This window comes from Methylorubrum sp. B1-46 (assembly GCF_021117295.1).
In the GTDB taxonomy this organism is placed as follows: Bacteria; Pseudomonadota; Alphaproteobacteria; order Rhizobiales; family Beijerinckiaceae; genus Methylobacterium.
The window spans coordinates 3,308,471-3,364,410 of sequence record NZ_CP088247.1 but is presented as its reverse complement, the minus strand read 5'-3'; the positions used below and the strand labels follow the sequence as shown (position 1 = coordinate 3,364,410).

General features: G+C 68.6%; 53 protein-coding genes and 1 tRNA gene. 34 read left to right on the top strand and 20 right to left on the bottom strand.

Annotated features, from left to right (window positions below; genetic code table 11):
* Positions 1-93: 93 nt before the first annotated feature.
* Positions 94-2,364: a glycogen debranching protein GlgX gene (gene glgX / locus LPC10_RS15605; protein ID WP_231347066.1), complete on the bottom strand. Its 2,271-nt coding sequence runs from the start codon at positions 2,362-2,364 to the stop codon at positions 94-96.
* 237 nt (positions 2,365-2,601) lie between these two features.
* On the opposite strand from glgX, the gene LPC10_RS15600 reads away from it, so the two are divergent.
* The 3 genes from LPC10_RS15600 (at position 2,602) to LPC10_RS15590 (ending at position 5,180) form a co-directional block, all read left to right on the top strand.
* Complete coding sequence (locus LPC10_RS15600; RefSeq protein ID WP_231343112.1) at positions 2,602-3,378, top strand: SHOCT domain-containing protein; 777 nt, start codon at positions 2,602-2,604, stop codon at positions 3,376-3,378.
* Positions 3,379-3,536: 158 nt separating this feature from the next.
* Positions 3,537-4,601, top strand: a complete 1,065-nt coding sequence (locus LPC10_RS15595; RefSeq protein WP_231343111.1) for a spore photoproduct lyase family protein — start codon at positions 3,537-3,539, stop codon at positions 4,599-4,601.
* A 117-nt stretch (positions 4,602-4,718) separates the two neighbouring features.
* Entirely contained in the window at positions 4,719-5,180 is a 462-nt protein-coding gene (locus LPC10_RS15590) for a nucleoside deaminase (protein ID WP_231343109.1), read from the top strand.
* A gap of 9 nt (positions 5,181-5,189) precedes the next feature.
* On the opposite strand, the gene LPC10_RS15585 is transcribed toward LPC10_RS15590, so the two are convergent.
* The 3 genes from LPC10_RS15585 to LPC10_RS15575 all read right to left on the bottom strand — a co-directional run bounded on the left by LPC10_RS15585 (position 5,190) and on the right by LPC10_RS15575 (position 5,873).
* On the bottom strand, positions 5,190-5,501 hold the full coding sequence (locus LPC10_RS15585; RefSeq protein WP_231343107.1) for an ETC complex I subunit: 312 nt from the start codon (positions 5,499-5,501) through the stop codon (positions 5,190-5,192).
* Between the two features lie 28 nt (positions 5,502-5,529).
* Positions 5,530-5,606: transfer RNA gene (locus LPC10_RS15580), tRNA-Pro, on the bottom strand.
* A gap of 51 nt (positions 5,607-5,657) precedes the next feature.
* Entirely contained in the window at positions 5,658-5,873 is a 216-nt protein-coding gene (locus LPC10_RS15575) for a hypothetical protein (protein WP_231343105.1), read from the bottom strand.
* Between the two features lie 170 nt (positions 5,874-6,043).
* Between LPC10_RS15575 and LPC10_RS15570 the strand changes: the two genes are divergently transcribed.
* Positions 6,044-6,751: a glutathione binding-like protein gene (locus tag LPC10_RS15570; RefSeq protein WP_231343104.1), complete on the top strand. Its 708-nt coding sequence runs from the start codon at positions 6,044-6,046 to the stop codon at positions 6,749-6,751.
* A 7-nt stretch (positions 6,752-6,758) separates the two neighbouring features.
* Here the strand turns inward: LPC10_RS15570 and LPC10_RS15565 are convergent, their stop codons facing one another.
* Positions 6,759-7,625 (bottom strand): NAD(P)-dependent oxidoreductase, encoded by an 867-nt coding sequence (locus LPC10_RS15565; RefSeq protein ID WP_231343102.1) that lies wholly within the window; start codon positions 7,623-7,625, stop codon positions 6,759-6,761.
* Positions 7,626-7,666: 41 nt separating this feature from the next.
* Entirely contained in the window at positions 7,667-8,689 is a 1,023-nt protein-coding gene (locus LPC10_RS15560) for an alpha/beta fold hydrolase (protein ID WP_305080609.1), read from the bottom strand.
* Between the two features lie 266 nt (positions 8,690-8,955).
* Here LPC10_RS15560 and LPC10_RS15555 point away from each other — a divergent pair, with 266 nt between their 5' ends.
* Complete coding sequence (locus LPC10_RS15555) at positions 8,956-10,278, top strand: MFS transporter (RefSeq protein WP_370644731.1); 1,323 nt, start codon at positions 8,956-8,958, stop codon at positions 10,276-10,278.
* A gap of 82 nt (positions 10,279-10,360) precedes the next feature.
* Positions 10,361-11,152 carry an SDR family NAD(P)-dependent oxidoreductase gene (locus LPC10_RS15550; RefSeq protein WP_231343098.1) on the top strand — a complete coding sequence of 264 codons (792 nt, stop codon included), beginning with the start codon at positions 10,361-10,363 and terminating at the stop codon, positions 11,150-11,152.
* A gap of 88 nt (positions 11,153-11,240) precedes the next feature.
* Here the strand turns inward: LPC10_RS15550 and LPC10_RS15545 are convergent, their stop codons facing one another.
* Entirely contained in the window at positions 11,241-11,573 is a 333-nt protein-coding gene (locus tag LPC10_RS15545) for an SWIB/MDM2 domain-containing protein (RefSeq protein ID WP_017486375.1), read from the bottom strand.
* A 365-nt stretch (positions 11,574-11,938) separates the two neighbouring features.
* On the opposite strand from LPC10_RS15545, the gene LPC10_RS15540 reads away from it, so the two are divergent.
* A complete protein-coding gene (locus LPC10_RS15540; protein WP_231343097.1) occupies positions 11,939-12,379 on the top strand; it encodes a PRC-barrel domain-containing protein in 441 nt (146 codons plus the stop codon).
* A 60-nt stretch (positions 12,380-12,439) separates the two neighbouring features.
* On the opposite strand, the gene LPC10_RS15535 is transcribed toward LPC10_RS15540, so the two are convergent.
* Entirely contained in the window at positions 12,440-12,814 is a 375-nt protein-coding gene (locus LPC10_RS15535) for a hypothetical protein (protein ID WP_231343096.1), read from the bottom strand.
* 391 nt (positions 12,815-13,205) lie between these two features.
* Here LPC10_RS15535 and LPC10_RS15530 point away from each other — a divergent pair, with 391 nt between their 5' ends.
* The 4 genes from LPC10_RS15530 (at position 13,206) to LPC10_RS15515 (ending at position 18,367) form a co-directional block, all read left to right on the top strand.
* Entirely contained in the window at positions 13,206-13,856 is a 651-nt protein-coding gene (locus tag LPC10_RS15530; protein WP_231343095.1) for a PRC-barrel domain-containing protein, read from the top strand.
* The gene (locus tag LPC10_RS15525; RefSeq protein WP_231343093.1) at positions 13,853-15,214 is read left to right on the top strand and encodes an MFS transporter; all 1,362 of its coding nucleotides are present in this window, start codon (positions 13,853-13,855) and stop codon (positions 15,212-15,214) included. The genes LPC10_RS15530 and LPC10_RS15525 overlap by 4 nt, the downstream gene beginning before the upstream one ends.
* 205 nt (positions 15,215-15,419) lie before the next feature.
* Positions 15,420-17,186, top strand: coding sequence for an ABC transporter ATP-binding protein (locus tag LPC10_RS15520; protein ID WP_231343091.1), 1,767 nt, complete (start codon positions 15,420-15,422; stop codon positions 17,184-17,186).
* Between the two features lie 140 nt (positions 17,187-17,326).
* On the top strand, positions 17,327-18,367 hold the full coding sequence (locus tag LPC10_RS15515; protein WP_231343089.1) for a low specificity L-threonine aldolase: 1,041 nt from the start codon (positions 17,327-17,329) through the stop codon (positions 18,365-18,367).
* 24 nt (positions 18,368-18,391) lie between these two features.
* Here the strand turns inward: LPC10_RS15515 and LPC10_RS15510 are convergent, their stop codons facing one another.
* Complete coding sequence (locus LPC10_RS15510; protein WP_231343087.1) at positions 18,392-18,583, bottom strand: hypothetical protein; 192 nt, start codon at positions 18,581-18,583, stop codon at positions 18,392-18,394.
* Positions 18,584-18,921: 338 nt separating this feature from the next.
* Between LPC10_RS15510 and parE the strand changes: the two genes are divergently transcribed.
* Positions 18,922-20,979 carry a DNA topoisomerase IV subunit B gene (parE, locus tag LPC10_RS15505; RefSeq protein WP_231343083.1) on the top strand — a complete coding sequence of 686 codons (2,058 nt, stop codon included), beginning with the start codon at positions 18,922-18,924 and terminating at the stop codon, positions 20,977-20,979.
* A gap of 215 nt (positions 20,980-21,194) precedes the next feature.
* Here parE and LPC10_RS15500 read toward each other — a convergent pair whose 3' ends face one another.
* Positions 21,195-22,160 carry an SPFH domain-containing protein gene (locus LPC10_RS15500; RefSeq protein ID WP_231343082.1) on the bottom strand — a complete coding sequence of 322 codons (966 nt, stop codon included), beginning with the start codon at positions 22,158-22,160 and terminating at the stop codon, positions 21,195-21,197.
* A gap of 155 nt (positions 22,161-22,315) precedes the next feature.
* On the opposite strand from LPC10_RS15500, the gene LPC10_RS15495 reads away from it, so the two are divergent.
* The gene (locus LPC10_RS15495) at positions 22,316-23,650 is read left to right on the top strand and encodes an LLM class flavin-dependent oxidoreductase (protein WP_231343081.1); all 1,335 of its coding nucleotides are present in this window, start codon (positions 22,316-22,318) and stop codon (positions 23,648-23,650) included.
* Between the two features lie 46 nt (positions 23,651-23,696).
* Here the strand turns inward: LPC10_RS15495 and LPC10_RS15490 are convergent, their stop codons facing one another.
* Both LPC10_RS15490 and LPC10_RS15485 read right to left on the bottom strand, forming a co-directional pair.
* The gene (locus LPC10_RS15490) at positions 23,697-24,020 is read right to left on the bottom strand and encodes a hypothetical protein (protein WP_231343079.1); all 324 of its coding nucleotides are present in this window, start codon (positions 24,018-24,020) and stop codon (positions 23,697-23,699) included.
* Between the two features lie 154 nt (positions 24,021-24,174).
* On the bottom strand, positions 24,175-24,417 hold the full coding sequence (locus LPC10_RS15485; protein ID WP_231343077.1) for a hypothetical protein: 243 nt from the start codon (positions 24,415-24,417) through the stop codon (positions 24,175-24,177).
* Positions 24,418-24,840: 423 nt separating this feature from the next.
* Between LPC10_RS15485 and LPC10_RS15480 the strand changes: the two genes are divergently transcribed.
* The 4 genes from LPC10_RS15480 to LPC10_RS15465 all read left to right on the top strand — a co-directional run bounded on the left by LPC10_RS15480 (position 24,841) and on the right by LPC10_RS15465 (position 28,563).
* The gene (locus tag LPC10_RS15480) at positions 24,841-25,053 is read left to right on the top strand and encodes a hypothetical protein (RefSeq protein WP_108940961.1); all 213 of its coding nucleotides are present in this window, start codon (positions 24,841-24,843) and stop codon (positions 25,051-25,053) included.
* Positions 25,054-25,104: 51 nt separating this feature from the next.
* On the top strand, positions 25,105-25,401 hold the full coding sequence (locus LPC10_RS15475; protein WP_231343074.1) for a hypothetical protein: 297 nt from the start codon (positions 25,105-25,107) through the stop codon (positions 25,399-25,401).
* Between the two features lie 143 nt (positions 25,402-25,544).
* Positions 25,545-27,440, top strand: a complete 1,896-nt coding sequence (locus tag LPC10_RS15470) for a tetratricopeptide repeat protein (RefSeq protein WP_231347064.1) — start codon at positions 25,545-25,547, stop codon at positions 27,438-27,440.
* Between the two features lie 247 nt (positions 27,441-27,687).
* Positions 27,688-28,563, top strand: a complete 876-nt coding sequence (locus tag LPC10_RS15465; protein ID WP_231343073.1) for a 4-(cytidine 5'-diphospho)-2-C-methyl-D-erythritol kinase — start codon at positions 27,688-27,690, stop codon at positions 28,561-28,563.
* 7 nt (positions 28,564-28,570) lie between these two features.
* On the opposite strand, the gene LPC10_RS15460 is transcribed toward LPC10_RS15465, so the two are convergent.
* Positions 28,571-29,593 (bottom strand): polyprenyl synthetase family protein, encoded by a 1,023-nt coding sequence (locus tag LPC10_RS15460; protein ID WP_231343072.1) that lies wholly within the window; start codon positions 29,591-29,593, stop codon positions 28,571-28,573.
* Between the two features lie 191 nt (positions 29,594-29,784).
* On the opposite strand from LPC10_RS15460, the gene LPC10_RS15455 reads away from it, so the two are divergent.
* The 3 genes from LPC10_RS15455 (at position 29,785) to LPC10_RS15445 (ending at position 31,770) form a co-directional block, all read left to right on the top strand.
* Positions 29,785-30,012, top strand: a complete 228-nt coding sequence (locus LPC10_RS15455; protein WP_166061451.1) for a DUF2007 domain-containing protein — start codon at positions 29,785-29,787, stop codon at positions 30,010-30,012.
* An 11-nt stretch (positions 30,013-30,023) separates the two neighbouring features.
* A complete protein-coding gene (locus LPC10_RS15450; RefSeq protein ID WP_231343070.1) occupies positions 30,024-30,776 on the top strand; it encodes a tRNA1(Val) (adenine(37)-N6)-methyltransferase in 753 nt (250 codons plus the stop codon).
* A gap of 133 nt (positions 30,777-30,909) precedes the next feature.
* Positions 30,910-31,770, top strand: coding sequence for a S49 family peptidase (locus LPC10_RS15445; protein ID WP_231343068.1), 861 nt, complete (start codon positions 30,910-30,912; stop codon positions 31,768-31,770).
* 48 nt (positions 31,771-31,818) lie between these two features.
* Here the strand turns inward: LPC10_RS15445 and LPC10_RS15440 are convergent, their stop codons facing one another.
* On the bottom strand, positions 31,819-32,832 hold the full coding sequence (locus LPC10_RS15440; protein WP_231343067.1) for an acyltransferase: 1,014 nt from the start codon (positions 32,830-32,832) through the stop codon (positions 31,819-31,821).
* Between the two features lie 280 nt (positions 32,833-33,112).
* On the opposite strand from LPC10_RS15440, the gene LPC10_RS15435 reads away from it, so the two are divergent.
* On the top strand, positions 33,113-33,577 hold the full coding sequence (locus LPC10_RS15435; RefSeq protein ID WP_108940953.1) for a DUF1348 family protein: 465 nt from the start codon (positions 33,113-33,115) through the stop codon (positions 33,575-33,577).
* Between the two features lie 3 nt (positions 33,578-33,580).
* Positions 33,581-34,144 (top strand): TetR/AcrR family transcriptional regulator, encoded by a 564-nt coding sequence (locus tag LPC10_RS15430; protein ID WP_231343059.1) that lies wholly within the window; start codon positions 33,581-33,583, stop codon positions 34,142-34,144.
* A gap of 12 nt (positions 34,145-34,156) precedes the next feature.
* On the opposite strand, the gene LPC10_RS15425 is transcribed toward LPC10_RS15430, so the two are convergent.
* Positions 34,157-34,399, bottom strand: a complete 243-nt coding sequence (locus tag LPC10_RS15425; RefSeq protein ID WP_231343058.1) for a hypothetical protein — start codon at positions 34,397-34,399, stop codon at positions 34,157-34,159.
* A 248-nt stretch (positions 34,400-34,647) separates the two neighbouring features.
* On the opposite strand from LPC10_RS15425, the gene LPC10_RS15420 reads away from it, so the two are divergent.
* The 6 genes from LPC10_RS15420 to LPC10_RS15395 all read left to right on the top strand — a co-directional run bounded on the left by LPC10_RS15420 (position 34,648) and on the right by LPC10_RS15395 (position 42,049).
* A complete protein-coding gene (locus LPC10_RS15420) occupies positions 34,648-34,806 on the top strand; it encodes a hypothetical protein (protein WP_166059882.1) in 159 nt (52 codons plus the stop codon).
* Between the two features lie 81 nt (positions 34,807-34,887).
* Complete coding sequence (locus tag LPC10_RS15415) at positions 34,888-35,862, top strand: glycine--tRNA ligase subunit alpha (RefSeq protein WP_231343057.1); 975 nt, start codon at positions 34,888-34,890, stop codon at positions 35,860-35,862.
* A 1-nt stretch (position 35,863) separates the two neighbouring features.
* Positions 35,864-36,307, top strand: a complete 444-nt coding sequence (locus LPC10_RS15410) for a DUF3828 domain-containing protein (protein WP_231343055.1) — start codon at positions 35,864-35,866, stop codon at positions 36,305-36,307.
* A 138-nt stretch (positions 36,308-36,445) separates the two neighbouring features.
* Positions 36,446-38,332: a PhoX family phosphatase gene (locus LPC10_RS15405; protein ID WP_231343052.1), complete on the top strand. Its 1,887-nt coding sequence runs from the start codon at positions 36,446-36,448 to the stop codon at positions 38,330-38,332.
* Positions 38,333-38,517: 185 nt separating this feature from the next.
* A complete protein-coding gene (gene glyS / locus LPC10_RS15400) occupies positions 38,518-40,608 on the top strand; it encodes a glycine--tRNA ligase subunit beta (RefSeq protein ID WP_231343050.1) in 2,091 nt (696 codons plus the stop codon).
* 313 nt (positions 40,609-40,921) lie between these two features.
* The gene (locus tag LPC10_RS15395) at positions 40,922-42,049 is read left to right on the top strand and encodes a LuxR C-terminal-related transcriptional regulator (protein ID WP_370644730.1); all 1,128 of its coding nucleotides are present in this window, start codon (positions 40,922-40,924) and stop codon (positions 42,047-42,049) included.
* A 13-nt stretch (positions 42,050-42,062) separates the two neighbouring features.
* On the opposite strand, the gene ybaL is transcribed toward LPC10_RS15395, so the two are convergent.
* A complete protein-coding gene (gene ybaL, locus LPC10_RS15390) occupies positions 42,063-43,877 on the bottom strand; it encodes a YbaL family putative K(+) efflux transporter (protein WP_231343048.1) in 1,815 nt (604 codons plus the stop codon).
* Between the two features lie 110 nt (positions 43,878-43,987).
* Positions 43,988-45,805, bottom strand: coding sequence for an alpha/beta hydrolase (locus tag LPC10_RS15385; RefSeq protein ID WP_231343046.1), 1,818 nt, complete (start codon positions 45,803-45,805; stop codon positions 43,988-43,990).
* A 126-nt stretch (positions 45,806-45,931) separates the two neighbouring features.
* On the opposite strand from LPC10_RS15385, the gene LPC10_RS15380 reads away from it, so the two are divergent.
* The 5 genes from LPC10_RS15380 to LPC10_RS15360 all read left to right on the top strand — a co-directional run bounded on the left by LPC10_RS15380 (position 45,932) and on the right by LPC10_RS15360 (position 51,066).
* Complete coding sequence (locus tag LPC10_RS15380; protein WP_231343043.1) at positions 45,932-46,306, top strand: hypothetical protein; 375 nt, start codon at positions 45,932-45,934, stop codon at positions 46,304-46,306.
* 152 nt (positions 46,307-46,458) lie between these two features.
* A complete protein-coding gene (locus LPC10_RS15375; protein WP_231343041.1) occupies positions 46,459-47,679 on the top strand; it encodes an LL-diaminopimelate aminotransferase in 1,221 nt (406 codons plus the stop codon).
* A gap of 175 nt (positions 47,680-47,854) precedes the next feature.
* Positions 47,855-48,070, top strand: a complete 216-nt coding sequence (locus LPC10_RS15370) for a hypothetical protein (RefSeq protein ID WP_108940943.1) — start codon at positions 47,855-47,857, stop codon at positions 48,068-48,070.
* 194 nt (positions 48,071-48,264) lie between these two features.
* Positions 48,265-48,612: a hypothetical protein gene (locus LPC10_RS15365; RefSeq protein WP_231343040.1), complete on the top strand. Its 348-nt coding sequence runs from the start codon at positions 48,265-48,267 to the stop codon at positions 48,610-48,612.
* Positions 48,613-48,933: 321 nt separating this feature from the next.
* The gene (locus LPC10_RS15360; RefSeq protein WP_231343038.1) at positions 48,934-51,066 is read left to right on the top strand and encodes a sodium-translocating pyrophosphatase; all 2,133 of its coding nucleotides are present in this window, start codon (positions 48,934-48,936) and stop codon (positions 51,064-51,066) included.
* A gap of 80 nt (positions 51,067-51,146) precedes the next feature.
* Here the strand turns inward: LPC10_RS15360 and LPC10_RS15355 are convergent, their stop codons facing one another.
* Entirely contained in the window at positions 51,147-51,392 is a 246-nt protein-coding gene (locus tag LPC10_RS15355) for a hypothetical protein (RefSeq protein ID WP_231343037.1), read from the bottom strand.
* A gap of 433 nt (positions 51,393-51,825) precedes the next feature.
* Positions 51,826-53,553 (bottom strand): adenylate/guanylate cyclase domain-containing protein, encoded by a 1,728-nt coding sequence (locus LPC10_RS15350; RefSeq protein ID WP_231343033.1) that lies wholly within the window; start codon positions 53,551-53,553, stop codon positions 51,826-51,828.
* Positions 53,554-53,978: 425 nt separating this feature from the next.
* Here LPC10_RS15350 and LPC10_RS25590 point away from each other — a divergent pair, with 425 nt between their 5' ends.
* Positions 53,979-55,094: a calcium-binding protein gene (locus LPC10_RS25590; protein ID WP_305080608.1), complete on the top strand. Its 1,116-nt coding sequence runs from the start codon at positions 53,979-53,981 to the stop codon at positions 55,092-55,094.
* A 168-nt stretch (positions 55,095-55,262) separates the two neighbouring features.
* On the opposite strand, the gene LPC10_RS15335 is transcribed toward LPC10_RS25590, so the two are convergent.
* Complete coding sequence (locus LPC10_RS15335; RefSeq protein WP_231343031.1) at positions 55,263-55,772, bottom strand: CYTH domain-containing protein; 510 nt, start codon at positions 55,770-55,772, stop codon at positions 55,263-55,265.
* Positions 55,773-55,940: the final 168 nt, after the last annotated feature.

Below are 55,940 nucleotides of genomic sequence, written 5' to 3'. Positions count from 1 at the left end.
ACGATGCAAAGTTGAGCGCGCAGGAACGATCGAGTCCGCGCGCCCGTCACGGCGGGCAGGGCCGCCCCGGCAGGGCGGTCCTGCCCGAGGGCGTCAGCCCTCCTCGTCGATGCCGAAGCTGACGTTCTCGACATTCGCCCGCTCGAAGGCTTGCATCACGTACTGGTAGGAGCGTTCCATGTCGCTGTGCTCCTCGCCCTCGCTCTCGATCGGCTTGAGCACGAACATCAGCATCGAGCGGCCCGTGACCGAGTAGCTCTCGCCCACGGCGAAGCTCTCCACTTCCTGGCTGTCGGGCAGGTTGGTGTCGAGCAGCCGCGTCCAGGCGGTGCCACCGGCGGCCTCGGGGAAGGTGAAGTCCACCACGTCGTGATAGGCGTTGTAGAACAGAAGCAGGGTGGCATCGCCGCCGCGCTTGTGGATGCCGCTCGCCTGCGCACGCCCGTCGAGCAGGACGGCCAGGGTCCGCGAATTGCCGTCGTTCCAGTTCTCCGGGCTCATCTCGGTACCGGCGGCCGTGAGCCAGGTCACATCCTTGACACCGAATTCCTCGTCGTAGGCGCCTGTTACGAAGCGGCCGCGCGAGAGCATCGGGAGCGAATTGCGCAGCAGGATCAGGCGCTGCGTGAACTCGGCGAGATCCCGCTCCTCCTCGCCGATGGCGCCCCAATCGACCCAGGAGACTTCGTTGTCCTGGCAATAGGCGTTGTTGTTGCCCTGTTGGGTCCGGGCGAACTCGTCGCCGGCGAGCAGCATTGGCGTGCCCTTCGACAGGAACAGGGTGGCGAGCATGTTGCGCATTTGGCGCAGGCGCACCGTGCGGATTTCCGGATCGTCGGTCGGGCCCTCGACGCCGTAATTGTAGGACAGGTTATGGCCGTGCCCGTCGCGGTTGCCCTCGCCGTTCGCCTCGTTGTGCTTCTCGTTGTAGGAAACGGTGTCGTTGAGCGTGAAGCCGTCATGGGCGGTGATGAAGTTCACCGAGGCCCAAGGGCGGCGTCCGCGCTTGTTGAACTTGTCGGCGGACGCGGTGATGCGCGAGGCTAGCCCCGGCAGCAGCCCGGCATCGCCCTTCCAGTAGCCGCGCACGTCGTCGCGGAACCGGTCGTTCCACTCGGCCCAGCCCGGAGGGAAGCCACCGACCTGATAGCCGCCGGGGCCGCAATCCCACGGCTCGGCGATGAGCTTCACATCGTTGAGCACCGGATCCTGGCGGCAGGTATCGAGGAAGCCGCCGCCCTCGTCGAAGCCGTAGGGCTCGCGGCCGAGGATGGTCGCCAGATCGAAGCGGAAGCCGTCGACCCGCATTTCCGTCGCCCAGTAGCGAAGCGAATCGGTGACGAGCTGCAGCACCCGCGGGTGCGAGAGGTTGAAGGTGTTCCCGGTGCCGGTGTCGTTGATGTAGTAGCGCGGCTGGTTCGGCAGCAGCCGGTAGTAGGAGGCGTTGTCGACGCCTTTGAAGGACAGGGTCGGACCCTTCTCGTTGCCCTCCGCCGTGTGGTTATAGACGACGTCGAGGATCACCTCGAGGCCGGCGCCGTGCATGCGCGCCACCATCTCCTTGAACTCTGAGAAGGCGAAGTCCGGCACCGCGGCGTAGCGCCGGGCCGGCGTGAAGAACGAAATAGTGTTGTAGCCCCAGTAGTTGATCAGGCCCTTCTGCTGCAGGTAATCGTCCTGCACGAAGGAATGCACCGGCAAGAGTTCGACCGAGGTGATGCCGAGGCTCTTGATGTAGTCGAGCACCGCCGGGTGGCCCATGCCGGCATAGGTGCCGCGCAGCTTCTCCGGCACCGCCGGATGCAGCTTGGTGAAGCCCTTCACATGGGTCTCGTAGACGATGGTGCGTTCCCACGGCACGCGCGGCTTGGCATCGCGGCCCCAGGTGAAGGCCGGATCGATCACGCGGGAACGGCGGGTGTAGGGGGCGGAATCGCGCTCATCGAAGGTGAGGTCGTCGCCGGTCTCCATCTGGTAGCCGAACAGGGCCGGGTTCCACTCGATGGTGCCCACCAGCCCCTTGGCGTAGGGGTCGATCAGCAACTTGTTCGGGTTGAAGCGGTGGCCGGCCTCCGGCTCGTAGGGGCCGTGGACGCGGTAGCCGTAGATCGTGCCGGGGCGCGCATCCGGCAGGTAGCCGTGCCAGACCTCGTCGGTGTATTCCGGCAGTTCGATGCGTTCGACTTCCTTCTCGCCCGCATCGTCGAACAGGCACAGCTCGACCTTTGTCGCGTGGGCGGAGAACAAGGCGAAGTTGACGCCGCGCCCGTCCCAGGTCGCACCGCGGGGATGCGGCGAGCCTTCGCGAATTCGCGTGCGCGAGGTGCGCGGCTTCGGCATCCCATTCCTCTCGGTATCGGCCATCGTCGTCCCATTCTCGTTGGTGGCGGCCCCCTCGGGTCCGGCCGGACTCTGAACGTTCACGGAACCGCGAAGCTCCGTCTCGGCTGATGCGGCGCAGCAAATTTTTCCCGATCCGCCGCACGCTGTCGCGGATGTGGGAGAGCGATGTGTTAGCCTTGGACGAAACTCGCGGTGGAGGCTCGCGTTGCACCGCTCCCCATCGATCGGAACGGATACGCCCGTGGAGAACACGCGCTGATGATCGAAGACTCCGAACACCGGCCCAACGGCCTTCAGACCCTGGCCGAGCGGCACGGCGTCAGCCTGGAGGCGGTGCGACACCTGCTGCGGGCCCTTCAATCCGGCCAGGGCAACATGGCCCAGTTCGACCATCCCGACCTTGGCGGCTTCGGGCAATGGTCGCGCGGCGGAATGGTGATGGTCGGATCGATGAACAACCACGCCCTGAAGGCGCGGGTCGATGCCCTCTGCACCGAACTCGCCGCGGCCCTGCCGCTCTCCGGTTTCCGCGAGGAGGCAGCCTCGGGCAACTGGTGGCCGGAGGAACTCGGCCTCCCGTCGAGCGCGGGGGCGCAGAACGGCACGCGCTACGCGTTCTTCCCCGAGAGGCGGCGGCTTGCCGTCGAGACCGACGGCCGGCTCGCCCTCTACGACACGGGTGAGCGCATCGTCACCGGTGCGAGCCAGCAGCAGGGCGGGACCTCGTCGCTGCGCTTCAGCGGTCCGCAGGGAAGTTTTTCGCTGGACGATCTGACGCCTGTCGAGCGGGACGCGTCGGACAAGCCCTCGGTCTCCACGGCTGCGACGGCCTCCACGTTCTCGATGGGATCGTCTTCGGCGTTCGCCGCTCGTCCGGCCGCGGCCGCTGCCCATCGGCAGGGTCCGGCCTCTGCGGGCGCAGACTCCGCCGATGTGCTCTCGATCCTCGAACGGCTGGCGGAGCTGCACAAGAAGGGCGTGCTGACCGACGCGGAGTTTTCGGGAAAGAAGGCGGAGTTGCTGGCACGGCTCTGACGCTCGCTCCGTCATGGCGCGGCGATCCGGACAGGGCGTGCCGCTGGATCGCCGCGCCGACGCGCAATGACGGGATCCGGCCCGGCGGCCGGCCGTTAGGGCGACGGCCTGTCGCCGCAGGGGCCGGTGGATCGCCGCGAGCGCCCTAGATCCGGCCCATGGCCCCGCGCGACCTCATCGACATCGACCGCATCTTCTACGAGCCCGCGGTCGCCGATTACCCGCGCGGACGCGAGATCCTGGCCCGCTATCCCAACGCCGAGCGGATCGAGGTCCCCTCGCACTGGAACATCCCGGACCTGCACGGCAATGCCGGTTCGGTCGAGGATTGGGTGCGGATCAAGCGTTCGACTCTCGTGCTCGGCGTGAAGAAGGGGCTCGCGATGCGGCCCAACGGTCGCTCCGCTCATTTCATCGCGCCCTCCACATCGAACGGCTGCGCGATGGCCTGCGCCTATTGTTACGTGCCGCGCCGCAAGGGTTTTTCCAACCCGATCTCGCTGTTCGTGAATGCCGAGGCGGTCTGCGCCGCGATCGCGCGCCATGCGGGCAAGCAGGGTCCGCTGCCCGAGCCCGACCAGATCGACGGGCAGGCCTGGGTCTACGATCTCGGCGAGAACGGCGATCTCTCGATCGATGCGATGATCTGCGACAACGTTCGCGATCTCGTCGCGCTGTTTCGCGGGTTGCCCAACGCCAAGGGGTCCTTCGCGACCAAGGCGGTGAACCGGGATCTCCTCGCTTATGATCCGCAGGGGCGCACCCGCATCCGCTTCTCGCTGATGCCCGCCCGGATCGCCCGCATCGTCGATGTCCGGACCACGCCGATCCCCGAGCGGATCGCCGCGATCGACGACTTCGTGAGGGCCGGCTACGAGGTCCACGTCAATTTCTCGCCCGTCATCCTCTACGAGGGCTGGGAGGCGGATTGGGCGGCGCTGTTCGATGCGATCGACAGGACGATCTCGGGCGCAGCCAAGGACCAACTCGCCTGCGAGATCATCATGCTGACCCACAATGCCGGGCTGCACGCGGTCAATCTCGGTTGGCACCCGAAGGCCGAGGATCTGCTCTGGCGGCCGGACATTCAGGAGACGAAGCGCTCCGAGGGCGGCGGCGACAACCTGCGCTATCGCACCGGCTGGAAGGGACAATGGCTTGCCCGGTTCAAGACGCTGCTCGCCGAGCGGATGCCCTATTGCCGCGTGCGCTACGCGTTCTGATAGGGTCTCCGCTCGATCAGAGCGGGGCGCGGATCAGCCAGCCCGCGCGGCGCTTGAGCGAAGTCCAGATCCGCCATCCCGAGGGGATCAACCGGATTTGGCATGAGGAGAAAGCGAATGCCGGTTCACGAAAACTATCTGCGCGAGGCGACCGAACTGGCGCTGGCCAACGTCGCCGAGGGCGGCAGCCCCTACGGGGCGGTGATCGTGCGAGACGGCGAGGTCGTGGCGCGGGCGGCCAACCGCATCCACCGCACCAACGATCCGAGCGATCACGCCGAGATGGTGGCGTTGCGGGAGGCGAGCCAGCGGCTCGGTCGGCCCAAGCTCGACGACTGCATCGTCTATGCCAGCGGGCGGCCCTGCCCGATGTGCCATGCAGCCATGCGGCTCGCCGGGATCAAGCAGGGGTACTTCGCCTTCACCGCCGAGGAGGCGGAGGCCGAGGGGCTGATTAGTGCCGGGATCTATGCCGAGCTGTGCCGGCCACTCGAAGAGCAGCCGATGCAGGTGCGCCACCACCCGGTGCCCGGCGAGCCGAGCCCCTACCGCGCCTGGGCAGAGCGCAAGGGGAGCTGAGGACCTGGCTCAGTGCGTCCAGGGCGCCGTGCGGTTGAACTTGAAATTGTCGGAGTAGGACAGGCCCTTGCGCGCGATCGGCGGCGGCGTCTCCTCGACCCGGTAGGCGATGCCCGCCGACTGGGCGTAGGCCACCGCCTCCTCCGACGTGTCGAATTCGAGCCGGACCTGCTGCAGCATGTCCGAGGAGCCGGTCCAGCCCATCAGCGGATCGGTCTCGCGCGGCTCGGTCTGGTCGAACTCCAGCACCCACTGCTTGGTGCGGGCGAGCCCGGACTGCGTGGGATCCTTGGCGGGACGGTAGATGCGGGCGCTCGGCATCGGACGGCTGTCGTCTCCGGGGAAGGTATGGTCGGGGCGATAGGATTCGAACCTACGACCCTCTGCTCCCAAAGCAGATGCGCTACCAGACTGCGCTACACCCCGACGCTGTCAGGGAGATACCGCCTCGGCTCTCGGCCGGCAAGGCGCCGCTCGTCACACGAGGATGTCGAGGACGCGTTTCTCGGCCTCGATCGAGGATTTCAGCACCGCGGTGTTCACGGAGACGCCGAACGAGGCCGAGGCCAGCTCGGTCACGGCCGTGACGGGTTCGGCGGCGGATCGGGGCGAGGCGACCCGGGCGGCCGCCCCGTCGAAGCGCTGCAGGGCGGCGCTCACGCCCGCCGAACTCGTCGAGACTGCCGAGACCATGAACCGTCGCCTTTCGTCCCGCGCAGCACAGCACGGAAAGGTAAAGGACGTGCTCAGGGAATCGGTGCAAAGCCCGCGCGCCGGCCGCGGCTTGATCGGATCGCCGAGCGATCCCACTTCGCCGCAGGTCGGAGGCCTCGCCCTCGCGGGCTCGGAGACAAGGCGCAGCGATGATCGATCTGTACTACTGGCCGACCCCGAACGGTCACAAGGTGACGATGTTCCTGGAGGAGGCCGGCCTCCCCTACACGATCCATCCGGTGGATCTCGGCAAGGGTGCGCAGTTCGAGCCGTCCTTCCTGAAGATCGCGCCGAACAACCGCATGCCGGCCATCATCGATCACGCCCCGGCCGATGGCGGCGAGCCGGTCTCGCTGTTCGAGTCGGGGGCGATCCTGCTCTACCTCGCGGAGAAGACCGGGCGCTTCCTTCCCGCCGACCTGCGCGGGCGGGCCGAGACCCTGCAATGGCTGTTCTGGCAGATGGGCGGGCTCGGGCCGATGCTCGGCCAGAACCACCATTTCTCGCAATACGCGCCGGAGAAGATCCCCTACGCCATCGACCGCTACGTGAAGGAGACGAACCGGCTCTACGGCGTGCTCGACCGCCGGCTCGCCGACAGCGCCTTCGTTGCGGGCGCCGACTACACCATCGCCGACATGGCGGCCTATCCCTGGATCGTGCCGTGGGAGAAGCAGGGCCAGCGCCTCGACGACCATCCCAACCTGAAGCGCTGGTTCGAGGCGATTGCCGAGCGGCCCGCAACCAAGGCCGCCTATGCGCGCGCGGCCGAGGTCAATCCGAATTACGGCCAGCCGATGAGCGAGGACGCCAAGCGGGTGATGTTCGGCCAGACCGCCGTGAGCACCAAGAAATAGGGCGCGGCTACCGCCCGCTGCGCCGGGCGGCCACCGTGGCGAGGCCGGCGAAGTCCTTGTCGCCGTCGCCGTGGGCGATGGCGTCGAGGAGGTTGTCGCGCAGCACGCTGGCGAACGGCATCGGCACGTTGACCGCCTCACCCGCGGCCAGCGCGAGGCGGACATCCTTGAGGCCGAGTCGGATGGTGAAGCCCGGCGGCTCGTAGCGGCCCGCCATGATCATCGCGCCGTAATTCTTGTAGACCGGTGAGGCGAACAGGGTGCTGGTGAGCATCTCCAGCACGTCGGCTCCGGCGATGCCGTGCCCTTCCGCGAAGGCGGCCGCCTCCCCCATCGCCTCGATGGCCGACACCAGCATGAAATTGCCCGCGAGCTTGACGGCGTTCGCCCGCTCCGGCTCCGCGCCGAAGCGCCAGGTCTTGCTGCCCATGGCATCGAACAGCGGCTGCACCCGTGCGATCGCCGCGTCATCGCCGGCGGCGATGATGTTGAGCGCACCGTTCGAGGCCGCATCCGGCCGGCCGAAGACCGGGGCGGAGACATAAGGCACGCCCGCGCGACCGTGGACCGCCGCCAGCTCCTTGGCGAGCGCCACCGAGATCGTGGACATGCCGACATGGACGCCCGGACGCCCGCCGGAATCGAGCAACCCGCCCTCGACGATCACCGAGCGCAGGGCCGCGTCGTCGGCGAGCATGGTGATGGCCGCGTCCCCGGAGAAAGCCTCGGCGGCGCTGGCGACGGGCTCGGCGCCCTCGACCGCCTTCGCTGCCTCCGGCGAGCGGTTCCACACGCGCACCCGGTGCCCCGCAGCGACGAGCCGCGCCGCCATCGCCCGGCCCATGCGGCCGAGCCCGATGAAACCGACGTCCATGGGTCAACTCCGGATTGCTGCCCCGTCCCCTTAAGGGGGACTCAGTGCGTGTTGAGGAATTCCAGCGTCAGCGTGTTGAACATCTCGGTCGCCTCCATGTGGACGAGGTGGCCGACATTGTTGATCACCTCCGCCTTGCCGTTCGGCATCCGGTTGGCGAGGGCACGGGCGTGGCCCGTGTTGTCGCCCATGCCGGAGCGCATCTCCGCCGGGGCGAAGCCCTTGCCGGGGGCGTTGTGGTCGTTGGCACCCATGATGAACAGGGTCGGCGCCTTCACGAGCGGGATCTCGTGGACGACCGGCTGGCCCCAGATCATCTGGTAGGAGTTCACGAAGGACCGGAGCCAGCGCGGATACTCGCCCGAGCCCTTCACGCGCTCGCGGATCGACACGAAGGGCTCGATCGCCGAGGCGGGGATCGAGAGCGCGTAGCTCGTCATCAACTGCTTGCGGTAGGCGTCGGCGCTGAGATCGCCCTCGCGCGCCATGAGCGTCTCGTCGGAGACCGGCGGGACGGCGTAGCGGTAATCCTCCAGCCCGATCGGGGCTTCCAGCACCAGGCTGTTGACCCGCTGCGGGTAGCTGCGCGCCAGCCGCACCGCGAGCATGCCGCCCATGGAATGGGCGACCACATCGAAGCGCGGAATCTTCAGACTGTCGGCGAGCGCGATCGTGTCGGCGGCCATCCGGTCGAAGGTGAAGGCGCCGACCGGCTTCGAGGATTTGCCGAAGCCGAGCTGATCGGGGACCACCACGCGGTAGCCGGCATTCGAGAGGGCGCGGATCACCGGGTCCCAGTAGCTCGAAGGAAAGTTGCGCCCGTGCAGCAGCAGCACCGTGCGGCCATTCGCGTTCTCGGCGGCCGGCACATCCATGTAGGCGAGGCGCTGCGCCTCGCCATCGCGCATCAGCGGCAGGAAGCGCACCGGGAAGGGATAGGTGAAGCCTTCGAGGCCGATGCCGAGCGGCGTCTGCTCCTGGGCCCAGGCAACCGCCGGTGACAGGGCCGGCAGGGGAGCGAGGCAGAGCGCGAGGCAGGAGGCAAGGAGCGGATAGGCACGCATGGACGCTTCGTCTCCGGTGGCCGGCTGTCGAGAAAAGACGATACAGAGACACAGAACCTGAGCGCCGCGTCCAGGGCTCGGTCCGCCCGAGGACGGCGCGCTCGGCGTGAACTCTGTCCCGGCGGCACGCACGTTCCGAAGCGCGGCGCATCGTCCGGTGAGGGACAGATAGGGCGGATCGGCCGCCTGCAAGCTCCGGATGGTGAACGGTGACGGCACGGAAGTCAGGAGAGGCCGGCGGCGACGGGCTGCCGCTGCGGGACCGGATGCTGGCGCTCTCCGCCATGGCGCTCGCCATCGCGATGGCGGTGCTCGATGGCGCGATCGTCAACGTCGCCCTGCCGGTGATCGCCCGCGACCTCGACGTGCTGGCCTCCGACGCGATCTTCATCGTCAGCGCCTACCAGATCGCCGTCACCGCCGCCCTCCTGCCCCTGGCGACGCTCGGCGAGATCTGGGGCTATCGCCGGGTCTATCTGAGCGGTCTGGCCGTCTTCACCGCCGCCTCGCTCGCCTGCGCCTTCGCGCCCGGCCTCGCGAGCCTCACCGCCGCGCGGGTGGCGCAGGGGCTCGGCGCGGCCGGGATCATGAGCGTCAACATCGCGCTCGTGCGCTTCATCTACCCGCATCGGCTGATCGGGCGCGGGGTCGGCAACGTGGCGCTCATCGTCGCGGTGGCCGCCGCCGCCGGGCCGACGGTCGCCGCCGCGATTCTCTCGGTGGCGACCTGGCCCTGGCTGTTCCTCGTCAACCTGCCGGTCGGGCTCGTCGCGCTCGCCGTCGGGGTCCGCACCCTGCCGCACACGCCCCGCTCCGCCCGCCGCTTCGATCTCAGGAGCGCGGGCCTCAACGCCCTCACCATCGGCCTGCTGATCGTCGGCCTCGACGGCCTCGCCGATCCGGGCACGCGCGGGCTCGCCGTGGCGGCGATGGGGGCGTCGCTCGCGGTCGGCGTCGTCTTCGTGCGCAGCCAAATCCGGCTGGCGGCGCCGCTGCTTCCCCTCGACCTGCTGCGGATCCCGGCCTTCGCCCTGTCGATGGTGGCCTCGGTCTGCTCGTTTGCGGCGCAGATGATCGCCTACGTCGCCCTACCCTTCTACTTCCACGACGGGCTGGGCTTCTCGGAGACCCGCACCGGCTTCCTGATGACTCCCTGGCCGCTCGCCATCGCGGCGATGTCACCCTTCGCCGGCCGGCTCGCCGACCGCTTCCCGCCGGGCCTGCTCGGCAGTCTCGGCCTCGTCCTGCTGGCGGCCGGCATGGCCTCTCTCGCGCTCCTGCCGGAGACGCCCTCGACGCTCGACGTGGTCTGGCGTCTGACCCTCTCCGGCATCGGCTTCGGGCTGTTTCAGTCGCCCAACAACAAGGTCATCATCACCAGCGCCCCGCGGGAGCGCAGCGGCGGCGCCAGCGGCATGCAGGCGAGCGCCCGGCTTGTGGGCCAATCGGTCGGAGCGGCGTTGGTCGCCGTGCTGTTCAGCGTGATCCCTGGCGGGCCGGTGGGCGCCTTCGCCGTCACCCTCTGGTGCGCTGTCGCCCTGGCGCTCACCGGCGCCGTCGCGAGCGGCCTACGACGGACGGGACCGTGACCCGCGACCGCTGATCAGCACCAACCTCCCGCTCATGCGTTGTCGCGTCGACAACGATGATCGCGGCGAGCGGAGGCGGCTGATGGACATCGACCTGAAGGGGCGCAGCGCCCTCGTCACCGGTTCGACCGGCGGCATCGGCTACGCCGTCGCGCGCGAACTCGGCCGGCTCGGCGCCTATGTCGCCGTCAACGGCCGCACCGCCGAGCGGGTGGACGCGGCGATCGTGCGCCTGCGCGGTGAGGTGCCCGGCGGTGAGTTCATCGCCGGCATCGGCGATGTCGGCACCGAGGAGGGCGCGGCCGAACTCGTCGCCGCCCTGCCGCGGGTCGATATCCTCGTCAACAATGCCGGCATCTTCGAGCCGAAGCCGTTCTTCGAGATTGCCGACGCCGAGTGGCGCCGCTTCTTCGAGGTCAACGTGATGAGCGGCATCCGCCTCGCGCGCGCCTACGGACCCGGCATGGTCGAGCGCGGCTGGAGCCGGATCGTCTTCATTGCCAGCGAGTCGGGCGTCAACATCCCGCCGGAGATGGTCCATTACGGCATGACGAAGACGGCCCAGCTCGCGGTCTCCCGCGGTCTGGCCGAGACCGTCGGCGGCAGCGGCGTCACCGTCAATAGCGTCCTGCCCGGCCCGACCATGACCGAGGGCGTAGTCGATTTCCTGGAATCGATGGGCGCGGGCGAAGGCGACCTGGAGGCCAAGGGCCGCGCCTTCATCGCCGAGAACCGACCGACGTCGCTCCTGAAGCGCCTCGCGCGGCCGGAGGAAGTGGCCAATATGGTGGCCTATCTCTGCACACCCGCCGCGAGCGCCACCACGGGGGCGGCACTTCGAGTCGATGGCGGCGTGCTGCGCGGCATCGCCTGAGATCCGCCGCACCCGAACCCGCCGGACGTACGGACCGGCCTGACCGGTTCCGTACTCCGAGGGACGGTCCGCGAACGGCTCTGTTCGATCAGGACTTCAGGTGCGCGGCGAGATGCTTGTTCATCTCGAACATCGAGCACTTGTCCTTGCCGAAGATCTTCTTGAGCTTGTCGTCGGCGACGATCTCGCGCTTGTTCTCCGGGTTCTGGAGGTTGTGCTTCTTGATGTGCTCCCACACCTTGCTGACGACCTCGCCGCGCGGCAGGGGCTTGTCGCCGACGATGGCGGCGAGTTCGGGAGACGGCTTCAGGGGCTGCTGAAGTGCGTTGGGCTTGGTGCCGGAGGCAGCCTTGGTAGCAGTCTCCTTTTTCGGGGCACTCTTGGGCGCAGCCGCCTTCTTCTCCGTCGTCTTGGTAGCCATGGTTTCCCTCCGTCCTGCGGACCGGCAGATTCGTGCCACGAGCCCAAGGGGGTCCCCGAGAGGCATGGGGGCACTGAGGAGCAACAACTAAGCGGTGCCGCGCCCGTTCCAAGTGGAGAACGGCACCGCTGTGCCGTCCATCCACAGATCAGCGGACCTTTTCGCAACGCAATCCGCTGCCCGAGGGATTTTTTGCACCGTCGTTCACACCGACCGGCCCGATCCGGCGGGCGAAAGCCGGGCCCGCGCCGCCTCCGCCCGAATGGAGGGGGAACCGCGCCCGCCGCGCCGCATTCAAGCAACACCCCGGCTCACGGCCCCGTCAGAGGCCGGTCGGGGACGGTCTGGACAATTCGGAGACTTGGATGCCGACGGATCTGCCCGAAGAGCGGGCCTATCGAAAGCCGGGGACGCTCGAACTGGACCCGACCTCCGGTGAGGGCGTGGCGACCGACGAGACGCCCCGTCTGATCGCCTCGGACAAGGTCGAGGGCACGCCGGTCTACGACGGGACCGGCCGCCACCTCGGCAGTGTTCACAATTTCATGGTCGACAAGGTCTCGGGACAGGTCGCCTACGCCGTGCTGTCCTTCGGCGGATTTCTCGGCTTCGGCGAGGCCTACCATCCGCTGCCGTGGAACGCGCTGACCTACTCGGTCGAACTCGGTGGATACGTGGTCGATATCGACCCCGCCGATCTCGAAGGCGCACCGACGCAGGGCCCCGGCGAGGACCCGTTCTCCGATCCGCGCTTCGGCGGGCGCCTCGACGACCACTGGGGCGGCCGGAAGGCGCCGACGGCCTGAGCCGTCGGAGCCGAGCCGGATTTGCGGCGCCGCCCTGATGCGATCAGGTCGGGCAGGGTCTCAGAACTTGCCGCCGAGGCCCACGCTTCCGCTCGAGCCCATCTGTGGGGCGAGGCCGCCGGAACTGGTCCGCGTCGTCGGCTCGCCGTCGATCTCCTCGCGGCGGATCCGGCGCGGGCCTTCCTCGGCGGTGCGGGTCTGACCGCGAATGGTCTTCGGCAGCTCCAGGGGGCGAGTCGGCGCTGCGGCGAGGGGGCGGCCCTCGTCGTCGACCTGGGCGCTGCGCAGGGGGCGGCCGGGCAGCGTGCCGCGAGCGGAGGGCGGGGGGCCGAGATCGGTTTCCGGCATGACGCCGCCACCGCCGCCCAGGGCCTGGCAGCCGCCGAGGCTCGCCGCAAGAAGCGCCGCGGCGCACAGTCTCGACGGGTGTAACATGGTTGTCTCGTCCTCGTATCGGCCGCCCCGGACCGCAGACTCGGTGGGCTCTGACTCGGACGAAGCCCAACCGAGACCGTGGCCAGGGGCCGGCAACCTTGAGATTTCCTGCATCCGTCTAAGGCAGGGTTCGGGCGAAAACCAGACGGGGGTTGCGGATGCCTGACCGGTTACGGTGGACTGGCATCGCGCTTGTGCAAATCCGGCCGTTCGCAGAGGGGTCTCGAGCGCGATACGGTCGAAGCGGCCGGCCCGCTCGGCCGGGTCATCCACAACTTCGCCGTGGTTGGCGGGCATGGACGATGCGTCCGCCCGCCCCATACCGTCCGGTGAGCGGCCGGCTCGTTGCAGCCGCCATGCGGATTCTTCCAGACTGTCGAGGGGTATAGGAGTGCGCAGACTGATCCGGCCGATCGCGACACCGGCGATCGTCCTCCTCGCCACGGCGGCCATGGCCGCGGACGGCTCGACGGGCGCCCCGGGCGAGGCGTCGCCGCCCGCCGCATCCGCCCCGCCTCCCGCGGCGGCGCCCGTCGTGCCACCGGCCCCGCCCGCCAACGGTGGCGCCGCGCCGTCGCAGGGCGGCGGCACCCCGGCGGTGGTGCTCGACACCCAGGATTACGAGAGCCTGCTCGGCAAGAGTGTGCGTGCCATGAACGGCGATGACCTCGGCCGGATCATCGACATCATTATCGACCGCGACGGCCGCCCCCGCGCCGCGGTGATCGATTTCGGCGGCTTCCTCGGCGTCGGTTCGCGCAAGATCGCGGTGGATTGGCGGGTCCTGAAGTTCACCACCGAGGGCAAGGTCGGCCGCCTCACGCTCCAGCTCAACCGCAATCAGGTCCGGGTCTCGCCCGAATACAAGGCCGGCGAGCCCATCGTCGTACTCGGCGCCACCAGTCCGGGCGCGGCGATCCCCGGTGCCGCTATCCCGCCGGAAGGCGACGCCGCTGCTGCCGAGAAGGCCGCTGCCGAGAAGCCCGTGGTGCCGTCGGACAAGGCCTCTGACCGGCCGCAGGAGAAGACGCCGGATCGATGACGGCATTCCCGGTGACGGAACGGCGCGCGTATCCGGCGCGCGAGCGCGACACGCATCGCAGCGACCTGCGTGAGCGGGGCGGTTCCCGCCCGGGCCGCCGCGCGGGCCGCGCGAGCGAGCCGGCGTCTGCCCCCGCCGAGCCGTCGCGCCGCGCCACCTACGGCCTCGACGCGTTCACGTTCTTCATCGCCAACCTGCAGACCGGGTTCGGGCCGTTCCTCGCCGTCTACTTCACCCAGCAGAAGTGGACGCAGTCGGATATCGGGCTCGCGCTCACCGTCGGCAGCCTCGTGAGCCTACTCGGGCAGATGCCCGGCGGCGCCTTTGTCGATGCCTCCCGCTCGAAGCGGTTCGCTGCCGGCTTCTCGGCCTTCTGGGTCGGGGCGAGCGCGGTGATGCTTGCCGCGCTACCCACCTATCTCGTCGTGATGCTCGCCATGGCGATCCACTCGGCGGCGAGCTGCGTGCTGACGCCGGCGATCGCCGCCATCTCCATCGGCCTCGTCGGCCATGCAAGGGCGGGAGAGCGCCTGGGGCGCAATGCGAGCTTCTCGGCCATCGGCAATGCGCTCGGCGCCGCCGGAATGGGCGCGATCGGCTATTACCTCTCGAACAACGCGGTGTTCTATCTCGCCGGCCTGCTTGTGATTCCGGCGCTGGTCTCGCTCTCGTTCATCCCGTCCGCCCGCGCCACGGAGGCGGACAAGCCGCGGACGGCCTTGCGCGAACCGGAAGTGCGCGAGGCCGGCGGGATCGCGGTGCTCCTGAAGAACCGGGCGCTCCTGTGCTTTGCCGCCTGCATGGTGCTGTTCTTCCTCGCCAACGCGGCGATGCTCCCCCTCGTCGGCAGCGTCATGACACTGCGCGCCAGCGAGACCGCCACGGCCTTGGTCGCCGCCTGCATCATGGTCCCGCAGGCGGTGCTCGCCCTCACCGCTCCCTTCGTCGGCCGCCTCGCCCAGAGCTGGGGGCGCAAGCCGCTCCTCGTGATCGGCTTCGCGGCCTTGCCCGTGCGCGGCCTGCTCTTCGCCTTCGTCAGCGATCCCTACTGGATGGTCGCCATCCAGGTCTTCGATGGCATTTCGGCCTCCGTTCTCGGCGTCATGGTTCCGCTGATCGTCTCCGACGTCACCCGCGGCACCGGTCGCTTCAACACCGCACTCGGCGCGGTCGGCACCGGCATGGGCATCGGCGCGGCGCTCTCCACAGCGCTCGCTGGCTTCATGGCCGACGAACTCGGCAGCCAGACGGCCTTCATGGGTCTCGCCGTCGTCGGCGCCGTCGGATTGGTGCTCGTGCTGTTGATCATGCCCGAGACGCGGCGCCGGGACGGGGACGAGGCGGGCGAGCCGTCTTGACCTGCGGCGGCCGACGCGGTTGGAATCGTTTGCGCGCCGCACAACTGCTCAAGTTCGGTTCAGCTTCGTTCCGCTATCAGGCGGAAAGCTGCGCGCGCTTGAAACATAAGGCGACGCTTCGCGTTGCGGTTAAAGGGCGGTGCGTGCGCCCTCCAGCCACACTCGGCGCCCAGCGGGTCTGATCGAATCGGGACTGACGATCGCGATGGAAGATCTCTGCCAATACGCCAACAGACCGGGGGCCTTTGTCGGGCGCTATCTCAAGCGCCGGATCATACCGCACCTCGTGATTCTGTTCTCCGTGCTCGGCGCCGTGACCTTCTCGGTCTCGACCGATTACGCGCTCAAGGGCGTGGTCGATGCCCTCGGCAAGGGGCCGAGTGCCGGTCAGGTCTGGTCGGCGCTCGCGCTGCTGATCGCCTTCATCGCCGCCGACAACATGCTCTGGCGCGTGGCGGCGCTGGTCGGCGCCTTCACTTTCGTCGGCGTCACCGGCGACATCCGCCGCGACCTCTTCCGCCACATGACGGGCCACGCGCCCTCGTTCTTCGCAGACCGGCAGCCGGGCACGCTGGCCTCGCGCATCACCGCGACCTCGAACGCGATCTTCACCGTCGAGAACATGTTCACGTTCAACGTGATGCCGCCCTGCGTGGCGGCCGTGCTCTCGATCATCTACATCGGCACCGTGAACATGACGATGGCGCTCGTGCTCGCCGGCATCTTCGCCGCGGTCGTGCTCCTGATGTTCAAGATGGCCTCGGCCGGCAAGCCGCTGCACCACGATTTCGCGGCGAAAGCCGCCAGCGTCGACGGCGAGATGGTCGATCTCGTCGGCAACATGCCGCTGGTGCGCGCCTTCTCCGCCTTCAACCGCGAATTCGTGCGCTTCGACGGCACCATCGGCACCGAGATGCGGGCGCGCCGCTCCTCGCTGCTCTACCTCGAGAAGCTGCGCATCACCCACGCCATCCTCACCGTGCTCTCGATCCTCGGCCTGCTCTACTGGTCGATCAAGATGTGGGAGGCGGGGCAGGCTACGACCGGTCAGGTGGTTCTGGTCTGCACGCTGGGCATCCGCATCCTCGCCGCGACTCGCGACCTCGCCGTGGCGCTCGTGGACGCGACCCAGCACACCGCCCGCCTCTCCGAGGCGTTGCACACCCTGCTGCAGCCGCACGAGCTGGTCGATCACCCGGAGGCCGAGACCCTTGTCGGCCAGACCGGCGCGGAGATGCATTTCGACCACGTCGCCTTCAGCTACCCCGACGGGCGCACCGTGTTCTCCGATTTCGACCTGCTGATCCCGCCGGGTCAGACCGTCGGGCTCGTCGGCAAGTCGGGCGGCGGCAAGTCGACCCTGTTCTCGCTGATCCAGCGCTTCTACGAGGTGCAGGGCGGGCGCATCCTCATCAACGGGCAGGACATCAACCGCGTCACGCAGGAGAGCCTGCGCGAGGCGATCACGGTGGTGCCGCAGGACGTGTCGATGTTCCACCGCTCCTTGCGTGAGAACATCCGCTACGGCCGGCCGGATGCCACCGACGAGGAGGTGTGGCAGGCGGCCGAGGCCGCCCACTGCACCGACTTCATCCAGGCCCTGCCGGAAGGCTTCGACACGATCGTCGGCGATCGCGGCGTGAAGCTTTCGGGCGGCCAGCGCCAGCGCATCGCGATTGCCCGCGCGATCCTGAAGGATTCGCCGATCCTACTCCTCGACGAGGCCACCTCGGCGCTCGACGCCGAGTCCGAGGAGGCGATCCGCGCCGCGCTCGCTAATTTGATGAAGGGTCGCACCGTCATCGCCATCGCCCACCGCCTGTCGACGCTGAAGGATTTTGACCGGATCGTCGTGCTGGAAGGCGGCAAGATCATCCAGGACGGCTCGCCGGAGAAGCTCACCCACCTCGACGGCTTCTATCGCGAGCTGATGAAGAAGGAATCGATGTCGATGGCGCTGGCCGCGGCCTGACGCACCGGGGCATCCCGTTCGCTGGATCGGCGGGACGGGGTGCCAACATCGATCGGCGAGCACACAATCCTATCGTGAGGCCGGGCGGTGCGTTCACTGTCCGGCCTTTCGCTTTTCACGCAACAGAGCCGGAGCCCGCCGTGGCCGAGCAGCAATTCGCCAGCGACAACTATGCCGGGATCTGTCCCGAGGCATGGGACGCGATGCATGCGGCCAATGCCGGCCACGCGCCGGCTTACGGCGCCGATTCCTGGACGCAGGCAGCCGCCGACGGGTTTCGCCAGTTGTTCGAGACCGATTGCGAGGTCTTCTTCGTCTTCAACGGCACGGCGGCGAACTCGCTCGCCCTGGCCTCGCTCTGCCAATCCTATCACAGCGTGATCTGCGCCGACTCGGCCCATATCGAGACCGACGAGTGCGGCGCGCCGGAATTCTTCTCCAACGGCTCGAAGCTGCTGACCGCCGCGACCGAGGACGGCAAGCTGACGCCCGATCTCGTGCGGACGATCGCGGGCAAGCGCAGCGACATCCATTTCCCGAAGCCGAGGGCGGTGACGCTGACCCAGGCGACCGAGACCGGGCGGGTCTACACCGCGGACGAGATCGCCGCGGTCGCCGAGGTCTGCCGCGCCGCGGGCCTGCGCCTTCACATGGACGGTGCCCGCTTCGCCAATGCCTGCGCCTCGCTCGATGCGAGCCCGGCCGCGCTGACCTGGAAGGCCGGCGTCGACGTGCTCTGCTTCGGCGGGACCAAGAACGGCATGGCGGTGGGCGAGGCCGTGATCTTCTTCGATCGCGGGTTCGCGGAGGATTTCGATTATCGCTGCAAGCAGGCGGGCCAGCTCGCCTCCAAGATGCGCTACCTCTCGGCGCCCTGGGTCGGCATGCTGGAGAGCGGCGCGTGGCTAGACAATGCCCGCCACGCCAACGACTGCGCCCGGCGCCTCGTGCGCGGGATTGCCGATGTGCCGGGCATCACGCTCGCGGCGCCGGTGGAGGCCAACGGCGTATTCCTGAACCTACCCGCAGCAGTGCAGGAGGGGCTGCGCGCCCGCGGCTGGCAGTTCTACGGTTTCATCGGCGGGGCATCCCGCTTCATGTTCGCCTGGGATTCGGACCCGGCGCGGGTCGACGCGCTGGCGCGCGACATCCGTCTCTGCGCAATGCCCGCGGCGGCGTGATCGCGGCTTCGCGGGAGAAGCCGATCAGACGAGATAGGTGATGGTGGCCGCCAGAGCCGTCGCAACCGTGGCGATGGCAAAGCCCGACGATGAGAGCAGAAGCGTCAAGCGGGCAGTCGCCGGCTCGGACTCATCGGAATAGCCGAACGCTTGGCCTGCCGCCTGTTCCAGGCGCATGAGGGAGAGGTGACGCGCTTGGGCGGTGGCGGGGGTCATCGGCGTGGCTCCCTTACGGTCAAGCTGACCTTGCTGAGTTAACGTCCGGAAACCATTCTCTGTTCCCGCAGGCATCCTGGGCCGCGCTCCTCAACGTCTTGCTGCAGGTTCGCTGCCCGCCGCAGGCTTCGTGAGACCGTCTTAACCATCCACCCGCATCACTGAGATGACAGCGTGCGGACCGGATCGCGACGGTCGGACTTCGAACACGGCCGGTCCCTGTGATACTGCGACCGGCGGAAGCGGACGGGAGGCTTTTTGTTTCCTGTTTGTTCCTATACAACGAGGTTATGAAGAGCCATGCAGCCCGTCTCCGACCCGTTTCGAGGAGCCGTCGCGTGAGCGATCCGGCGCGCGACCTGTTCGGGCCGGGGAGCAAGCCGCCCGCCGCGGAGGCCGAGCGCCGCCGTCGCCTCACCCCCGTGGCACCGCAGCCGGCCCCCGTGCCGGAAACGGTGGAGGCCGGTTACGACGCCTCGGCGATCGAGGTGCTGGAGGGGCTGGAGCCGGTGCGGCGCCGGCCGGGCATGTATATCGGCGGCACCGACGAGCGGGCGCTGCACCACCTCTTCGCCGAGGTGATCGACAACTCCATGGACGAGGCGGTCGCGGGCCATGCAAGCTTCATCGAGGTGGAGCTGGAGGAGAGTGGCGCCCTTGTCGTCACCGATAACGGCCGCGGCATTCCCGTCGATCCCCATCCGAAATTTCCGGGAAAATCCGCGCTCGAAGTCATCATGACCACGCTGCACGCGGGCGGAAAATTCGACTCGAAGGTCTACGAGACGTCCGGCGGCTTGCACGGCGTCGGCATCTCGGTCGTCAACGCGCTCTCGGACGTGCTGGAGGTCGAGGTCGCCCGCAACCAGACCCTCTACCGTCAGACCTTTTCCCGCGGCCACGCGCAGGGCGGGCTGGAAACGGTCGGCCGGGTGCAGAACCGGCGCGGCACACGGGTGCGCTTCCACCCCGACGCGCAGATCTTCGGCTCGCTGAAGTTCGACCCGCGCCGCCTGTTCAAGATGGCCCGTTCCAAGGCCTATCTGTTCGGCGGCGTCGAGATCCGCTGGCGCTGTGCTCCGGCCCTGCTCGAAGGGCTCGACGACGTGCCGGCCGAGGCCGTGCACCGCTTTCCCGGCGGTTTGTCGGACTATCTCGCCCGCGACATCGAGGGGAAGGAGCTCGTTCTCGATTCCATCTTCTCCGGCAAGGTGACCAAGCCCGGCTCGCACGGCTCGCTCGAATGGGCGGTGGCCTGGACCGTGGCGGATGACGGCGTCTCGCATTCCTACTGCAATACGATCCCGACGCCGGAAGGCGGCACCCATGAATCCGGCCTGCGCGTCGCGCTGCTGCGGGCGCTACGCGAACACGCCGAGCGCGTGAACCAGGCCAAGCGCATGACGTCGGTGACCACCGACGACGTGATGGCGACCTGCGCCTCGATGCTCTCGGTCTTCATCCGCGAGCCCGAGTTCCAGGGCCAGACCAAGGACAAGCTCGCGACCGTCGAGGCCTCCCGCATCGTCGAGACGGCGGTGCGCGACGCCTTCGACCACTGGCTTGCCGCCTCGCCGGCACAGGCCAACAAACTGCTCGACTGGGTGATCGACCGGGCCGAGGAGCGCCTGCGCCGCCGCCAGGAGAAGGAGGTCGCCCGCAAGAGCGCGACGCGCAAGCTCCGCCTGCCCGGCAAGCTCGCCGATTGCTCGGCTGCCGGCACCGCGGGCTCCGAAATCTTCATCGTCGAGGGCGACTCGGCCGGCGGCTCGGCCAAGCAGGCGCGCGACCGCGCCACCCAGGCCGTGCTGCCGCTGCGGGGCAAGATCCTGAACGTGGCCTCAGCCAGCCGGGACAAGCTCGGCGCCAACCAGCTCATCTCGGACCTGACGCTGGCCCTCGGCTGCGGCACCGGCGCCAATTTCCGCGAGGGGGACCTTCGCTACGACAAGGTCATCATCATGACCGACGCGGACGTGGACGGTGCCCACATCGCCTCGCTGCTGATCACCTTCTTCTACCGGCAGATGCCGAAGCTGATCGACAAGGGCCATCTCTACCTGGCGATCCCTCCGCTCTACCGGATCAGCCAGGGCGCGAAGTCGGCCTATGCCCGCGACGACGCGGACAAGGAGCGGATCATCAAGACCGTGTTCAAGAACGGCAAGGTCGAGATCGGCCGCTTCAAGGGCCTCGGCGAGATGATGCCGGCGCAGCTCAAGGAGACGACGATGGACCCGCGCAAGCGCACACTGCTGCGCGTCGCGGTCCTCGACGAGGCGCGGGAATCCACCGGCGACACGGTGGAACGCCTGATGGGCAACAAGCCCGAGGCGCGCTTCGCGTTCATTACGGAGCGGGCGGCGTTCGCGGACGGGGCGGAGCTGGATATTTGAGGCGCTTCGGTATCACGGCGGGCAGTAGGGCCTGCCGTGATCTTTGCGCGGGGCCTTCCGGTTCTCATCGGCATGGTGCCGACCCGGCGCGAAACGCCCGTCTGATCAGCCCGGCGCGTCCGAGCCCATGCGTACAGGGACGATGCGTTGAAACATCCGGGGCTCGGATCACGGGTCGCCGCGAAGCGAAACCTCCTGCCCCGTCAAGGCGCGCCTCACCCCTTCCCCACGCTCACCACCGGCGTCGCCTCGCGGTCTCCCACGATCATGATGAGCATGTTCTGCGCCATGCTGGCGCGGCCCTGATCGTCGAAGACGATGCCGGCATGGCCGTCCTCCGGCTGCTCCAGGCGGCGGATCGTGTCGCGCACGATGGCGACCGCGCCCTCCACGATCTGGCGGCGGGCGGCGATGATCGCGCCGGCCTGCTGGCGCTTGAGCATCGCGCCCGCGATCTCCGGCGCGTAGGCCAGATGCGTGATCCGCACGTCCTCGACGACGACGCCCGCGAGCGCGACGCGCTGGCCCAGTTCCGCGATCAGGTCGGCGTGGATCGCGTCGCGGTCGGCCCGCAGCGAGGCGATGCGGGTGGCCTTCTCGGCGAGACGGCGCTTGGCGTCGCCCGCCTCCTCGCCGACATTCTCCGCCTCGTCATGGTCGTAGGGGCGGGTCGAGGCGATGTTGCGCAGGGCCGCCTCCGCCTGGAGCGAGACGAATTCGTGGTAGCTGCCGACGTCGAAGGTCGCGCGCGCCGCGTCCTGCACCCGCCAGATCGCCGCCGCCGCGATGGTGATCGGATTGCCCATCAGGTCGTTGACCGTGATGATCTTGGTCTCCTGCGCCTCGGTGGCGAGCGAGACCTTGGCGACCGCCGTCAGCGGATTGCGCCACCAGAAGCCGTCGCGGGCGATGGTGCCGTGATAGCGCCCGAACAGGGTCAGCACCGCCGCCTGCCGCGGCTTGAGCGTGATGAGTCCGGCGAGCAGCACGATCCCAACAATCAGCGCCACTGCGGAGACGAGCAGGAAGGACGGGCCGATGCTGACACGGCCGAAGACCAGCACACCGCCGCCGATGAAGGTCAGCGCGGCCAGCGCGAGGCAGGGAATGGCGATGGAGAGCGCCAGCCAGCCGTTCAGGGCGCGATAGGGTACGTCCTGCGTCACGCTCGCTCCGGCCATGCCTGTGTCTCTCTCAGCTTCGCTCGGTTCGAAGCCTAAGGACGTGGCGCGTGCAATCCTAGTGAGATACCGGGATCCTTCGTACCGTTGATGCTCTTGGTGCTCCGTGCACCCGATCGGTGGCATCGATGGGTTGATGCGGCCGGAGAATTGCGTTGAGCGAACCGCGTAAACAGCTCCATCTCGGCGCGTTCATGCGCCCGATCGGCATCCATACCGCGTGGTGGCGCTATCCCGGCGGATTTCCGGACGCGAACTTCAACCTCGACCATCTCGTGCGCTTCGCCCGCACCCTGGAAGCGGCCAAGTTCGACGCCTTCTTCATGGCCGACCATCTGGCGGTGATGAACATGCCGATGGAGGCGCTGAAGCGCTCGGCCACCGTCACCTCGTTCGACCCGCTGACGCTGCTGCCCGCACTCGCCATGGTGACGGAGCGGATCGGGCTGATCGCCACCGCCTCGACCACCTACAACGAGCCCTACCATGTGGCCCGCAAGTTCGCCTCGCTCGACCACATCTCGCGGGGCCGAGCCGGCTGGAATCTCGTCACCTCCGGCAACCCGGACGAGGCTCTGAACTTCGGCCGCGACGCGCATCTCGATCACGCCACCCGCTACGCCCGCGCCCGCGAATTCTTCGAGGTCGTCACCGGGCTGTGGGATTCCTGGGCCGACGACGCCTTCGTCCGCGACGTCGAGCAGGGGTTGTACTTTAATCCCGACAAGCTCCACACCCTGAACCACCGGGGCGAATTCCTGAAGGTGAAGGGGCCGCTCAACGTTGCACGCCCGTTGCAGGGCTGGCCGGTGATCGTGCAGGCCGGCGCCTCCGAGGCCGGGCGCCAGATCGCGGCGGAGACCGCCGAGATGGTGTTTGCGTCGGCCTCGTCGCTCGAAGCGGGGCAAACGTTCTACGCCGACGTGAAAGGCCGGATGGCAGCGGCCGGCCGGTCTCGCGAGGCCCTGAAGATCCTGCCCGGCGCCTTCGTCGTGGTCGGCGGCACGGAGGAGGAGGCGAAGGCGAAGAAGGCACGGCTCGATGCGCTGGTGCCGGTCGAGAGTGGACTCGCCAACCTCTCGGTCCGCCTCGGCACCGATGCCAGCGTCTTCGATCTCGACGCGCCGCTGCCCGAGATCCCGGAGACGAATGCCAGCAAGAGCGGGCAGGCGCAGATCGTCGACTATGCCCGCCGCACCGGGGCGAGCGTGCGCGAGCTTGCCCGCCGCGTCGGCGGCTATGGCGGGCTCACCTTCGTCGGCACGCCGGAGCAGATCGCCGACCGGATGGGCGAGTGGCTCGAGGGGCAAGCCTGCGACGGCTTCAACGTGATGTTCCCCTTCGTGCCGGAAGGGCTCGACGATGTGTGTGCGGGCGTGGTGCCGGAATTGCAGCGTCGCGGCCTGTTCCGCACCGAGTACGAGGGCACGACCCTGCGCGAGCATCTCGGTCTCGCGCGGCCGGGCAACCGCTTCTTCGAAACGCCGTAGGCTCCCCGCCGAACCGGCACGCGGTTCCGCGGGAAGCGTCGGCGCGTCAGCGCCGGCTGGTCAGGCCGTAGAGGGCGAAACCAGCCAGCGCGGCGAGGCCGAGGGTGAGCAGGCGGTTGCTGCCGACGGTGTCGGCGGCGGCCCAGCCGGTGCTCTTGGCACTCTCGATCATGGCGCGGCCCCTGAGGATGCGGGCGGCCCGCTGCCGGTTCGCTTCCTGGGTCGGCAGATGGACGATGAAGGTGTCGCCCTCACGGTCGATATCGATGCTGTTGCGGGCAAAGCCCGCCCGTACCAGACGGTCCTTGGCAGCGCGGGCCGCCTCAAGGCTCGTGAAATCGGCTTCGACGCCGACGGTGTCGTGGGCCATGTGTCCTCCTCGACCGATATGGGGATATGCCGCTGAAGAGACCGCGCCACCGTCGCCGCCCGCGGGAGGCGATGACCGATGGCCCGGTGCTTCGTGAGGCACTCCAAGCGGGAGGAGCAATCCGGTCCTGCCGTTCACGGTTCCGCGAGAAGGATCAGGCGGCCGCTTCCGCCTCGCAGGCATCGACCCGCACGGCACCGCCGGCGGTGAGAGAGCAGATCACCTCGGTGCCGTCGTCGAGCGCGAAGGCGTGGAACAGACGGCGCTCGAGTTCCTCGAGACCTTCACCGGGTAGTTCCGCGATTTCATCGCGCGCGCGCTCTTCGAGAACCGGAAGAACTCCGCTTCTCTCGGCGATTTCCTGCGCGGATTGCGTCAGAACGATTTCGAAAGACATTGCCGCCTCCCTGTTACGACGCCGGTCACGACCTTGTCCGATCCGCGTGAAGACAGGACCCTCTTGCGACTTTTTTGGGGCAGCCGCTTCGCGCCTGGAAAATCGCGAGGCAAATCAATCCCTTGGTAGGCGCCTGCTCGCCGCCGTTGGCCTCGGCCTGTGGCCTGGAACCTATCGAGACAGGCGGGGAGACCCCGAGGTAGCGGCCGGCGAGATCGGGATCAGGCTCGAGGAGATCCCGCTCGACGGCACGGCAGACCGGGCTGCTGTGACGCATCGGCTCAGGGCAGCCTTTCAGGATGTTTTTCGGTTCCAACCGGCGCAGCGCGCGGATTACGCTCGCCCGTCAAACGTCACCGGCCGCCGGAGCTTCGACAGGCTCCGACCGTCAAGAAAAGCATCCACGGCAGGGAGGCCGGCCCCATGAATTCGATCCTCGTCGTCGCGCTCGTCTGCGCGTCCAGCGTTCAGATGCCCGATTGCTCCCGCGAGACCGCCCTCGACGTGATCATCGGGCCGGCTCACACGCTGCAGGAATGCCTGATCCAAGGGCCGGTCCTGGCCGCCAGCGCCGGCCATGGCGGCGCTGCCAACACCTACGTGAAGACCCGCTGCGAGCAGCGCAAGGAACGGTAGGCGAGGAACCGTAAGCGGGGAGCGATCGGACAGGAACGGGAGGAGCCGGCCGTGGCAGAAGATGAGACCGTCGATCCCCTCCGCGCCGTGGAAGTGCGACTGCGCGCCCGCCTCGCCGTGGTCGAGCGTGCGGCGTGGTTCGGCTTCGTGCAGGCGATGCGGGACCGCCCCGAAGAGACGCGCGCCTATATCGAAGCCGAGCGGGCCCGCTGCGAGGAGGGCTTCGGCAGCGGCGCCTGGGCCAAGGATCTGACTGCGGCCGAGCGCGCCCTGCTCGGGGCGGAGGTCGATGCCGGGCTGGCCCAACTCGTGGAGGATGCCCGCGCGGAGATCGGCGACGGCCCCTGAACCGGGGTCTCAACGGCCCCTCCCCCGCGCCATCCTTTCGCCTTGCGGTCATGGCGGTAAGCGTTCAGTGTCCCCCGCCAAACCGGAGCCGGCCGGAGGAAACTCCGTCCGCCGATCCCGCGAAGGAGCCGTGACTGGTGCCCATGTTCGGATACGCCGCCCGCCGGAGCGCCACCGCGCTCGCCCTGCTGCTCGCTTCGACCGGTCTCGGCACCCTGCCGGCCGCGGCCATGCAGCCGCGGGAATCCTCGCCGCTCTCCGAATACGAGCCGGCGGAATCGCTGGAAGGCAACTTCCTCTCGGCCTACATCGCCGGCGCCTCGAAGGACACGGCGGCGGCCGCGAGCTTCTACCGCGAGGCGGTGAAGGGCGACCCGCGCAACGCCGAGCTTCTGGAGCGCGCCTTCGTGTCGCTGCTCGCCGACGGCGCCATGACCGACGCCTTCCGCGCCGCCGAGCGGCTCGCCACCCGCGAAAGCTCGAACGGCCTTGCCCAGCTCGCGCTGGGCGTGCGCCAGCTCAAGGCTGGCCAGTACGGCCCCGCCCGCCAGAGCTTCGGCCGCAGCGGCCGGGGTGCGGCCGCCGACCTCACCGGGACGCTGCTCACCGCCTGGGCCTATGCCGGCGCGGGCGACGGCAAGCGCGCCTACGAGACGCTGAATCGCCTGCGCGGCGAGCGCTACTTCAACGTCTTCCGCGACTACCATGCCGGGCTGATCGCCTCGGTGATCGGCGACCGGGCCGAGGCCGAGCGGAAGCTGAAGGCGGCCTACGACGCCGACCACAACACCCTGCGCATCGTCGACGGCTATGCCCGCTTCGAGGCCGGGATCGGCCGAACCGATCTCGCCATCGACGCCTACAGCGAGTTCGAGAAGGTGATGCCGCGTCACCCCCTCGTGGTGGACGCCCTCGACAAGCTCAAGGCCGGCAAGCCGCTCACGCCCCTGATCGCGTCGGCCCAGGAGGGCGCGGCCGAAGTGCTCTACGGCCTCGGCTCGGCCGGTTCGACCCAGGGCGACGAGCTTCCGGCAGTGGTCTACCTACGGCTTGCCCTCTACCTCGCCCCCGAGCACGCCGTGGCCCGGCTGACGCTCGCCGACACGCTCGACCGTATGAAGCAGACCGAGCGCTCGAACGAGGCCTACGCGCAGATCCCGGCTTCCTCGCCGCTCAAGCTCAACGCCGACATTCAGATCGGCCTCAACCTCGAGCAGATGGGCCGGGGCGACGAGGCGCTTCAGCACCTCGACACCGTGCTCAAGGCGAATCCCGACAACGTCGACGTGATCTCGGCGCTCGGCAACGTGCAGCGCTCGCGCAAGAAGTTTACCGAGGCGACCGAGACCTACACTCGTGCGATCAACCTGATCCAGCCGGGCAAGGAAGCCAATAACTGGACGTTGTTCTACTTCCGCGGCACCGCCTACGAGCGGGCCGGCGAGTGGCAGAAGGCGGAGGCCGACCTCAAGAAGGCGCTCAGCCTGGTGCCGCCGACCCAGCCGAACGCCAAGGCGCAGGTACTCAACTACCTCGCCTATTCCTGGGTCGATCGGAACATGAACATCGACGAGAGCTTCACCATGCTGAAGCAGGCCGTCGATCTCTCGCCCCGCGACGGCATGATCATCGATAGCCTTGGCTGGGCCTACTTCCGCCTCGGTCGCTGGGACGACGCCGTGCGCGAGTTGGAGAAGGCCGTCGAGCTGAAGCCGGGCGATCCGACCATCAACGACCACCTCGGGGACGCCTACTGGCGCACCGGCCGCCGGCTGGAGGGCAAGTTTCAGTGGCAGCACGCCAAGGACCTGAACCCCGAGCCCGACGATCTCGTCAAGATCAACGCCAAGCTGAAGGACGGCCTGCCCGAGCCGGACAAGCCGACGGCCACCGCCGAGAACCCGCCGACGCAGGACCCGGCCCAGGCTGCGCCCGCCCCCGTGGCGGCGCCGCACAACCCGGAGAACCCGGAACTGCCGAAGGGCGCACCCGCCCCGAGCGAGCCGCCCGGCGCGGCGGACAAGAAGCCGGGGAAGTAAGGCTTCCCCGCTCCGGCGATATCCCACGCGCGCCCTTATTCTGAGGGGACCGCGACAGCGGGCCTCGAAGGATCCTCCAGTTCCCACGCGGCTTCTGGAAGATCCTTCGAGGCCTCCGCTTCGCTGCGGCACCTCAGCATGAGGTCGCGGTTTGGAGAACGCCTTTGAGGATGGCTCCAGCCTTGCCCGTTCCGAATGTGGCCCCTATGGCAGGACGCGTTCCCTGACCCTCCGGCCGAGAGCCTTCGTGTCCGTCCTCACCACCCGCGCTCCGGCCAAGATCAACCTGACCCTGCACGTCCTCGGCCGCCGGCCGGGGGACGGCTACCATGCGCTGGAAAGCCTCGTCGCCTTCGCCGAGGTGGCCGACAGGCTGGAACTGGCGCCCGGCCCTGATCTCACGCTCGAGGTCTCCGGTCCCACGGCCGGCCCAGCGGGGCCGCTCGACGACAACCTCGTCCTGCGCGCCGCCCGCCACTTGGCAGCGGGTGTGGATGGCCTGCGGCTCGGCGCGTTCCGCCTGCACAAGCAACTGCCCGTGGCGGCCGGAATCGGCGGCGGCTCGTCGGATGCGGCCGCCGCTCTGCGGTTGCTGGCTGAACTGAACGGACTCTCCCTCGACCACCCGGCCGTGATCGCGGCCGCCCGCGCCACGGGGGCCGACGTGCCGGTCTGCCTCGATCCGCGGGCGCGGATGATGCGCGGGGCGGGAGAGGAGATCGGGCCCGTACTCGGCCTTGCGGCTTTGCCGGCGGTGCTGGTCAATCCCGGTGTCCCGGTTGCGACGGCGCCGGTCTTCAAGGCGCTCGGCCTCGCCGTCGGGCAGGTGCTCGAGGGGGCCGCGCATCCAGCCATCGCCAGCGGTCTCGACGCGGATGCGGTGCTCGGCGCGATCGCGCCCGCCCGCAACGATCTGGAGGCGCCGGCCCTCACCGTCGCCCCGGTGATCGGCGAGGCGCTGGCGCTGCTGCGGACGCAGGGCGGGTGCCGTCTGGCGCGGATGTCCGGCTCGGGTGCGACCGTGTTCGCGATTTTTTCCGATGACGGAGCGGCGCAGATGGCGGCCGGAGCGATCCGCGCCGCTCAGCCGGGCTGGTGGGTCGAGCCGACGCGCCTCGCCTGAGGCGGCGTCAATGCGCCCGGGCGATGCAGAAATCCACCACCTGCAGCAGGGCTGACTTCATCGGCCCGTTCGGAAACGAGTGCAGAGCCGCGCGGGCCTGATCGCCGTAGTGGCGCGCGCGCTCGATCGTGTCGTCGAGGGCGCGGTGGCGGCGCAGGATGGCGAGCGCCTGCTGCAGATCGCCCTCTTCCAGGTCCTCCCGTTCGAGGGTGCGGCGCCAGAAGGCCCGCTCCTCGTCCGAGCCGCGGCGCAGCGCCAGCACGATCGGCAGGGTGATCTTGCCCTCGCGGAAATCGTCGCCGACATTCTTGCCGAGTGCCGCGCTGGTGCCGCCGTAATCGAGCACGTCGTCGATAAGCTGGAAGGCGATGCCGAGATTCATGCCGTAGGCGCGGCAGGCTGCCTGCTCCGCGTCGGGCCTCTGGCTCAGCACCGGGCCGACCTCGCAGGCCGCCGCGAACAGCTCCGCGGTCTTGCCGCGGATCACCGCGAGATACTCGTCCTCGCTCGTCTCGGTGTTCTTGGCCGCGGTGAGCTGCATCACCTCGCCCTCGGCGATGACGGTGGCTGCCGCCGACAGGATGTCGAGGGCGCGCAGGCTCCCGACCTCGACCATCATGCGGAAGGCCTGGCCGAGGAGAAAGTCGCCGACGAGCACGCTCGCCTCGTTGCCCCACTTGATGCGGGCGGCGACCCGGCCGCGGCGCATGTCGCTCTCGTCCACCACGTCGTCGTGAAGGAGGGTCGCGGTGTGCATGAACTCGACCGCGGCGGCGAGCTTCACCGCGCCGTCGCCGTTCCCGTACCCGCAGAGATCAGCGCAGGCGAGCGTCAGGATCGGGCGCAGGCGCTTGCCGCCCGAGGCGATCAGGTGGTTGGCGACCTCGGGGATCATCGCCACGTCGGAGCCCGTGCGCGACAGGATCGTCGCGTTCACCCGCTCCATCCCAGCCGCGACGAGACTCACGAGATCGGTGAGGCTGGCCTCCGGATCGGAGCGGCCTTCATCGAGGGTAACGACGACGCCCAAAGCGCGATGCCTCCGGAAAACTCTCGACCGGCACCCTGCCGGAACCCCTGCCCCGCGGCAGCCCCTGTCGCACGGGGCCGGCGGCAGGGCAACACGCGGTCGTGCCGCATGGCTGCGCAAGAACGTGGACAATGTTACCAGCCGCAGACCGCCGGCCCGCTCGCCGGGGGCGGCAGGAAGGGTTTGTGGCCGTGACGGAACTGATCCGCAGCAACGACATCGTCCTGATCGGATTCGCGCGCTCGCTCCTCGAAGAGGCGGGCGTCCCGCTCTTCGTCGCCGACGAGCACATGAGCGCGCTCGAAGGATCGATCGGCGCGTTCGGCCGGCGCCTACTGGTGCCCGACGACCATGCGCGACAGGCCCGCCGCATCCTGGCCGATGCCGGCCTATCCGCCGAACTGCGCGACGAGCGCTGAGCGGACGCCCGGTGGGTACGGAACCGGATGCCTTCCTCGGCGGCCGCCTGAAACTGCGCCAGCCGGCCCGCGGCGCCCATCGCGCCGGCACCGACGCCGTGCTGCTCGCCCGGCTTCTCGCCCCGGCGCCGGGCTCGACGCTCTACGATCTCGGCGCGGCGACCGGTGCGGTGGGGCTGGCGGCGGCGCAGCTCTCCGAGGGGGCTCGCGTGGTGTTGGTCGAGCGCGATCCCGGCCTCGCCGCGCTGGCTCGGGACAATGTGTCGGCGAACGGGCTCGACAGGCGTGTCGCGGTGATCGAGGCGGATCTCCTCGCGCCGGGAGCGGAGCGCCGGGCAGCCGGTCTGGCGCCGGACAGCGCCGACATCGTGCTGACCAACCCGCCCTTCTTCGAGGCCGGCACGCACCGCGCCTCCCCCGTTCCGCTCAAGGCCGCGGCGCATACCTTCGCCGTCGGCGGGCTCGACCTCTGGCTCCGAACCTGCGCCGACCTGCTCCGTCCCGGCGGACGGCTCGGCCTGATCCACCGAGCCGACGCCCTGCCCACCTGCCTCGACGCCCTGCGCGGGCGCTTCGGCGACTGTGCCGTCCGCCCCGTTCACGGACGAGTCGGGCGGCCGGCGATCCGCGTGCTGATCGCGGCGGTGAAGGGCAGCCGCGCGCCGTTTCGGCTGCTGCCGCCTCTGGTGCTTCAGGACGAGGCCGGGCGCTTCACGCCGGAGGCCGAGGCCCTGCACCGGGGCGACCCCTGGCCGGCCCCGTGAACGCGGGAAGCCCCCTCGTGGCTCTCGATTCGCAGGCCGCCGTGATGGATCGGCCGGCGGCGTCCTGCTAACGGAGGTGCGACCCGCCCGTCTCGGTGGGCGGTGCCCCGTGCGACCGCGAAAAGAAGCCACCATGCCGCTGACCGTCCCGACCTGGATGCGCTTCCTCCTGCCCCGCCGCTTCCGCCAGCCCCCTCCCCGGGTGGCGGTGGTGCGCCTGAGCGGGGTGATCGGTACCGTCTCGCCGTTCCGGCCGGGTCTCTCCATCGGTACGGTGGCGCCGAGCCTGGAGCGCGCCTTCACCATGCCGGGCCTCTCGGCGGTGGCGCTCGTCGTCAACTCTCCCGGCGGCTCGCCGGTGCAATCGCACCTGATCTACCGGCGTATCCGGGCACTGGCCGCGGAGAAGGAGATCAAGGTCTTCGCCTTCGTGGAGGATGCTGCGGCGTCGGGCGGTTACATGATCGCCTGCGCCGCCGACGAGATCGTCGCCGATCCCGCCTCCCTCGTCGGCTCCATCGGGGTGGTCTCGGCCGGGTTCGGCTTCGACCGGCTGATCGAGCGCCTCGGCGTCGAGCGCCGCGTCCACACCCAGGGCGAGGCCAAGGCGATGCTCGATCCGTTCCGGCCGGAGAACCCGCAGGACGTCGCCCGGCTGAAGGAGATCCAGGCCGACGTGCAGGCCCTGTTCACCGGTCTGGTGCGCGAGCGCCGGCCGAAGCTCGATGCGAGCCGCGACCTGTTCACCGGCGCGGTTTGGACCGGGCGGCAGGCGCTTGAGCTCGGCCTCGTCGATGGGCTCGGCGACCTGCGCGGCACGCTGCGCGCCCGCTACGGTGACGCGGTCGATCTGCGGCTGGTGGCCGAGACCCGCGGTTCCTGGCTCGCCCGCCTTCTACGCCGCGCCGGCCCCGGCCAGGCAGCGGCCGGGATTCCCGACGCGGTGATCGCGGCGGTGGAGGAGCGCGCCGCCTGGGCGCGGTTGGGACTTTAGAGCGTCGTCTTTTTCCGAAAGCCGGCGGCCACCTTTCGGGACAGCCCTCTACGCGCCGGCGCCGCCGAGTACTCCGTTCTCACGGGAAGGCGCTGCCGTGACCTTTTCACCGCGCCGAATCGTCCGGCGGAGGGGCTCGATCCAACGCTCATTCAGAGCCGCCATGACGACGGCTATGGCGAGCGACACCAGGATCGCGGCGCACGCGAAGCCTGTTCCCCGCGCATCGGGCTCAAAGAAGGCTAACGCAACGGCGAATCCGGCCAGCCAGTGGCAGAGGAAGGCTGGGTAGGCCAGTTCACCGAGATACCCGTCCACGTCGCGCCACGCCCCCGCCGGGCGCCAGTCCGCGACGGCTGCGACGAGCGCGGCGCCGACAAGGCTGTTGAGGTAGAACCCTTCGAGGCGGACGTAGTCGTCGGAGAAGATCCAGCCGCCGCCGACCATGTTGGCAGCCCACAGCATCAGAAGCGGCAGAATGGCCCGGTAGGAGACCTTCGCCAGGCTCTCCTTGCGCCAGAAGTAGACCAGTGCCCCGATGGCAAAGTCGAGGCAGGCGGAATGCGGGTCGAAGTAGCGGGTATCCCAGTCGTCTTGCCCCAGGATGGTGAGGGCATGAAACGCGACGGCTGCTCCGAACAGCATGAGTGCGTAGGACTTCCGGCGCGCCAAGCCGAGCGAGAGGTAGGCGTACATCAGGATCTCGACCGCGATCGACCAAGCCGGCATCACGAGGCGGAACGGATACGCCCAGTTCATCATCGGCATCAGACCGAGATTGAGCCAGACGTCTCGAAGGTTCGGGCTTGCCCAGTCGCTGGAGAACCGTGCCGCTTCGGCGGGCAGAGCGAGAACGGTCGCGAGGCTCGCCATCAAGATGAGGTAGTAGAGCGGCAAGAGCCGTAGTGCCCGATTGGCCCAAAATCGCTTGAGGTCGAACGCATAGACCTCATGCAATGCTGCCGTGATGGCGAAGCCGGAAAGGATGAAGAAGACGCGGACGGCATAATGCCCGAAATGCTTGTAGTAGGGGTCGCCGGCGAAATGGCTCAGGATCACCATGACGGCGAGAAGGAGGCGAAGTGCTCCGGACATGGAGTTCCCGATGGAGGGCGGCGATCGAAGCCAAAGATGTGAATTGTGATTTGTTTCCAATTTGTTATGATCGTACGAACGGCGAGATATACTGATATTTATCGTAAATTGCAGAGGCCAATGGGCGTACGCCGATATCATGGCGAAGGAGCGCCGGCAGCGTCCTGCGCGTCTCGGCTTGCTGCGAGGCGGGTAACCCTGTACCGATCGGTCTTGTTCGTGCCGATCAGTACAGAGAGGCCTCGCCATGTCGCGCCCCCCGCTTCCGCCCTTTACCGACGAGACCGCCGCGCAGAAGGCGCGCATGGCGGAGGATGCCTGGAACAGCCGCGACCCGGAGCGCGTCGCCCTCGCCTACACGCCCGACAGCGTCTGGCGGAACCGCGCCGAGTTCGTGAAGGGGCGCGAAGCGATCGCCGCTTTCCTGCGGCGCAAGTGGTCGCGGGAATTGGAGTACCGGCTGATCAAGGAGGTCTGGGCGCACCAGGGCAACCGCATCGCCGTGCGCTTCGCCTACGAGTGGCGCGACGATAGCGGGCAGTGGTTCCGTTCCTACGGCAACGAGAATTGGGAATTCGACGAGGCCGGGCTGATGCGGCACCGCATCGCCTCCATCAACGACCTGCCGATTGCCGAGAGCGACCGGAAGTATCACTGGCCCCTCGGCCGCCGGCCGGACGACCACCCGTCCTTGAGCGATCTGGGGCTGTAGGGCGTGGCCCGCACCGTCGCCGAACGGTCCGACGTGCTGCCGCTGCTCGCGGAGGTGTTTCGCGAGCACGGCTACGAGGGGGCGAGCCTGTCGCTGATCTCGAAGGCGACGGGGCTCGGCAAGGGCAGTCTCTATCACTTCTTTCCCGGCGGGAAGGAGGAGATGGCGACTGCTGTGCTTGCCGAGATCGACGGCTGGTTCGAGACCAACGTCTACCGTCCCTTGCGGGAAGCGGATGATCCGAATGCGGCCGTGGCGACGATGTTCGCGACGACCGCCGCGTATTTCCGCTCTGGCCGCCGGGTCTGCCTCGTCGGCGCCCTGAGCCTGAGCGACGCCCGCGACCGCTTCGCCGGCCGGCTGCGGGACTATTTCGCCCGCTGGGTCGAGGCGCTCGCCGCGGCCCTCGCGCGCGCCGGCCATGGTCCGGAGGCGGCCTGTGCCCTCGCCGAGGAGGCCGTGGGTGGCATCCAGGGGGCAGTGGTGCTGGCCCGCGCCCTCGACCGGCCGGAGGTGTTCGAGCGGATCCTGGCGGGTTTGGCGGCGCGCTGTCTCGGCGACGCCTGACGGCGCTCCGCCTCAGCGCGCGCAGCCGGCCGGGGCCGCGTAGCCGGAATAGACCACCCGGACCTTACGGGCGCAGGTCTCGGCCGCCGGCATCGCGGCGACCGGCGCGATCTCGACGGGCGTGACCGCCACTGTCTTCTCGACCGCCATCGTGTGATCGGGGGTCGCGGACGCGTTGGATGCGCTCATCACCAGCGAGGTGGTGGCGAGCGAGGCCGCGACGAGAGCGGCGAAAACAGTCAATCCCTTGCGCATGATCTATCCGAAAATGGTAACCGCTCGACCATCGGAGGGGAGCGGAGCTGTTCATTTGCTGCATTAACTTGGCAGCAACCTTTGCCGTTCCCGCTCTGAGCCCGCGGCACTGAAAAAGATGTGCCGGGACGCACGACAGCGTGGCCGCCCTGCGGCGCGACCTCCGCCTCGCAAATTCCGGCCGACGCCCCATATCCTGTTTACCCTCCGCGCAATCCCGTGCTTTGGGCGTTCATGCGGAGGCCGATATGGCTCTTGCTCCGGAAAAAGGGGGCGCCCGCCCCGTCACCTCGTCCGACTTCAACGAGCGCGTGAAGCGTCTCTTGGCGGCCAAGCCGGCGATCGAGGCTGTGCCGAAGGAACGGACGGCCAAGCGGAACTTCACGCGCTCCACGCCGCGGACCTAAACACGTCGGGGAGGCGGTTCGCTTGACACCCCGCCCCCCGCTCTTAAACGGTCCGGCAGCTTCCTTCCTGCCGGATCTGCCATGTCGAGCGACGCCGACCTCTCGCCCACACGCTCGTTCCAGGGCCTGATCCTGACCCTGCAGCGCTTCTGGGCGGCGAGGGGCTGCGTGATCCTCCAGCCCTACGACATGGAGGTCGGCGCCGGCACCTTCCACCCGGCCACGACGCTGCGGGCGCTGGGGCCCAAGCCGTGGAAGGCGGCCTACGTGCAGCCCTCGCGGCGCCCCAAGGACGGGCGCTACGGCGAGAACCCGAACCGGCTGCAGCACTACTACCAGTTCCAAGTGATCCTGAAGCCGAACCCGCCGAACCTTCAGGAACTCTACCTCGCCTCGCTGGCGGCGATCGGGGTCGATCTCAAGCTCCACGACATCCGCTTCGTCGAGGACGATTGGGAGAGCCCGACGCTCGGCGCCTGGGGGCTCGGCTGGGAATGCTGGTGCGACGGCATGGAGGTGAGCCAGTTCACCTACTTCCAGCAGGTCGCAGGCTTCGAGTGCGCGCCGGTGGCTGGCGAGCTGACCTATGGCCTGGAACGCCTCGCCATGTACGTGCAGGGCGTCGAGAACGTCTACGACCTCAATTTCAACGGCGGCGAGGGCGAGGACAAGGTTACCTACGGCGACGTCTTCCTCCAGGCCGAGCAGGAATATTCGCGCCACAACTTCGAGGCTGCCGATACGGCGATGCTGTTCCGCCACTTCGCCGACGCCGAGAAGGCCTGCCGCCTCTACCTCGAAGCCGGCGCCCCCGAGAGCGAGGGCGCGCGCCACCGCATCGTCCAGCCGGCCTACGACCAGTGCATCAAGGCGAGCCACGTCTTCAACCTGCTCGATGCTCGGGGCGTGATCTCGGTCACCGAGCGCCAGAGCTACATCCTGCGGGTGCGTGAACTGGCCAAGGCCTGCGGCGCCGCGTGGCTCCAGACCGAGGCCGGCGGGCATTCCGGCGACCCTGCCGGCGACCCTGCCGGCAACCAAGCCGTCGCGGCCTGAGATGCGCCGCCGCGCCGTCCTCACCCTCGCCTTCGGCCTCCTCGCCGGGCCGGCGCTCGCGCAATCCGCCACCGACCCGGTCGAGACGGTGCGGGCCTTCTACGCGGCCGACGACATCAACGCCGTGCGCTTCTACGCCAAGCGCCTGCGGACCCTCTACGAGCGCGACCAGCGCGAGGCCAAGGGCGAGGTCGGGCGGCTCGGCTTTGCCTTTCACGTCAACGGCCAGGATACCGAGCCGGACTTCGCACAATCGCTGGCGCTCGCGCCGCTCTCGAACGAGGGCGATCGGGCCGAGGTACGGGCGAGCTTCCGCAACGGCGGACCGCAGGAGCTGCGCTACAGCCTCGTGCGCGAGGCCGGCGTGTGGAAGATCGCCAATGTCCGCTCGCTGAAGGGTGAGACCTGGGACCTCGTCACCCTCCTGTCGGCGCCGCTTCGATAGAGCATCGTCTTTTTCCCGAAAGCCGGAGACCACCTTTCGGGACGATGCCTGAGCGCATCCGAGGGCTGTGGCGTCATCGAGGCGACATCTAGGGGGAATAGGCGCGCCGGCTCTCACTGGCTGACGAGACGCGCAACGATGTCCGACCTGCCCGACGCCCCGACCCTCGACGCGGTGATCGCGCACCGCTTCTCCCGGCGCGACTTGATGCGCGGCTCACTCGCCGCCGCGCTCGCCGCCGGAGTCGCGCCGCAGACCGCCGCCGCCCCTGCGGACCGTCCCTCCTTCGACTTCCCGGAACTCGCGGCCGGCGTCGATGAGTACCTGCACGTGGCCGAGGGCTACGAGGCGAAGCCTCTGCTGCGCTGGGGCGATCCGCTGTTTGCCGACGCCCCCGCCTTCGACCCGAAGAAGCAGAGTGCCGCGGCCCAGGAGCGCCAGTTCGGCTACAACAACGACTTCGTCGGATTCATCCCGCTCGATACCGAGGGCCGCCGCGGCCTGCTTGTGGTCAACCACGAATACACCAATGCCGAGCTGATGTTTCCCGGCCTCGATGCGGCCGACCGCAAGGGCGTGATCGCGGCCTTGAACGCCGATCAGGTCGCGGTCGAGATGGCCGCCCATGGCGGTTCGGTGGTCGAGATCGTCCGCGAGGCGGATGGATGGCGCCCGGTCGTCGGCTCACCCTACACCCGGCGTATCACGGCGCTGACGCCTATGGATCTCACCGGTCCGGCGGCCGGCGATCCGCGCCTCGTCACCGAGGCCGATCCGAGCGGCCGGCGCGTGCTCGGCATGATCAACAACTGCTCGGGCGGCGTCACGCCCTGGGGGACGTGGCTCTCGGGGGAGGAGAACATCAACTACTATTTCGGCGGCGCCCTCCCCCCCGGGCATCCGGAGGCCGGCAACGCCAAGGCGATGGGCATCGGCAGCCTGCAATATGCCTGGAGCCGCTTCCATCCGCGCTTCGACCTCGCACGGACGCCGAACGAGCCGAACCGGTTCGGCTGGGTGGTCGAGATCAATCCGTTCGATCCGGGCGCGACCCCGAAGAAGCGCACGGCGCTCGGCCGGTTCAAGCACGAGGGGGCGGCGGGCGCGCGCGCGATCGACGGGCGCTACGTCGTCTATCTCGGCGATGACGAGCGTTTCCAGCACGTCTACCGCTTCGTCAGCGACGGTAAGGTGCAGGCGGAGCGCGGCGCCAACGCCGACCTCCTTGATTCCGGCACGCTCAGCGTCGCCCGGTTCGAGCCGGACGGCACCGGCCGCTGGCTGCCGCTGGTCCACGGGGCAAACGGGCTCGACGCGGGCAACGGCTTCGGATCCCAAGCCGACGTGCTGATCGAGACGCGGCGCGCCGCCAAACGGCTCGGTGCCACGCCGATGGACCGGCCCGAGGACATCGAGGCCAACCCGCGCACCGGCCGCGTCTACGTGATGCTGACCAACAACACGAAGCGCACCGCCGATCAGGAGGAGCGCGCCAATCCGCGCGGCCCCAACGCCTTCGGCCACGTCATCGAGATCGCCCCCGACGGCACCGACCACGGCGCCGAGACCTTCCGCTGGGAGGTGCTGGTGCGCTGCGGCGATCCGGCCAAACCCGAGGTGAAGGCGAGCTTCTCCGCATTGACCACCGAGAACGGCTGGTTCGGCATGCCCGACAACTGTGCCTTCGACGGGCGGGGCCGCCTCTGGATCGCCACCGACGGCAACAACCGCCGCGCCACCGGCCGGGCCGACGGCATCTGGGCGGTGGAGACGGAGGGACCGCGCCGGGGCACCGCGCGCCATTTCCTGCGGGTGCCGGTGGGCGCCGAGATGTGCGGCCCCTGCTTCACCCCCGACGACGAGACCTTCTTCGTCGCCGTCCAGCATCCCGGCGAGCCCGACGAGGACGGCGCGCTCGGCTCCTACGAGAAGCCCTCGACCCGTTGGCCGGACTTTTCGCCGGATGTACCGCCGCGGCCGTCCGTCGTGGCGGTGCGTCGGACGGGGGGCGGACGGATCGGGTGAAGGAGAGGCTCGATCGTCGTCGTCATCGCGAGGAGGAGCCGACGCGATCCAGAGCGCGCCCTGTCCGGAGAGGTCGCGCCGCCGGATCGCTTTGCCACCTCTCGCGATGACGAAGCGGGCGCGGTGACAGACCGGGCCCATCTCCCGTCTCGACGCGGGTGAAGCAGGCGGCTATTCCCGCGCGCATGCCTGACCTTCTGCTCGAACTCCGCTCCGAAGAGATCCCCGCACGCATGCAGCGGCGTGCGGCTGAGGATCTGAAGAAGCTCGTCACCGACGCGCTGGTCGAGCGCGGTTTCCTGTACGAGGGCGCCAAGGCGTTCGCGACGCCGCGGCGGCTGGCGCTGCACATCGCCGGTCTGCCCGCCCGCGGCGAGGCCGTGCGCGAGGAGCGGCGTGGGCCGCGCGTGGGCGCGCCGGACGCCGCCGTTCAGGGCTTCCTCAAGAGCGCGGGGCTGGCGAGCCTCGATCAGGCCACCACCGTCACCGATCCGAAGAAGGGCGAATTCTACCTCGCGGTGATCGAGCGGGCCGGCCGCGAGACGCTGGACGTGCTGGCCGAGATCCTGCCGGGCATCATCCGGAACTTCCCCTGGCCGAAATCGATGCGCTGGGGCGCCGCCTCGGCCCAGCCCGGCTCCCTGCGCTGGGTCCGCCCGCTGCAATCGATCGTCGCCACCTTCGGCCCCGAGACCGAGACGCCGGACGTCGTGCCGTTCTCGGTCGACGGCATCACCGCCGGCACGGTCACGAGCGGCCACCGCTTCCTGGCGCCTTCGCCCTTCGAGGTGCGCCGCTTCGACGACTACGTGCAGGCGCTGGAGCGCGCTGACGTGATCCTCGATGCCGACCGGCGCAAGGACATCATCCTGCACGACGCCAAGGATCTCGCCTTCGCCCGCGGCCTCGACCTCGTGGAGGACGAGGGCCTGCTGGAGGAGGTGGCCGGGCTGGTGGAACGGCCGGTGGTGCTGATGGGCTCGTTCGAGGAGCGCTTCCTCGAGATCCCGGCCGAGGCGATCCGGGCCACCATCCGCGCCAACCAGAAGTGCTTCGTGCTGCGCAAGTCCGGTTCCAAGGAATTGGCGCCGGCCTTCCTGCTGGTCTCGAACCTCATCGCCTCCGACGGCGGCGCGGCGATCACCGCCGGCAACGAGCGCGTGGTGCGCGCCCGGCTCTCGGACGCAAGATTCTTCTGGGAGACCGACAAGGCAACGAAGTTGGAAGATCGGTTGCCGAAGCTCGACACCATCGTCTTCCACGAAAAGCTCGGCACGCAGGGCGAGCGCGTCGCCCGCATCGCTGCGCTGGCGAAGGAAATCGCGCCGCTGGTGGGCGCCGACCCGGCTTTGGCCGAGCGCGCGGCCCGGCTCGCCAAGGCCGACCTCGTCACCGAAATGGTCGGCGAGTTCCCGGAACTGCAGGGCCTGATGGGCCGCAAATACGCGGCGCTTCAGGGCGAGCACCCGAGCGTCGCCGCGGCCATCGAGGAGCACTACAAGCCGGTGGGTCCGAGCGACCGCGTGCCGACCGATCCGGTCTCCCTTGCCGTGGCGCTGGCGGACAAGCTGGATACGTTGGCTGGCTTCTGGTCGATCGATGAGAAACCGACGGGCAGCAAGGACCCGTTCGCATTGCGGCGGGCCGCCTTGGGCGTGATCCGCGCCGTGATCGAACGGTCGCTGCGGCTGTCTCTGTCCTCACTGCTGAGCGGCCGCTTCGCGAGCGAGAGCGCTGAGCGCACCGCCGATCTCCTCGCCTTCTTCGCCGACCGTCTGAAGGTCTACCTGCGCGACCAGGGCGCCCGCCACGACCTGATCGACGCCGTCTTCGCCCTGCCCGGCCAGGACGACCTCCTGCTCGTCGTCCGCCGCGTCGAGGCCTTGGGCGCGTTCCTGAGCACCGACGACGGCAAGAACCTGCTCGCCGGCTACAAGCGCGCGGCCAACATCTTGCGCATCGAGGAGAAGAAGGACGGCCACGCCTACGACGCGGCCCCCGACTCGGCACTGGCCGCCTCCGGTCAACCGGAGGAGCAGGCGCTGGCCGAGGCGCTCGCGGCCGCGCGGCATGAGGCCTCCGCGGCGATCGCGGCCGAGGACTTCTCGGGTGCGATGCGGGCGCTGTCGCACCTGCGGGCGCCGGTGGACGCCTTCTTCGAGACCGTCACCGTCAACGCCGACGACCCGGCTCTGCGCAGGAACCGTCTGCTGCTGCTCAATGCCCTGCGCGCGGCCACCCGCGAGGTGGCCGATTTCTCGCGCATCGAGGGCTGAGGAGAGACGCCAGGGTGCTGGGCCACCCTGGCTGGACGGTGTCGCGCCGTCGCCGGGGCGGCGATCGTTCGTTGCAGGAGCTCCTTAGTCGTCAGGTGGACGATAGTGGGGGCAACCTGCTCGCAATGCTTGATTGTTGCTAATCGGCCATCGCCGTTCGAGACGAAACCTGTTTCAGATCCCGTCGTTTTCCCTTGGAAACGAATCCGATCAGGTTCGAAATGCTTGGTCGGGTCCGTCTCTGAACCCTTGACTGAGCCGGTGCCGATTCGCTCGCGGCACAAGCCGATCGGCAGGTGCCAGCGTGTCGGCGATATCGGGTTTCGATCCTCTTGCCCTGATCGACGCGTGCTACGCGGCCGCACTCGATCGTGAGCGGTGGTCGGGCGCACTCGACGGGATCGCCGATGCGGTCGGGGCCCGCGGCGCGGTGATCGTCTCGCACGATCCGGCACGCACGGCGCAGACGCTGGCCTCCGAGCGGATCGCCGACGTGAACCTCGATTACGGTGTCGGTGGCTGGTGGCAGCACGACTCGCGCATCCGCCTCGGCCGGGAGCGCGGCCTCATGCGACCGGGCACGGTCACGGTCGATGAGATGTACATCACGGCCGACGAGAAGCGGACCGATCCGTTCTTCCAGCATTTCATCGACCGGCACCGTCTCGGCAATCTCTGCGCCTATGTCGGCGCCGACCCGATGGACCGCCACACCCTGTCGTTCAGCGCGCCGCGCGATCTGCGCAAGGGGCCGTTCGAGGGCGCCGAGATCGAACGGCTGGGGCTCGTCGGCCCGCACGTCATCCGCGCCTTCCGGCTCACGGCGCTCGTCGGCGACCTGCGCCGGGAGGTGCAGGGGCTGGCTTCCGCCCTGGAGGGGATGCGGGCAGGGACCGTCGTACTCGACGCCCGCGGCCGGGTTCGGCTCGTCAGCCCAGCGGGGGAGCGCTTGGCGGTCGGGTATCTCGCCCTGCGCACCGGGGCCGTCCCCGCGGCCGCGGAGCCGGGCGAAGGAGCCCGCTTCGATCGGTTCCTCAGCGACGTTCTGCCGGAGCAGGCATGGCCGCTTCAAGAGAGGCTCCTGCTGCGTCGCCGGGGCGGCGGGCGTCCGCTCTACGTCGAGGCGCTTCCCCTGCGCGGCGGTGACCCGCTTCCGGAGGCCGGCACCGGGCTCGGCGGCGGCGTGATCCTGCTCCTGCGCGATCTGCTCGCGCCGACCACGCGCCCGATCGAGCCGCTGCTGGAGCAACTCGGCCTCACCCGGGCCGAGGCACGGGTCGCGGCCCTGGTCGGCCGCGGTGCCGCGCCGCGGGAGGTGGCCGAGCAGCTCACGGTCGGCGAGAGCACGGTGCGCAGCCAGCTCAAGGCCGTCTACGGCAAGCTCGCGATCCGTCGCCAGAGTGAGCTCGCGGTGTTCATCACCCGCCTCGACAGTCTCTGAAGACGGGCCTGCCCTATTCCGGCTCGTCCCGACGCTGGCGCAGTTCCGGCACCGGTTGATCGGGCTCGGCGAGCGGCGTTTCCTGGCTCTCCGAGCGGCTCGAATCCACGAACAGCCGCGCCTCGCCCTCACGCACGCCGAGGCTGCGCAGCGCGTAGGTCATCATGCCGAGCGCCAGTTCCCGCTCGGCCATCAGGACGAGGCCGACGCCGTCCTCCTCCAGCCGGCGGCGCTCGCTGTCGCTGTGGGTGCGCACCACGCTGTCGATGCCGGGATTGGCGGCGCGCGCCTTGGCGAGCAGCCGCCGCGCCTGATGCGGGTCGGGGGTCGCAACCACGACGAGGCGGGCGGAGCCGATATCGGCGGCGTCCAGGATGCCCGGCGCGGTGGCGTCGCCGAACACCGCCGGCACGCCCTGCGCCCGCAACTCCTCGACCCGGCGCCGGTCGCGCTCCACCACGACGAAGGGCAGGTTCCAGTCCTGCAGCGCCTTGCCGATGGCACTGCCGACCCGGCCGTAGCCGATGATCACGGCATGGCCGTTCAACGCGGAGGCCGCCCGCACCGGCAGCGGCGCCGCGGCGCTGCGCTCGAAGCGGCGGCGCAGGTCGGGCCGCTCGCCGAGCCAGCGCGACACCCGGTCGGCCAGCCCGAAGAACAGCGGGTTGAGGGTGATCGAGAGGAGCGCGCCGCCGAGGATCAGATCGCGCCCCTCCGCCGGCAGTAGCTTCAGCGAGATGCCGAGGCCGGCGAGGATGAACGAGAATTCTCCGATCTGCGCGAGGCTGGCCGCGATGGTGAGCGCCGTTCCGACTGGGTGGCCGAAGGCGAGCACGATGGCGATGGCCGCGAGCGACTTGCCCAACACGATGACGCCGACGACGCCAAGGATCGCGAGGGGCTCGCGCAGGACGATGCCCGGATCGAACAGCATCCCGACCGAGACGAAGAACAGGACCGCGAAAGCGTCCTGCAACGGCAGGGAATCGGCTGCCGCCTGATGGCTGAGATCGGATTCGGCGAGCACCATGCCCGCGAAGAAGGCGCCGAGCGCGAAGGACACGCCGAACAGTTCGGACGAGGCGTAGGCGATGCCGACCGCGCTCGCGAGCACCGCCAGGGTGAACAGCTCCCGCGAGCCGGTGCGGGCGGCGAGCCCGAGCAGATAGGGAACGACCCGGCGTCCGCCGATCAGCATCACCGCGATGAACACGCCGACCTTGGCCAGCGTCAGCCCCAGCGTGACCCAGAGGCCGTGATCCGGCGCCGCGTGATGACCCACCAAGCCTGCCGCCTCGCCGCCGAGCGCAGGGGCCACCGCCGGCAGCAGCACGAGGGCTACCACCATGGCGAGATCCTCGACGATCAGCCAGCCGACGGCGATGCGGCCTTTGTCGGTGTCGAGCAGGCCGCGCCCTTCGAGGGCTCGCAGCAGCACGACGGTGCTCGCCACCGAGAGTGCCAGCCCGAAGACGAGACCCGCCCCCGCGCCCCAGCCGAAGCCCCAGGCGAGGCCGGCGCCCATGGCGGTCGCCACCGCGATCTGCACGATCGCGCCGGGCAGGGCGATGGTACGCACCGCGAGAAGGTCGCCGATGGAGAAATGCAGGCCGACACCGAACATCAGCAGGATGACGCCGAGTTCGGCGAGCTGGCTCGCCAGCGCCGGATCGCCGACGAAACCGGGGGTGAACGGGCCGATGGCGATGCCGGCGACGAGGTAGCCGACGAGGGGCGGCAGCCGAATCCGCTGAGCCAGCATGCCGCCGATGAACGCGCAGACCAGGCCGAGCGCGATGATCGAGATGAGTTCGGTGGCGTGCTGCACCCTGCGTCCATCCTCCCGGGGCGGGAAGCCGGCCCCGGGATCAGATAAGGCAAATCACGGTCCCGTGTCCGCAACAGCGATGCGGTGGATGCACGGTTCCTGTCGATTCCTCAGGCTTTCATGCGCACATAGGTGCCCGGTGCTGGTGCGAGCGAGGGCAGCGCCCCCGTTCCGGGGATGCGCGCGGGCACGCGCTCAGGCGCCTGCTCCTCCAGCCATTGGAACCAGTAGGGCCACCACGAGCCGGGATGCTCGGTCGAGCTCTCGATCCAGTCCTCGAACCGGCCCCTGGCCGGACCCCCGGTGCGGAAGCCGTACTTCGCCTTGGGGCCGGGCGGGGCGACGACGCCGGCGATGTGGCCCGAGCCCGCCAGCACGTAATCGACCTTGCCGCCGAACTTCGCCGATCCCTCGAACACGGAGAGCGCCGGGGCAATGTGATCCTCGCGGGTGGCGAGGTTGAACACGGGCACCTTCACCTTTTTCAGGTCGAGGCGCACGTTGCCGAGCACCATCTTCCCCTTGGAGAGCGTGTTGTTGAGGTAGCAATTGCGCAGGTAGAACGAGTGGTTGGCCGCCGGCATCCGGGTGGCGTCGGCGTTCCAGTAGAGCAGGTCGAAGGCCGCCGGCGGCTTGCCGCGCACATAGTTGTTGACGACGTAGGACCAGATCAGGTCGTTGGGCCTGAGCATGTTGAAGGCGTTGGCCATGCGCGCGCCCTCCAAATAGCCGCGCTCGGCCATCCGCTCCTCGATCGCCCGGATCTGCCCCTCGTCGGCGAAGACCTTGAGGTCGCCCGCATGGGTGAAGTCGACCTGCGTGGTGAGGAAGGTCGCGCTCTTGATGCGCCGGTTGCCGGTGGCCGCCTGGTAGGCCAGCGTCACGGCAAGCAGGGTGCCGCCGACGCAGTAGCCCGCCGCCGCGACGTCGGTCTCGCCGGTGGCGACGCCGATCATGTCGATGGCGGTCTCGATGCCTTCGCGCATGTAGGACTCGAAATCCTTGTCGCGGTGGCGCTCGTCCGGATTGACCCAGGAGATCACGAACACCGTGATTCCCTGAGAGACCATCCAGCCGATGAGGCTTTTCTTCGGGTTGAGATCGAGGATGTAGTACTTGTTGATCCAGGGCGGCACGATCAGCAGCGGGCGCTTCAGAACCGTCTCGGTCGCGGGCGCGTACTGGATCAGCTCCATCAGATCGTTGCGGAAGATGACTTCGCCGGGGGTCACGGCCACGTCCCGGCCGAAGGTGAAGGCGGTCAGGTCCGTCTGGCGCACCCGGAGCTGGCCGCCGCCGGCCTCCAGATCCTCCTGCAGCATCTTCATGCCGCGCATCAGGTTGGCGCCGCCCTCCTCCAGCGTCTGGCGCAGAAGCTCGGGGTTCGTCATCACGAAGTTCGAGGGCGAGTAGGCCGAGAGGAGCTGGCGCAGGTAGAACTCGGCCTTGTGGCGGGTGTGCTCATCGATGCCGTCGGCCGTCTCGACCATCTCCTCCGCCCAGCGGCCGAGAATGAGGTAGCTCTGTTTGATCAGGTCGAAGACCGGGTTGGCGCTCCAATCGGTGTGGGCGAAGCGCTTGTCCTTGGCCTCGGGCTCGACGATCGGCGCGGCGGGGGCGCCGTGCATCCGGGTCAGGGTCGAGGCCCACAGCGCGGCGAAGGAGTGTGTGAGCTTGGTCTGGGCCTGGAGCGCCTTCTCGGGATCCTTCAGCCATGTCTCGGCGACCCGCGTGAGCGTGCGGGTCATCTCGTCGATCTCGTCGGAGCCCTGGAGTTTGGCGGTCGGCAGACCGGTCCCCTGCCCCGCCGGGTCGAACGGCTTGAGCGAGGCCGCCGCCGATTGCCGGAATGCCTCCGCAAGTTGATTCGCGTTGCGCGCGATGGTCTCGAAATCCGGCACTGCCGGGCTCGTCCGCTCCGTGGCCACGCGACACGTCCTCCCAGGGTCCGCCCGCATTCCGCCTCTCCGGGCGGCCCGAGCCTCGTTTCCGACAAATTAACGCCCCACCCAGCAGATGTCGCCCGCCCCAGGCTCCATTTCCAGACCGTTGTCATGATCGTGCGCCGTGCCGCCCGCGCCGTTGCCCTGGCCCTGCCGGCCTCTGCCGTCCTGGTCGCCCTGGCCGCGGCCGGCGGCTGTGCGAGCGACGTGAATCCGCTCAAGGCGGCCATGGTCGGCGCGGGCTCCGGCATCAAGCCGGTGGAGGCACCCGACTTCGTGGCCCAGTCCCGCAAGAGCGACGCGACCTACCTGCCGGTGGGTGAATCGGCCCCGCGGCGGGACATCCGCGCCCTCAACGCGGCGGGCCAGAGCGCGCTGCAGGCGGAACTCGAAGGCGCGCGCAATCGCAACGCGGCCAAGGGGCGCGCGGCGGAAGGGGCGGCCAAGGACGCCGCCAAGGGGCTGACGCCCAACCCGGTGCAATGAGGGGGCCGCTCGGCCCACTGGATCGGGTTTTGCGATACCAGCATTGAGATTTCGTATCGGCGCGCGGGCGCGTCGATGTTAGACAGACCGACTCCTCACCGCCGACGATTCCCCGCGGGAGGAGGGTTCGCGACACCGGACAGACCGACGCCATGACCGATTTCCACCGCATCAAGCGCCTTCCCCCTTACGTCTTCGAGCAGGTGAACCGGATCAAGGCCGCCGCCCGAGCCCGTGGCGCCGACATCATCGATCTCGGCATGGGCAACCCCGACCTCGACGCCCCGCGCCACGTCATCGAGAAGCTCGTCGAGACCGCCGGCAAGCCGCGCACCGACCGCTACTCCGCCTCCAAGGGCATCGCCGGCCTGCGCCGGGCCCAAGCCGGCTACTACCAGCGCCGCTTCGGCGTGAGCCTCAACCCCGACACGCAGGTGGTGGCGACGCTGGGCTCGAAGGAGGGCTTCGCCAACATGGCCCAGGCGATCACCGCGCCGGGCGACGTGGTGCTGGTGCCCAATCCGAGCTACCCGATCCACGCCTTCGGCTTCCTGATGGCGGGCGGCGTGATCCGCTCCGTGCCGGCCGAGCCGACCCCGGCCATGTTCCCGGCGCTCGAGAAGGCGGTCGTCCACTCCATTCCGAAGCCCGTGGCGCTCGTGGTCTGCTACCCCTCGAACCCGACGGCCTATGTCGCGAGCCTCGATTTCTACCGCGACCTCGTCGCCTTCGCGAAGAAGCACGAACTGATCCTGCTCTCGGATCTGGCCTATGCCGAGGTCTATTTCGACGAGAACAACCCGCCGCCCTCGGTGCTGCAGGTGCCGGGCGCCATGGACTGCACGGTGGAGTTCACCTCGCTGTCGAAGACCTTCTCGATGGCGGGCTGGCGCATGGGCTTCGCGGTCGGCAACGAGCGGCTGCTCGCGGCGCTGACGCGGGTCAAATCCTACCTCGACTATGGCGCCTTCACGCCGATCCAGGTCGCGGCCACCGCCGCGCTCAACGGGCCGGACGACTGCATCAAGGAGATGCGGGCGACCTACAAGAAGCGCCGTGACGCTCTGATCGAATCCTTCGGCAAGGCCGGCTGGAAGCTGCCGACGCCCGAGGCCTCGATGTTCGCCTGGGTGCCGATTCCGGAAAAATTCCGGGAGCTCGGCAGCCTGGAATTCTCCAAGCTGCTTCTGGAGAAGTCCGACGTCGCAGTGGCGCCGGGGATCGGCTTCGGCGAGCACGGCGACGATTACGTCCGCATCGCGCTGGTCGAGAACGAGCAGCGCATCCGGCAGGCGGCGCGCAACGTCCGCCGCTTCTTCGACAACGCCGACCGTACGCTCCACAACGTGGTGCCGATGCAGAAGGCGGTCTGATCCGGGCGGCTGCCCCACGAACGTTGTTGCGGCGGGGCGACAGGGCCGGGCAATCGGCCCCGTTCGCCCTCCCATCGGGGGGGAGAAGCTTGTCAGTGCACCTCGGTGTCCGCAGGGTCTTCTCCCGTTCCGCCGCCGGGCCGTCCCGGCGGACCGACGTGTTTCGAGGACCCGCATGCGCCGCCTGAAGCTCTTCGCCGCCCTGGCGCTCGCCGGCGCCGCAACGGGCGCCTGCGCGCCCCATCCGATTGTGGCGCGCGACCCCGTGCCCGCCCCTTCCCCGGAAGAGGCCTATTCCTGCAGCTCGACGCCGCTGCCGCTGAACGCCTACAAGTCTGATTGCACGCCCGTGCTGCGTGAGCCGCGGACCGTCCTGCAATCGAAGGGCTGAGGCCACGTCCGATCGTCAACCGTCTTCGTCAACCTTTCCTTGTCACGTCCCGGGGTTTGATCGCAGCTTCGAGACGCCAGCCCGAGCCGGTCCGACTGCGCTGCGAGCGGCGCCGGCCCATTTCCAGTGTCGAGACGCTCTCATGCCGGGCGGCAAACGCTCGGCCTCAGAGACTCCAACGACGGAGCAAGTCCGTGGCCCGTGCCCGCCTCCTCCTTGCCGCCTCCCTCCTCGGGCTCGCCGCCCAGGGTGCCTATGCCCAGAACCTGCAGGATCGCCCCTATGGCGAGGCGCGGGGGCCGGTGGTGCATCAGGTCGATCCCGACAGCGGTCGCTTCCGTGGCCCGCCGATCAGCACCGAAGGCCAGGATCTGCGCGCCATCGGCGCCGTGCCAGTGCCGACCGTCATGAACGGCGGCGGTTTCGGCCCAACCGGCAACGACTACTACGGCAACATGCTGATCGCGACACCGCAGGGCCCGCGCCGGCCCTCGGACGGCTACGTCCTGGCGCCCGCCTACAAGTCTCCACCGCTGCGCTGAGACCCCGGCCCACATCCATCGCTTTCGTTGAAGGGCGCAGGTCAATCCTGCGCCCTTCGCCGTTTCTGACCACCTTCGCCGGGCGCGCGGTTCCAATCCGGCTTGCGCCGCAATAATTGCGGTGCAGCAATCGAAAACTTGTCATTATCTTGCATCTTGGCCGTTTAGGAAGGTTCTCAACGGCACGAGGCATTTGCGCTTAACGCCGAAGTTTGGCAATCAAGTTCAGGTTCTCCAGGGAGGGCACCTCAAACCGAGCAACGTCCGTCGGCCATCCCGGCCAAGCTCGGCACATCACAATCAAAATCCAAGGACGCACGCATGACCGCACTTTTGCTGATCATCGTGGGCGGGCTCTGCGCCGTTGCCTACGGTGTTGTGACGATCCGTGACGTGATGCGAAGTGATGCGGGCACGCAGCGCATGCAGGAGATCGCGGGCGCCATTGCCGAGGGGGCGCAGGCCTATCTGAGGCGCCAGTACGCCACGATCGGTATCGTCGGCGTCGTCCTTTTCGTCCTTCTGGCCTACTTCCTCGGCATCAAGGTCGCCATCGGCTTCCTGATCGGCGCCATTCTCTCGGGGGCGGCCGGCTTCATCGGCATGAACGTCTCGGTGCGCGCCAACGTCCGCACCGCGCAGGCGGCCACGCAGTCGCTCGGCGGCGGCTTGGAGGTCGCCTTCAAGTCCGGCGCGGTCACCGGCATGCTGGTGGCGGGCCTCGCGCTGCTGGGCGTGGCTCTCTACTACCTGTTCCTCACCCGTGGCGCCGGATTGGCGCCGGGCAGTCGCGAGGTCATCGACGCCCTGGTGGCGCTCGGCTTCGGCGCCTCGCTGATCTCGATCTTCGCCCGTCTCGGCGGCGGCATCTTCACCAAAGGCGCCGATGTCGGCGGCGACCTCGTCGGCAAGGTCGAGGCCGGCATTCCCGAGGACGATCCGCGCAACCCCGCCACCATCGCCGACAATGTCGGCGACAATGTCGGCGACTGCGCCGGCATGGCCGCGGACCTGTTCGAGACCTACGCGGTGACGGTGGTCGCCACCATGGTGCTGGCCGCGATCTTCTTCGCGGGCAACGCCGCCGTGCTGGAGGCGATGATGCTCTATCCGCTGGCGATCGGCGCGGCCTGCATCGTCACCTCGATCATCGGCACCTACGCGGTCAAGCTCGGGGCCAACCAATCGATCATGGGGGCGCTCTACAAGGGTCTGATCGCGGCGGGCGTGCTGTCGATCGTGGCCATCGCCGGCGTCAACCTCGCCCTGTTCGGCGGCTTCTCGACCACCTTCACGACGAATACCGGCCTGACCTTCACCTCGGGGGCGCTGTTCGGCTGCGCGGTGCTCGGCCTTCTCATCACCGCGCTGATCGTCGTCATCACCGAGTACTATACCGGCACGAACTTCCGCCCGGTGAAGTCGATCGCCACGGCCTCCGTCACCGGCCACGGCACCAACGTGATCCAGGGGCTGGCGATCTCGCTCGAATCGACTGCGCTGCCGGCCCTCGTCATCGTGGCGGGCATCATCGCTACCTACGCGCTGGCCGGCTTGTTCGGCATCGCCATCGCCGTCACGGCGATGCTGGCGCTGGCCGGTTTCATCGTGGCGCTCGACGCCTTCGGCCCCGTCACCGACAACGCGGGCGGCATCGCCGAGATGGCGGGTCTGCCCCCGGATGTCCGCAAAGCGACCGACGCGCTCGATGCGGTCGGCAACACCACGAAGGCCGTCACCAAGGGCTACGCCATCGGTTCGGCCGGACTCGGCGCCCTGGTGCTGTTCGCCGCCTATACCTCGGACCTGAACTACTTCATCGCCAATGCGAGCCCGACGCAGTACCGTTTCTTCCAAGGCGTCTCCGTCGATTTCTCGCTCTCCAATCCCTACGTCGTGGTCGGCCTTCTGCTCGGCGGCCTGATCCCGTTCCTGTTCGCCGGCATCGCCATGACGGCGGTGGGCCGCGCCGCCGGCGCGGTGGTGGAGGAGGTGCGGCGGCAGTTCCGGGAAAAACCCGGCATCATGCAGGGCACTGACCGGCCCGATTACGGCCGCGCCGTCGACATGCTGACCCGCGCTGCGATCAAGGAGATGATCATCCCCTCGCTGCTGCCGGTGCTGACGCCGATCGTGCTGTTCTTTGTGATCCAGCCGATCGCGGGCAAGTCTCAGGCGTTCGCCACCGTCGGCGCCTCGCTGCTGGGCGTGATCCTCACGGGCCTCTACGTCGCGATCTCGATGACCTCGGGCGGCGGCGCCTGGGACAACGCCAAGAAGTACATCGAGGACGGGCATCACGGCGGCAAGGGCTCGGACGCGCACAAGGCGGCCGTGACCGGCGACACCGTCGGCGATCCCTACAAGGATACAGCCGGACCGGCCGTGAACCCGGCGATCAAGATCACCAACATCATCGCGCTGCTCCTGCTCGCCGTGCTCGCGCACGCCTGAGCCGGATCGTCCACAAAGAAGAACCCGCCGCGGTCACCCGCGGCGGGTTCTTCTTTTTCAGGATCGAGGGTTCGATCGACTTAGTCGCAGCTTTCCTTGGTGACCGTCTTGCGGTCGCCCATGTCGTTCTCTTTGGTCACCGACTTGGTGGAGCAGCCGGTCGTTGTGCTGTCGCGCCGCTCGACGGTGGTCGAGGAGGTGGTGGCGGGGCGGTCCACCACGACCCGGTCCGGGCCGTCGCGCTCGATCACGGTGGTCTGGGCGGAGGCGCCCGAGACGCCGGCAAGCGTCAGGACGGCAGCAGCAGCGAGAAGGGATTTGCGCATGAAAATGCTCCGTATCGGACAAATCTGCGCGACTAACGGCGACCGAACCTGAACCGTTCCAGCGAATTTCGCGTCGCAAACGAAGTCATGCTTCGGTCGATCGAAGATGTGCAGTGCTTGGTTGCAATGCCTGCCGCCGTCTGAACCTTCGCGCGCGGGTTTGGCTCGCGGCTGTAGGCGAGGTCGAACACAGTTCAAGCGCTCTTCCGACCGGACCGCACTGCCTGCCCGGCGAGCGCCCGAACCCCGTTCTCCGCATATCCGCAGGCTCCCCCTCTCCTCGCTTTCGAGGAGTAAGAGGTCGCGGCGTGATCAGCACCGAACCCGTCATGCCAAATCCGGTTGATCCCTTCGGGATGGCGGATTCGGCCGTCGCTCAAGCGCCGCGTGGGCTTGCCGATCCGATCCCCGCTTTGATCAAGCGGAGACCGGATCAGCCGTCCTGAAGCGCGGCCGGAGCGTCGGCTCCGATCAGGCGCGCCCGCAGCGGCTGAGCCCGCCCCGTCAGCGTCAATTCCTGAAGCGGCCCGGCGGGCAGCCCAGCAGCCTCGTAGACGGCCTCCGAAACGATCGCGATCTGTCGCATCGGCCCGGTCAGACCCTCCAGCCGGGCGGCGACATTGACCGTGTCACCGAGCACCGTGAAGCGGGATTCGGTCTCGTCCCCGAGTTCGCCGACGATGGCCAAGCCGGCATGCAGGCCGACGCCGTAGCGCAGGCGCTCGCCGAGATCGGCGGCAAGCATGCGGTTGAGCTGTTCCACGTGTGCCGCGATGCCATCGACCGCCCGCAGGGCGTCGCGGGCGGCGCGCTTCGGGTCGCGATCGAGACCGAAGATCGCCATCAGCCCGTCGCCGAGATGCTGGTTGACCGATCCGCCCGCCTCGCGCACCGCACGGCCGACTGCGCCGAGGAAGCGGCCGATGACGAAGACGGTGTCGTAGGGCAGGTGCTCCTCGGCGAACCGGGTCGAGCCGCGCAGATCGGCGAACAGCACGACGACGAAGCGCTCCTCGCCGGTCGCGGCTCGCTCCGCGTCGGGCACGGCGGTCACGCGGGCCTGCGGCGTGAACAGCGGCGCGACGATCAAGTCGGCCGTTGGCCGGAGCTGGCAGGCGAGCCGGATGCCGGGGCTGGCGCCGATGCGCTCCAAGACGAGGCGCTCCGTCCGTTCCGGCTCCGGCAGGTTGCGGTGGCGCTCCGGATCGACCACGCGGATGCGGCAGGTCGAACAGCGGCCCCGCCCGCCGCACACGCTCGCATGCGGGATGCGGCCGCGCCGGCTCGCTTCGAGAACGCTGCTGCCCCGCGGCACGCGGACGGTGCGCCCGTCGGGATAGCCGATGCGCACGAAGCCGCCGCGCGTCTCGGCCAAGGTGCGGGCACCGCGCGCCAGCACGACGAGCCCAAGTGCCGCGAGGTAGGCCGAGAAGAGGCCGCGGCGAACCGCGCCCAGCCGCTCGCTCTGCGCCTTCAAGCCGAAATGGTTCGGCCCGAGTTCCTGTGCGCGCCACGCGGGATCGGCGGCGAGCAACGCCACGTTGCGCCCGCCCTGGACCACACCGAGGAGCGCCAGGGTCGGCACCAGCACCGCGCCCGCGAGCAGCCAGGGCGCCGCGCGGAAAAATCCGCGTTTGAGCCGGAGCCAGAAATAGAGGCCGAAGCAGCCGTGCAGCCACGCCACGACGAGGCCGGCCGCCTGCAGCAGGCCTTGGCCCGGCGCGGCGACCCAGGTGGCGTAGAGAATCTGGGGATAACCTCTGTCGAGCTCCTCCAGGCTCCAGGCGAGACGGGTGCCGACGACGTGGCTGAGAAGCAGCAGCGGCACGGCGAGGCCGAGCAGGAGCTGCGCAGTCTCGGCCGGCCGTACCCGGTAGAAGCGCCGCTCGTAGAAGGCGTAGAGCCCCAGAGCGAGATGCGTGAGAAGAGCGCCGTAAAGGAGCACGAGGGCGGGCGGCGTGCGCCAGAGCGCGGCCTTCACCGTCAGCCCGGTCTCCAATGCGCCGAGGGAGATGTTGCCCAAGGCGTGGACGAGCAGATGCGTGAGCACGTAGGCGAACAGCACGAGGCCGCTGCCGAGACGAAGCTGCCGCAGGGTCGGACGGGCGAGCCAGGGCAGACCGAAGCGGCGGCCAAAACCCGGACGCGCCGCCTGCCCCACCGCCCCCGCTCCCTGGTTTGAACGACGTCTCCAATGACCCTCATAGCGCGGTGCGAGGCAACGACGAAGTCGTCGGCAGCGAACAAGAGCGCGAAGGTTCGTCTCATGGTGGGCATCGTGCATTGCCGTGACATCCGGGCGAGACCGAGGACCCGCCTGAGCTCCGGCAGAGTGGCCGGCGAGCCTATCCGAGGCCCCTTTGAACTCGTGCTTGACGTCGCGCAGACTTGGACATCCATTCGATGCAAGGGCGATTCGATTTCGATTATTGGACTTGCCTAAATATGCTTCCGCCTGAGTTCTTGTGATTCGGCGATATCGAAAGTCGTGATTTGATATTAGTCTAACTCCGAAGCGTGCCTGCGAGAGCTCGGGCTGAGCGGTAGAATCCTCGAATTCGAAACTCTGCACTGAAAGCGCAAGCCATGCCGACGGCCAACGGAACGAATCAGGCCGATACCTTGCTGGGCACGGATGATGACGACGTCATTGACGGGCGTGGCGGCAACGACAGCCTGATCGGCGGGGCTGGGCGTGACACCCTGTACGGAGGATCCGGCGATGATCGCATCGACGGCGGCGATGGCGCCGATGTCCTGTGGGGCGGCAGCGGGCGCGATACGCTGATCGGCGGCAGCGGCGACCTCCTCTACGGGGAGAGCGGCGACGACGATTTCGTCCTGCTGCCACCCCAGCCGGGAGTTCCCTTGAACAGGACCGAAGCGTTCGGCGGATCGGGCGATGACAGCTTCACGGGTTCGGGGTCCTACAACTTCCGACTGACCCTCCACGGCGATGCCGGTCGCGACAGCTTCACCTTCGACTTCCTTCAGGCGAGCCACCTGGAGGGGGGCGATGGGCGCGACACGTTCGACATCAACACGATGTCCAGCGGCACGCTGTCGGGCGACGATGGCAACGACAGCATCCGGATTGGAAGTGCTCTGGGCACGATCCACGGCGGCAACGGCAACGATACGATCGCGATCGGCTCCGCCAAATCCACCACCTACGTCTATGGCGATGCCGGTAACGACGCCATTTCCGTCAATGTCGGGCGTGCCGTGGTCGATGGCGGCGAGGGCAACGATCACCTCACCGGCGGCTACGATCGCTACGTATCGAGCCAGTTCTACGGAGGAACCGGCAACGACGTCCTCACCAGCCGAGGGCATAACATTCTCGATGGTGGCGAGGGACGCGACACCCTGGAGAGCGGAGCCTACCAGAACGTGATGACCGGCGGTGCGGGCGCGGATCGCTTCGTCTACGGCGATCTCGTGCAACTGGACATGATGAGCGCCGACACCATCACCGACTTCTCGGTCGCGTCGAAGGACAAGCTGGACTTATCGGGATTGCTCACCAAAGTCGGCGCCTCGGCCGACTCCTTCGGCGACGGATGGCTGTCGCTCGCCCTTGTCGATGGATCGACGGAAATCCGTTTCGACAGCGATGGCGGCGCGGACAACTTCCAGACCCTCGTCGTTCTCCAAGGCGTCGATCTCATCGATCAGCAGAGCGCTGCATTGATCGTGTGAGGCGGTCTCCGGTTGATCCCCTCGAGTCTGCCTCATCTCCTCCTTCATCGCGAGGTGAAGCCGAAGTGATCCAGGGCGCGACATCGCCGGCATGGTCGCGCCCTGGATCGCCACGACTTCGCCTCGCGATGACGGAGGAGAGATCGAAGCAATCAGCCGGAAATCGCATCACAGCGGCAGGGCGAGCACCTGCTCCGGGGTCACACGGCGCCCCTCGTCACTGAAGCGGCGCAGCAGGGCCGATTGGCGGAAGCGCGGATCCCCCGTTACCTCCGTTCCGAGCCAGGGCGGGCGTTCGAAGGCCTGCCCCTCGTGCTCAAGCTCCACCTCGGCCAGGATCAATCCGGTCAGGGTCCCGCCGTAGACATCGACTTCCCAGACCAAGCCGGCATAGGGCACGCAGTGGCGCGTCTTCTCGATAAAGCAGGTCTCGCAGACGAGGCTCATCATCGATTCCGCGTCGGCGCGCGGGATCTCGTACTCGAATTCGGGTCGACCGAGGCCGACGCGCTCCCCCTTGACAGTCAGCCAAGCGCGGCCCTCGTCGAGCCGCACCCGCACCTTGTTCCCCGTCGCGAACTGTCCGATCAGACCATCCGTGAGGCGGCGGCGCGTGGTGACGCCGCCCTGCCAACCATCGTCGGCGACGAGGAATTTACGCTCGACCTCGAAACGCATTACCGCGAAAAACTTTGGCAGCGGAAACGTTCCGCCCCTTGGGCCCGACTCCGTTACGGCAGAGCTTGATTGCGGGCAATCAGGTTTCGCGCAGGTCGAGGCTGCAACCTGAGCGGAGTGGAAACCCGGTTCGCGCCATTGACAGGGGAGCCGGGTTCGCGTCGCGCC

Coding starts and splice junctions, on each gene's coding strand:
- LPC10_RS15595 (WP_231343111.1), top strand. CDS start 3,537: ATGGCCCCGCGCGACCTCATCGACATCGACCGCATCTTCTACGAGCCC.
- LPC10_RS15380 (WP_231343043.1), top strand. CDS start 45,932: ATGATCGTGCGCCGTGCCGCCCGCGCCGTTGCCCTGGCCCTGCCGGCC.
- LPC10_RS15375 (WP_231343041.1), top strand. CDS start 46,459: ATGACCGATTTCCACCGCATCAAGCGCCTTCCCCCTTACGTCTTCGAG.
- LPC10_RS25590 (WP_305080608.1), top strand. CDS start 53,979: ATGCCGACGGCCAACGGAACGAATCAGGCCGATACCTTGCTGGGCACG.
- LPC10_RS15585 (WP_231343107.1), bottom strand. CDS start 5,501: ATGCCGAGCGCCCGCATCTACCGTCCCGCCAAGGATCCCACGCAGTCC.
- LPC10_RS15360 (WP_231343038.1), top strand. CDS start 48,934: ATGACCGCACTTTTGCTGATCATCGTGGGCGGGCTCTGCGCCGTTGCC.
- LPC10_RS15510 (WP_231343087.1), bottom strand. CDS start 18,583: ATGACCCCCGCCACCGCCCAAGCGCGTCACCTCTCCCTCATGCGCCTG.
- LPC10_RS15410 (WP_231343055.1), top strand. CDS start 35,864: ATGCGCCGCCGCGCCGTCCTCACCCTCGCCTTCGGCCTCCTCGCCGGG.
- LPC10_RS15500 (WP_231343082.1), bottom strand. CDS start 22,160: ATGGCCGGAGCGAGCGTGACGCAGGACGTACCCTATCGCGCCCTGAAC.
- LPC10_RS15560 (WP_305080609.1), bottom strand. CDS start 8,689: ATGCGTGCCTATCCGCTCCTTGCCTCCTGCCTCGCGCTCTGCCTCGCT.
- glgX (WP_231347066.1), bottom strand. CDS start 2,364: ATGGCCGATACCGAGAGGAATGGGATGCCGAAGCCGCGCACCTCGCGC.
- LPC10_RS15535 (WP_231343096.1), bottom strand. CDS start 12,814: ATGTTACACCCGTCGAGACTGTGCGCCGCGGCGCTTCTTGCGGCGAGC.
- LPC10_RS15550 (WP_231343098.1), top strand. CDS start 10,361: ATGGACATCGACCTGAAGGGGCGCAGCGCCCTCGTCACCGGTTCGACC.
- LPC10_RS15480 (WP_108940961.1), top strand. CDS start 24,841: ATGAATTCGATCCTCGTCGTCGCGCTCGTCTGCGCGTCCAGCGTTCAG.
- LPC10_RS15355 (WP_231343037.1), bottom strand. CDS start 51,392: ATGCGCAAATCCCTTCTCGCTGCTGCTGCCGTCCTGACGCTTGCCGGC.
- LPC10_RS15590 (WP_231343109.1), top strand. CDS start 4,719: ATGCCGGTTCACGAAAACTATCTGCGCGAGGCGACCGAACTGGCGCTG.
- LPC10_RS15570 (WP_231343104.1), top strand. CDS start 6,044: ATGATCGATCTGTACTACTGGCCGACCCCGAACGGTCACAAGGTGACG.
- LPC10_RS15540 (WP_231343097.1), top strand. CDS start 11,939: ATGCCGACGGATCTGCCCGAAGAGCGGGCCTATCGAAAGCCGGGGACG.
- LPC10_RS15565 (WP_231343102.1), bottom strand. CDS start 7,625: ATGGACGTCGGTTTCATCGGGCTCGGCCGCATGGGCCGGGCGATGGCG.
- LPC10_RS15470 (WP_231347064.1), top strand. CDS start 25,545: ATGTTCGGATACGCCGCCCGCCGGAGCGCCACCGCGCTCGCCCTGCTG.
- LPC10_RS15370 (WP_108940943.1), top strand. CDS start 47,855: ATGCGCCGCCTGAAGCTCTTCGCCGCCCTGGCGCTCGCCGGCGCCGCA.
- LPC10_RS15520 (WP_231343091.1), top strand. CDS start 15,420: ATGGAAGATCTCTGCCAATACGCCAACAGACCGGGGGCCTTTGTCGGG.
- LPC10_RS15600 (WP_231343112.1), top strand. CDS start 2,602: ATGATCGAAGACTCCGAACACCGGCCCAACGGCCTTCAGACCCTGGCC.
- LPC10_RS15485 (WP_231343077.1), bottom strand. CDS start 24,417: ATGTCTTTCGAAATCGTTCTGACGCAATCCGCGCAGGAAATCGCCGAG.
- glyS (WP_231343050.1), top strand. CDS start 38,518: ATGCCTGACCTTCTGCTCGAACTCCGCTCCGAAGAGATCCCCGCACGC.
- LPC10_RS15545 (WP_017486375.1), bottom strand. CDS start 11,573: ATGGCTACCAAGACGACGGAGAAGAAGGCGGCTGCGCCCAAGAGTGCC.
- LPC10_RS15415 (WP_231343057.1), top strand. CDS start 34,888: ATGTCGAGCGACGCCGACCTCTCGCCCACACGCTCGTTCCAGGGCCTG.
- LPC10_RS15420 (WP_166059882.1), top strand. CDS start 34,648: ATGGCTCTTGCTCCGGAAAAAGGGGGCGCCCGCCCCGTCACCTCGTCC.
- LPC10_RS15425 (WP_231343058.1), bottom strand. CDS start 34,399: ATGCGCAAGGGATTGACTGTTTTCGCCGCTCTCGTCGCGGCCTCGCTC.
- LPC10_RS15445 (WP_231343068.1), top strand. CDS start 30,910: ATGCCGCTGACCGTCCCGACCTGGATGCGCTTCCTCCTGCCCCGCCGC.
- LPC10_RS15555 (WP_370644731.1), top strand. CDS start 8,956: ATGCTGGCGCTCTCCGCCATGGCGCTCGCCATCGCGATGGCGGTGCTC.
- LPC10_RS15440 (WP_231343067.1), bottom strand. CDS start 32,832: ATGGTGATCCTGAGCCATTTCGCCGGCGACCCCTACTACAAGCATTTC.
- LPC10_RS15405 (WP_231343052.1), top strand. CDS start 36,446: ATGTCCGACCTGCCCGACGCCCCGACCCTCGACGCGGTGATCGCGCAC.
- LPC10_RS15525 (WP_231343093.1), top strand. CDS start 13,853: ATGACGGCATTCCCGGTGACGGAACGGCGCGCGTATCCGGCGCGCGAG.
- LPC10_RS15335 (WP_231343031.1), bottom strand. CDS start 55,772: ATGCGTTTCGAGGTCGAGCGTAAATTCCTCGTCGCCGACGATGGTTGG.
- LPC10_RS15490 (WP_231343079.1), bottom strand. CDS start 24,020: ATGGCCCACGACACCGTCGGCGTCGAAGCCGATTTCACGAGCCTTGAG.
- LPC10_RS15435 (WP_108940953.1), top strand. CDS start 33,113: ATGTCGCGCCCCCCGCTTCCGCCCTTTACCGACGAGACCGCCGCGCAG.
- LPC10_RS15575 (WP_231343105.1), bottom strand. CDS start 5,873: ATGGTCTCGGCAGTCTCGACGAGTTCGGCGGGCGTGAGCGCCGCCCTG.